General features: G+C 68.9%; 59 protein-coding genes and 1 tRNA gene (1 of these 60 only partly in view). 30 read left to right on the forward strand and 30 right to left on the reverse strand.

Annotated elements, in window-relative coordinates; genetic code table 11:
• The first annotated feature begins 515 nt into the window (after window positions 1–515).
• Complete coding sequence (locus tag BLR41_RS21770) at window positions 516–743, forward strand: hypothetical protein (RefSeq protein ID WP_092632545.1); 228 nt, start codon at window positions 516–518, stop codon at window positions 741–743.
• A gap of 233 nt (window positions 744–976) precedes the next feature.
• On the opposite strand, the gene BLR41_RS21775 is transcribed toward BLR41_RS21770, so the two are convergent.
• On the reverse strand, window positions 977–1525 hold the full coding sequence (locus BLR41_RS21775) for a histone-like nucleoid-structuring protein Lsr2 (protein ID WP_425426943.1): 549 nt from the start codon (window positions 1523–1525) through the stop codon (window positions 977–979).
• Window positions 1526–1906: 381 nt separating this feature from the next.
• Between BLR41_RS21775 and BLR41_RS21780 the strand changes: the two genes are divergently transcribed.
• Complete coding sequence (locus tag BLR41_RS21780) at window positions 1907–2275, forward strand: histone-like nucleoid-structuring protein Lsr2 (protein WP_092632551.1); 369 nt, start codon at window positions 1907–1909, stop codon at window positions 2273–2275.
• A gap of 113 nt (window positions 2276–2388) precedes the next feature.
• Here BLR41_RS21780 and rbsK read toward each other — a convergent pair whose 3' ends face one another.
• Window positions 2389–3285: a ribokinase gene (gene rbsK / locus BLR41_RS21785; RefSeq protein ID WP_092632730.1), complete on the reverse strand. Its 897-nt coding sequence runs from the start codon at window positions 3283–3285 to the stop codon at window positions 2389–2391.
• Between the two features lie 130 nt (window positions 3286–3415).
• On the opposite strand from rbsK, the gene BLR41_RS21790 reads away from it, so the two are divergent.
• Entirely contained in the window at window positions 3416–4585 is a 1170-nt protein-coding gene (locus BLR41_RS21790; protein ID WP_092632554.1) for a hypothetical protein, read from the forward strand.
• A 170-nt stretch (window positions 4586–4755) separates the two neighbouring features.
• Here the strand turns inward: BLR41_RS21790 and BLR41_RS21795 are convergent, their stop codons facing one another.
• The 4 genes from BLR41_RS21795 to BLR41_RS21810 all read right to left on the reverse strand — a co-directional run bounded on the left by BLR41_RS21795 (window position 4756) and on the right by BLR41_RS21810 (window position 9396).
• The gene (locus BLR41_RS21795; protein WP_092632733.1) at window positions 4756–5634 is read right to left on the reverse strand and encodes a spermidine synthase; all 879 of its coding nucleotides are present in this window, start codon (window positions 5632–5634) and stop codon (window positions 4756–4758) included.
• A 40-nt stretch (window positions 5635–5674) separates the two neighbouring features.
• A complete protein-coding gene (gene speD / locus BLR41_RS21800) occupies window positions 5675–6073 on the reverse strand; it encodes an adenosylmethionine decarboxylase (RefSeq protein ID WP_092632557.1) in 399 nt (132 codons plus the stop codon).
• Window positions 6074–6146: 73 nt separating this feature from the next.
• Window positions 6147–7400 carry a type III PLP-dependent enzyme gene (locus BLR41_RS21805; protein ID WP_092632560.1) on the reverse strand — a complete coding sequence of 418 codons (1254 nt, stop codon included), beginning with the start codon at window positions 7398–7400 and terminating at the stop codon, window positions 6147–6149.
• Window positions 7401–7869: 469 nt separating this feature from the next.
• Window positions 7870–9396: a PucR family transcriptional regulator gene (locus BLR41_RS21810; protein WP_092632563.1), complete on the reverse strand. Its 1527-nt coding sequence runs from the start codon at window positions 9394–9396 to the stop codon at window positions 7870–7872.
• 384 nt (window positions 9397–9780) lie between these two features.
• Between BLR41_RS21810 and BLR41_RS21815 the strand changes: the two genes are divergently transcribed.
• From BLR41_RS21815 to BLR41_RS21860, 10 genes are all read left to right on the forward strand, one after another.
• Window positions 9781–10689, forward strand: coding sequence for an FAD binding domain-containing protein (locus tag BLR41_RS21815; protein WP_092632566.1), 909 nt, complete (start codon window positions 9781–9783; stop codon window positions 10687–10689).
• The gene (locus BLR41_RS21820) at window positions 10680–11183 is read left to right on the forward strand and encodes a (2Fe-2S)-binding protein (RefSeq protein ID WP_092632569.1); all 504 of its coding nucleotides are present in this window, start codon (window positions 10680–10682) and stop codon (window positions 11181–11183) included. The genes BLR41_RS21815 and BLR41_RS21820 overlap by 10 nt, the downstream gene beginning before the upstream one ends.
• Complete coding sequence (locus BLR41_RS21825; protein WP_092632572.1) at window positions 11180–12661, forward strand: 8-oxoguanine deaminase; 1482 nt, start codon at window positions 11180–11182, stop codon at window positions 12659–12661. The genes BLR41_RS21820 and BLR41_RS21825 overlap by 4 nt, the downstream gene beginning before the upstream one ends.
• A 100-nt stretch (window positions 12662–12761) precedes the next feature.
• Window positions 12762–15077, forward strand: coding sequence for a xanthine dehydrogenase subunit D (gene pucD, locus BLR41_RS21830; RefSeq protein WP_092632575.1), 2316 nt, complete (start codon window positions 12762–12764; stop codon window positions 15075–15077).
• Between the two features lie 212 nt (window positions 15078–15289).
• A complete protein-coding gene (locus BLR41_RS21835) occupies window positions 15290–15739 on the forward strand; it encodes a deaminase (RefSeq protein WP_092632736.1) in 450 nt (149 codons plus the stop codon).
• A 275-nt stretch (window positions 15740–16014) separates the two neighbouring features.
• A complete protein-coding gene (locus tag BLR41_RS21840; protein ID WP_092632578.1) occupies window positions 16015–17478 on the forward strand; it encodes an NCS2 family permease in 1464 nt (487 codons plus the stop codon).
• A gap of 176 nt (window positions 17479–17654) precedes the next feature.
• A complete protein-coding gene (locus BLR41_RS21845; RefSeq protein WP_092632581.1) occupies window positions 17655–18785 on the forward strand; it encodes an XdhC family protein in 1131 nt (376 codons plus the stop codon).
• A complete protein-coding gene (locus BLR41_RS21850) occupies window positions 18778–19365 on the forward strand; it encodes a nucleotidyltransferase family protein (RefSeq protein WP_092632584.1) in 588 nt (195 codons plus the stop codon). The genes BLR41_RS21845 and BLR41_RS21850 overlap by 8 nt, the downstream gene beginning before the upstream one ends.
• A gap of 89 nt (window positions 19366–19454) precedes the next feature.
• On the forward strand, window positions 19455–19805 hold the full coding sequence (locus tag BLR41_RS21855) for a hypothetical protein (RefSeq protein WP_245694724.1): 351 nt from the start codon (window positions 19455–19457) through the stop codon (window positions 19803–19805).
• A gap of 151 nt (window positions 19806–19956) precedes the next feature.
• The gene (locus BLR41_RS21860) at window positions 19957–20574 is read left to right on the forward strand and encodes a TetR/AcrR family transcriptional regulator C-terminal ligand-binding domain-containing protein (RefSeq protein WP_092632739.1); all 618 of its coding nucleotides are present in this window, start codon (window positions 19957–19959) and stop codon (window positions 20572–20574) included.
• 132 nt (window positions 20575–20706) lie between these two features.
• Here the strand turns inward: BLR41_RS21860 and BLR41_RS21865 are convergent, their stop codons facing one another.
• Window positions 20707–20928 (reverse strand): DUF3618 domain-containing protein, encoded by a 222-nt coding sequence (locus BLR41_RS21865; protein ID WP_043578384.1) that lies wholly within the window; start codon window positions 20926–20928, stop codon window positions 20707–20709.
• Window positions 20929–21163: 235 nt separating this feature from the next.
• On the opposite strand from BLR41_RS21865, the gene BLR41_RS21870 reads away from it, so the two are divergent.
• From BLR41_RS21870 to BLR41_RS21880, 3 genes are all read left to right on the forward strand, one after another.
• A tRNA-Leu gene (locus tag BLR41_RS21870) sits at window positions 21164–21237 on the forward strand.
• Between the two features lie 159 nt (window positions 21238–21396).
• A complete protein-coding gene (locus BLR41_RS21875) occupies window positions 21397–21909 on the forward strand; it encodes a PH domain-containing protein (protein ID WP_092632742.1) in 513 nt (170 codons plus the stop codon).
• Window positions 21906–23624 (forward strand): PH domain-containing protein, encoded by a 1719-nt coding sequence (locus tag BLR41_RS21880; protein ID WP_092632589.1) that lies wholly within the window; start codon window positions 21906–21908, stop codon window positions 23622–23624. Before BLR41_RS21875 ends, BLR41_RS21880 begins: the two co-directional genes overlap by 4 nt.
• Before the next feature lie 221 nt (window positions 23625–23845).
• Here BLR41_RS21880 and BLR41_RS21885 read toward each other — a convergent pair whose 3' ends face one another.
• The 3 genes from BLR41_RS21885 to BLR41_RS21895 form a co-directional block, all read right to left on the reverse strand.
• Window positions 23846–24037 (reverse strand): DUF397 domain-containing protein, encoded by a 192-nt coding sequence (locus tag BLR41_RS21885; RefSeq protein WP_092632592.1) that lies wholly within the window; start codon window positions 24035–24037, stop codon window positions 23846–23848.
• On the reverse strand, window positions 24038–24886 hold the full coding sequence (locus tag BLR41_RS21890; protein ID WP_092632595.1) for a helix-turn-helix domain-containing protein: 849 nt from the start codon (window positions 24884–24886) through the stop codon (window positions 24038–24040).
• Window positions 24887–25022: 136 nt separating this feature from the next.
• Window positions 25023–26756 carry a pyruvate dehydrogenase gene (locus BLR41_RS21895; protein ID WP_092632598.1) on the reverse strand — a complete coding sequence of 578 codons (1734 nt, stop codon included), beginning with the start codon at window positions 26754–26756 and terminating at the stop codon, window positions 25023–25025.
• A 240-nt stretch (window positions 26757–26996) separates the two neighbouring features.
• On the opposite strand from BLR41_RS21895, the gene BLR41_RS22965 reads away from it, so the two are divergent.
• The gene (locus BLR41_RS22965; RefSeq protein ID WP_176798097.1) at window positions 26997–27164 is read left to right on the forward strand and encodes a hypothetical protein; all 168 of its coding nucleotides are present in this window, start codon (window positions 26997–26999) and stop codon (window positions 27162–27164) included.
• Between the two features lie 27 nt (window positions 27165–27191).
• Window positions 27192–27659 (forward strand): thioredoxin-dependent thiol peroxidase, encoded by a 468-nt coding sequence (gene bcp / locus BLR41_RS21900; RefSeq protein ID WP_092632601.1) that lies wholly within the window; start codon window positions 27192–27194, stop codon window positions 27657–27659.
• A gap of 255 nt (window positions 27660–27914) precedes the next feature.
• Here bcp and BLR41_RS21905 read toward each other — a convergent pair whose 3' ends face one another.
• Window positions 27915–28673, reverse strand: coding sequence for a sulfite exporter TauE/SafE family protein (locus BLR41_RS21905; protein ID WP_092632604.1), 759 nt, complete (start codon window positions 28671–28673; stop codon window positions 27915–27917).
• Window positions 28674–28942: 269 nt separating this feature from the next.
• Between BLR41_RS21905 and BLR41_RS21910 the strand changes: the two genes are divergently transcribed.
• Window positions 28943–29503, forward strand: a complete 561-nt coding sequence (locus BLR41_RS21910; protein WP_092632607.1) for a hypothetical protein — start codon at window positions 28943–28945, stop codon at window positions 29501–29503.
• 141 nt (window positions 29504–29644) lie between these two features.
• Here the strand turns inward: BLR41_RS21910 and rdgB are convergent, their stop codons facing one another.
• From rdgB to clpS, 12 genes are all read right to left on the reverse strand, one after another.
• Window positions 29645–30250 carry an RdgB/HAM1 family non-canonical purine NTP pyrophosphatase gene (rdgB, locus tag BLR41_RS21915; protein WP_092632610.1) on the reverse strand — a complete coding sequence of 202 codons (606 nt, stop codon included), beginning with the start codon at window positions 30248–30250 and terminating at the stop codon, window positions 29645–29647.
• Window positions 30247–31002 (reverse strand): ribonuclease PH, encoded by a 756-nt coding sequence (rph, locus tag BLR41_RS21920; RefSeq protein WP_092632745.1) that lies wholly within the window; start codon window positions 31000–31002, stop codon window positions 30247–30249. The genes rdgB and rph overlap by 4 nt, the downstream gene beginning before the upstream one ends.
• 115 nt (window positions 31003–31117) lie before the next feature.
• Complete coding sequence (locus BLR41_RS21925; protein ID WP_092632613.1) at window positions 31118–31537, reverse strand: Imm1 family immunity protein; 420 nt, start codon at window positions 31535–31537, stop codon at window positions 31118–31120.
• Window positions 31538–31722: 185 nt separating this feature from the next.
• Complete coding sequence (locus BLR41_RS21930) at window positions 31723–32493, reverse strand: MBL fold metallo-hydrolase (protein WP_092632616.1); 771 nt, start codon at window positions 32491–32493, stop codon at window positions 31723–31725.
• Window positions 32490–33314, reverse strand: coding sequence for a glutamate racemase (gene murI / locus BLR41_RS21935; RefSeq protein WP_092632619.1), 825 nt, complete (start codon window positions 33312–33314; stop codon window positions 32490–32492). Before murI ends, BLR41_RS21930 begins: the two co-directional genes overlap by 4 nt.
• Window positions 33311–33952: a rhomboid family intramembrane serine protease gene (locus tag BLR41_RS21940; protein ID WP_092632622.1), complete on the reverse strand. Its 642-nt coding sequence runs from the start codon at window positions 33950–33952 to the stop codon at window positions 33311–33313. The genes murI and BLR41_RS21940 overlap by 4 nt, the downstream gene beginning before the upstream one ends.
• 206 nt (window positions 33953–34158) lie before the next feature.
• On the reverse strand, window positions 34159–35109 hold the full coding sequence (locus BLR41_RS21945) for a PLP-dependent cysteine synthase family protein (RefSeq protein WP_092632624.1): 951 nt from the start codon (window positions 35107–35109) through the stop codon (window positions 34159–34161).
• Between the two features lie 29 nt (window positions 35110–35138).
• Window positions 35139–35417 (reverse strand): MoaD/ThiS family protein, encoded by a 279-nt coding sequence (locus BLR41_RS21950; protein WP_092632627.1) that lies wholly within the window; start codon window positions 35415–35417, stop codon window positions 35139–35141.
• A gap of 76 nt (window positions 35418–35493) precedes the next feature.
• Window positions 35494–35949 carry a M67 family metallopeptidase gene (locus BLR41_RS21955; protein WP_092632748.1) on the reverse strand — a complete coding sequence of 152 codons (456 nt, stop codon included), beginning with the start codon at window positions 35947–35949 and terminating at the stop codon, window positions 35494–35496.
• A gap of 91 nt (window positions 35950–36040) precedes the next feature.
• On the reverse strand, window positions 36041–37096 hold the full coding sequence (locus BLR41_RS21960) for a P1 family peptidase (protein WP_092632630.1): 1056 nt from the start codon (window positions 37094–37096) through the stop codon (window positions 36041–36043).
• A gap of 197 nt (window positions 37097–37293) precedes the next feature.
• A complete protein-coding gene (locus BLR41_RS21970; RefSeq protein ID WP_092632636.1) occupies window positions 37294–37857 on the reverse strand; it encodes a DUF2017 domain-containing protein in 564 nt (187 codons plus the stop codon).
• A gap of 16 nt (window positions 37858–37873) precedes the next feature.
• Window positions 37874–38167, reverse strand: coding sequence for an ATP-dependent Clp protease adapter ClpS (gene clpS / locus BLR41_RS21975; RefSeq protein WP_092929481.1), 294 nt, complete (start codon window positions 38165–38167; stop codon window positions 37874–37876).
• Between the two features lie 73 nt (window positions 38168–38240).
• Here clpS and BLR41_RS21980 point away from each other — a divergent pair, with 73 nt between their 5' ends.
• From BLR41_RS21980 to BLR41_RS21990, 3 genes are all read left to right on the forward strand, one after another.
• The gene (locus tag BLR41_RS21980; RefSeq protein ID WP_092632642.1) at window positions 38241–39542 is read left to right on the forward strand and encodes a nicotinate phosphoribosyltransferase; all 1302 of its coding nucleotides are present in this window, start codon (window positions 38241–38243) and stop codon (window positions 39540–39542) included.
• Between the two features lie 72 nt (window positions 39543–39614).
• A complete protein-coding gene (locus tag BLR41_RS21985; protein ID WP_092632751.1) occupies window positions 39615–40175 on the forward strand; it encodes a nicotinamidase in 561 nt (186 codons plus the stop codon).
• A gap of 196 nt (window positions 40176–40371) precedes the next feature.
• Entirely contained in the window at window positions 40372–42660 is a 2289-nt protein-coding gene (locus BLR41_RS21990; protein WP_425426944.1) for an ATP-dependent DNA helicase, read from the forward strand.
• A 116-nt stretch (window positions 42661–42776) separates the two neighbouring features.
• Here BLR41_RS21990 and BLR41_RS21995 read toward each other — a convergent pair whose 3' ends face one another.
• Window positions 42777–43073: a hypothetical protein gene (locus BLR41_RS21995; protein WP_092632645.1), complete on the reverse strand. Its 297-nt coding sequence runs from the start codon at window positions 43071–43073 to the stop codon at window positions 42777–42779.
• Window positions 43074–43437: 364 nt separating this feature from the next.
• Here BLR41_RS21995 and BLR41_RS22000 point away from each other — a divergent pair, with 364 nt between their 5' ends.
• Genes BLR41_RS22000 through BLR41_RS22020 form a run of 5 tightly spaced genes read left to right on the forward strand, consistent with a single transcriptional unit; the run spans window position 43438 to window position 48067 of the window.
• Window positions 43438–44055 (forward strand): biotin transporter BioY, encoded by a 618-nt coding sequence (locus BLR41_RS22000; RefSeq protein WP_245694730.1) that lies wholly within the window; start codon window positions 43438–43440, stop codon window positions 44053–44055.
• Window positions 44052–45500: a class I adenylate-forming enzyme family protein gene (locus BLR41_RS22005; RefSeq protein WP_092632648.1), complete on the forward strand. Its 1449-nt coding sequence runs from the start codon at window positions 44052–44054 to the stop codon at window positions 45498–45500. Before BLR41_RS22000 ends, BLR41_RS22005 begins: the two co-directional genes overlap by 4 nt.
• Window positions 45497–46639 (forward strand): thiolase family protein, encoded by a 1143-nt coding sequence (locus tag BLR41_RS22010; protein WP_092632650.1) that lies wholly within the window; start codon window positions 45497–45499, stop codon window positions 46637–46639. The genes BLR41_RS22005 and BLR41_RS22010 overlap by 4 nt, the downstream gene beginning before the upstream one ends.
• A 40-nt stretch (window positions 46640–46679) precedes the next feature.
• Entirely contained in the window at window positions 46680–47354 is a 675-nt protein-coding gene (locus BLR41_RS22015) for an energy-coupling factor ABC transporter ATP-binding protein (RefSeq protein ID WP_092632653.1), read from the forward strand.
• On the forward strand, window positions 47351–48067 hold the full coding sequence (locus BLR41_RS22020) for an energy-coupling factor transporter transmembrane component T family protein (protein WP_176798098.1): 717 nt from the start codon (window positions 47351–47353) through the stop codon (window positions 48065–48067). The genes BLR41_RS22015 and BLR41_RS22020 overlap by 4 nt, the downstream gene beginning before the upstream one ends.
• Window positions 48068–48098: 31 nt before the next feature.
• Here the strand turns inward: BLR41_RS22020 and BLR41_RS22025 are convergent, their stop codons facing one another.
• The 4 genes from BLR41_RS22025 to ctaD all read right to left on the reverse strand — a co-directional run bounded on the left by BLR41_RS22025 (window position 48099) and on the right by ctaD (window position 52775).
• On the reverse strand, window positions 48099–48947 hold the full coding sequence (locus BLR41_RS22025; protein WP_092632656.1) for a peptidyl-tRNA hydrolase: 849 nt from the start codon (window positions 48945–48947) through the stop codon (window positions 48099–48101).
• Window positions 48944–49603: a Pr6Pr family membrane protein gene (locus BLR41_RS22030; RefSeq protein WP_245694732.1), complete on the reverse strand. Its 660-nt coding sequence runs from the start codon at window positions 49601–49603 to the stop codon at window positions 48944–48946. The genes BLR41_RS22025 and BLR41_RS22030 overlap by 4 nt, the downstream gene beginning before the upstream one ends.
• Window position 49604: 1 nt before the next feature.
• On the reverse strand, window positions 49605–50840 hold the full coding sequence (gene serB / locus BLR41_RS22035; protein ID WP_092632660.1) for a phosphoserine phosphatase SerB: 1236 nt from the start codon (window positions 50838–50840) through the stop codon (window positions 49605–49607).
• A gap of 168 nt (window positions 50841–51008) precedes the next feature.
• A complete protein-coding gene (gene ctaD, locus BLR41_RS22040) occupies window positions 51009–52775 on the reverse strand; it encodes an aa3-type cytochrome oxidase subunit I (RefSeq protein ID WP_092632663.1) in 1767 nt (588 codons plus the stop codon).
• Between the two features lie 498 nt (window positions 52776–53273).
• Between ctaD and BLR41_RS22045 the strand changes: the two genes are divergently transcribed.
• Window positions 53274–53906 (forward strand): DUF305 domain-containing protein, encoded by a 633-nt coding sequence (locus tag BLR41_RS22045; protein WP_245694734.1) that lies wholly within the window; start codon window positions 53274–53276, stop codon window positions 53904–53906.
• 263 nt (window positions 53907–54169) lie between these two features.
• Window positions 54170–54853 (forward strand): HAD family hydrolase, encoded by a 684-nt coding sequence (locus BLR41_RS22050; RefSeq protein ID WP_092632669.1) that lies wholly within the window; start codon window positions 54170–54172, stop codon window positions 54851–54853.
• 20 nt (window positions 54854–54873) lie between these two features.
• Here BLR41_RS22050 and BLR41_RS22055 read toward each other — a convergent pair whose 3' ends face one another.
• Window positions 54874–55080: a hypothetical protein gene (locus BLR41_RS22055; protein WP_176798099.1), complete on the reverse strand. Its 207-nt coding sequence runs from the start codon at window positions 55078–55080 to the stop codon at window positions 54874–54876.
• A gap of 206 nt (window positions 55081–55286) precedes the next feature.
• Here BLR41_RS22055 and BLR41_RS22060 point away from each other — a divergent pair, with 206 nt between their 5' ends.
• Window positions 55287–56159, forward strand: a complete 873-nt coding sequence (locus BLR41_RS22060) for an SDR family oxidoreductase (RefSeq protein WP_425426945.1) — start codon at window positions 55287–55289, stop codon at window positions 56157–56159.
• Between the two features lie 416 nt (window positions 56160–56575).
• Here the strand turns inward: BLR41_RS22060 and BLR41_RS22065 are convergent, their stop codons facing one another.
• A protein-coding gene (locus BLR41_RS22065; RefSeq protein ID WP_092632766.1) for a succinate dehydrogenase/fumarate reductase iron-sulfur subunit crosses the window boundary here: on the reverse strand, window positions 56576–57051 show its 3' portion. Its footprint extends 283 nt past the window's final position; only the last 476 of its 759 coding nucleotides appear in the window; the start codon falls outside the window, past its right edge; the stop codon is at window positions 56576–56578.

Consider the following 57051-nt stretch of genomic DNA (forward strand, 5'->3'; position numbering starts at 1 on the left):
CCAGCAGATCTCCCGAATGCCCTTTGCTGTTGACTGCATCCACCGTAGCACCCCAACCAACCCCCCACTCACCGGGGGGCCACCCACCAACACCGAAACCCAACCCACCAAGGCCAGATCCCGAGCCAGCAAGCACCAGGCACCACATGCAGTTCTTCAAACAACCAGCCACCACCACGAACCGAACACCAGAAACCACCCAAACAAACCCGGAACCACATCCCAGGCTCACCATTTCCCGTGATTTCCAGCCCGGCCCCGCCGTGCTGACAACAACCACTCTAAACCCCCACCACACCACCCCACACACCCACCCCCACCAACCACCAAAACACCAGGTGAACCCGGGGTTCACACGTCCAGGAAAGAACATGCAACGAATCAGCCGTACTCGTTCGTCACGCCGGAGCTCGGTATTCATGTTCGTCCACGTACGGGTGAGTATCGGCCACACCTCGTTCCGTCACCGGCGAGCGCGGTAACCTCGATCTCGGAACACGACCACGGGGGTAGCAGTGGATTCGACACCGATTTACACCGAATTGCGGAACACGCTGATCGACCCGGAAGGGGACCACTGGACGACCAGTGCCCCGCCCGAGTTCGTCGCCTCCCTGGAAAGTGCTCACGAGCAGAGTGATCAGTCGGAGCAGGGTTCGGGTGGTAGCCACAGCACCGGAGCACAACCACCGCCACAGCAGAGCAGGCGCAGCACCGGTCGCCGTCATCGCGCGGAGGACTGATCAACCCTCACTCAACCGTTCGGGTCGTCCGGCGGCGGCCCGAACGGTGCCCTATCGCGCGGCACCGTTTCCGTTCGGCGCGTGGTCTCCCGGCGTGTTCGAACCGGCATGGCCGGCGAGTGACTACTGCACCCGCCCGGCACGGCAGGGATCGGCAGGGCACCGGGTGCCGATGCACCAGTACCGGCACCCGGTGCGCCAGTACCGGCACGATGGGAACGAGCGTGACCGCTTCACTCGTTCGCGGAAGAGAACTGTGGAAGCGAAACAGCGGGGAAACGGCTCTCCTCGGTCTCCTCGCCGTCTCCCGACAGTGCCTGTCCGCCGGCGCCCCGCCGGGAATCGTCCGGCGTGAAGGACAGCGGGTGCTCCAGCAACGTCTCCTGATCGAGCTGGCCGCTCTGGCCGCTCTGGTCGAACTGGTCGCTCTGCGACGTCGGTTCGGACCGGTCCGACCCTTGCTCCTGGCGATCCTGCTGGTAGCGCTCGTGGCTGCGTCGAGCCGCGCCCCGGATCTCCTCGGTCAGCTTGCGGTTGGCCTGACGGACCTTCCGCTCTTCCCGCTCCTGCTTCCGGCTCTGCCGCCGGTTGTTGTTCTGCTGCTGCGCCGTGCGTGCCTGCCTGATGTACGGCCCGAACAGCTCGCGCAGGTTTCGCGCATTCTGTTCACTCAGGTCGATTTCATAGCTCACGCCATCCATGGCGAAAGTAACTGTCTGCTGCGCTTCGGACCCGTCGATGTCGTCGACGAGTTCGACCTGAATCCGCTCGGCCATGATCACCTGTTTCGGGAACGTGCCCCGTCTCGCTCCGCGACACTTGCCGGTAAGACACCTCCGACCGACACTTACGTTATAGCACGCGGTCGGGCCGTTGTCTCCTCCTCACGATAGAACAACCTCATGCGCGCTCGTAAACCACCCACGCCCATGTAGTCGGTTCCTAAAAACCAATACTACTGGAACCCCTCACTCGGGCGACGCGGTACTCCGTGTTGTGCTGATCGAGGAAGAGCACTACAACGCGAACAGTGACGCGGAGCTCACTAGAACATCACGTAGCGGCCGTTCACGACAATAGAGTAACGCTGGTTTATTGTACTGGCGCGCTTCGTCGTAAGCTGTGGATGACCGACGAAAACGATCCGGAATCGAGGGTTAGCAGTGGCGCAGAAGGTAACGGTTCAACTGGTCGACGATGTCGACGGTTCCGAAGCGGAGTCGACCGTCGAGTTCGCGCTGGATGGTGTGAGCTACACGATTGACCTGTCGTCCGAAAACGCTGCCGAACTCCGCGACGCGCTGGCTCCCTATCTTTCCAGTGCCCGTCGCGTCGGCGGCCGCAAGCGCAGCGGCAAGGCGAACAAGACCGGGAAAACTCGCCAGTCGAACAGCGGTTCGCAAGCTCCGAAAGCCGCCGACCGTGAACGGAATCAGGCCATTCGGGAATGGGCGCGCCAACAGGGTATGCAGGTTTCCGATCGTGGCCGGATTCCCGCGGAGATCGTCGAGGCCTACGACAAAGCTCAGTGAGCCGACTGTAGTGCCCTGGCGGGCGGGGTGACACGAGTGGTCCCCGCCCGCCGGGGAGGCCCGACCGAAAACATTGCGTGCACGAAAGCACGCCAAATGTGATCGTTTTTCGTTCAATCGGCGGCCCGCTCCAAGAATTCGTTAATCTCCTCCTCCATCGGCATCGAGCCGCTCGCGCCCTTTCGCTGTATCGACAACGCCGCGGCCGCGGATCCTCGCCGCAACGCTCGGGTGATTTCCGTGCCGCGGGCCAGCGCCGCCGCCAGCACACCGACGAAGGTGTCCCCCGCCGCCGTGGTGTCCACCGCCCGCACCGAGAACGCGGGGACCCTGACGCGCTCGCCCGCTCGATTTCCGTAGAGCACCCCCTGACCTCCCATGGTCACCACGACCTCCGGAACGCTCTCCAACAACGCGGGCAGAGCTCGTTCCGGATCCGATTCACCAGTGAGAACGGCTGCTTCGTGCTCGTTCGGCACCAGCAGATCCACGTTCGACAGCAGCGACTCCGGGACCGGCTCCGCCGGGGCCGGGGTCAGGATCACGCGTACTCCGTTCCGGGAAGCCACCTCGGCGGCCTCCGAAACTCCCCGCAGCGGGGTCTCCAGCTGCAACAGCAGGCAACCCGAGTCGGCGATCGCGTCCGCGTCGCCGTCGTGCAGTCGATCGACCGTGTCGTTGGCACCTCCCACGATGATGATCGAGTTCCCCCCGTCGTCGTCGACCACGATGTGCGCGGTGCCGCTGTGGCCCTCCACTGTCCGCAGCCCCGCCGTGTCGACTCCCGAGGCGACCAGTTCGGCACGGATCCGAGTGCCGAACCCGTCGTCACCGACCGCCCCGAGAAACCGGGTGCTCGCGGCGCCCCGCGCAGCGGCTATCGCCTGGTTGGCTCCCTTTCCTCCGGGGACGGTGCTGAACGCACGACCGTGCATCGTCTCTCCCCTGCGTGGTGGTGTCGCCACGTAGGCGACCAGATCCATGTTGCAACTACCGAATACCGTCACCATCGTCACGGGGCCATAATTACCGTCCCGCCGGTTGAACGGAGCGGCGAGGGGCGCTGGCGCGTCGTACGCGACCCGCCGGTTGCCGGGACGTACCATGCCCGGCAACGAGTCGGAAAGAGGACGAGACGCGGTGGACTATGTAGTGACCGCGGGGCTGCGGCCTCCGGTGGACATCTCGAAACTCGACCCACTACAACAGGAGGGGGTGGTGTCGGTACTCGATCACCAGCTCGGTCGGGTCGAAGGGGTGGCGGGCCCCGAGGAGGAAGACATCGACGTGCTCGACTACCGGATCGAGGTCGGTCCGGACGGGTCGACCGTGATGCTGGCGGTCGACGCTCCCTCACTGTCGGCCGCGGAGAACGCCGCCGCCAACGTGCTGCGGGAGATCCTGCTGGACAGCCAAGTGCTGGAGCACTGGACGCTCACGCACTCCGAAGTGAAGATCACCGAGGACGAGTTCAACGAGAGTCTCGCGGCGGCGGAACAGCACTCCGGCGGTCAGCTCGGCGAGGCCGACGAGCGACTGCAGGCCGAGATCGAGGACGCCTTCGAGCAGGCCGAGCTCCCGGAGTCGGAGTCCTGGCGCACCGGCCCCGGCGGCACGGCCGAAGCGCGCTCCCCGAGCTCGGAGTCGCCCGAGACGGAGAACTGGCGGATTCGGCTGCACGAACTCTCGGAGCGGCTGCGCGCCTTCCCGGCGACTGCCTTCGACGAGAGCGGTTCCGACGAGCAGCGGGCGAACCTCGCTGCCGGCGCGCTGATTCACGCCGTCAGCGTCGTGACCGACGAGCTCTTCTACGACGAGCTGGCGCTGACGGTCAACGACGCCACGGCGGACGGCGCGGTAGGGCTACTGGTGCTGGAGGAGCTTCCGCCGTGCTACCAGCACAACTACGACGCGCGTTTCACGCGCTCACTGCTGTTGTGCTCCGCGGCCGTGGCCACCCGGCTGACGGGCACGCGCTGGCAACCACCGCGCTGTGTGGCGGAGGCGTTGGCACTACGGTTGTTCATCAACGAGGCCCGCGTCGTCCTGGAGGCCACGGAGCTGATGAGCTGGGACGAGAGCGCGCCGTTTTTCGACTCGTTCGCGGCTCAGGCGTGCCCGGACAATGCCTACGAGGAGCTGTTCGCGGTGGAGACGATCGCTGTCGACCGGTCCGATGCGCCGGAGGAATCGGTGACCGGAGAGGCCGTCGAACAGCGATTGCGTACCAGAGGACTCGCGTTCGACCAGTGGTTCAACAAGTACGAGGACGCGGGCAGCGGTACTGGACAACACCCGTATCTGGGTTGAATCCGCATCCGGGTCGAACCGAGCCGCGAGCGGACCGATATCCGGGCACGCTCGGGCGCACCGCCGGTGGCGCAGCCGGCGGTACGGCGGGGTTCGACGGACACCGGCCGTGGCTGCGGCTCCTCCGCGGCGAACGCGGAGCCCCGGGCCGCGGCCGGTGCCACGAGTCGTCACTCCTGGTGGCGCACCGAGTACGGCGGGACCGTCAGGCCGATCAGACTCGCGTCGTCGATCGTGGCCGGTTCGTACTGGCTCTTCGGCATCGTGTCGAGCATGACGTTGACCGGGTCGTCCAGCTGTTCGACCCGGCCGAACAGGAATGCCCACTCGTGCTCGTCGGAACCGAAGTAGGTGACGGTGTCGAACACCGTGCGGAATCGGTTGTAGGCCCGGACGAGCGTGGTGTTGCGCCAGACCGTCGGTGAGCCGGCCTGGAAACCGACCACACCGCCGGGTGCCAGCACGGCGTGACACCTTCGGATGAACTCCTCGCCGTACAGGCGGTTGTGCTGACTCTCGGTCTCGTCCGCCCGTTCGTCGGGGAGATCCACGATCACCAGGTCGTAGCGTTCTCCCGCGCCGATCGCCTGGTCGAGGAAACTCCAACCGTCGGTGTAGTGCAGCTTGATGGGACCGTTGCCCGCTTCCAGATCCGCGAGCTCGGCGGCGGTGTATCCGTACGGAAGGTGCTCGGCGCAGACGCGCACGCACTCACTGTCGATATCCACGTGGTCCACTCGCGCGGCGCCCGCCTTGACGGCCATCCGGCTGGCCACACCCTCGCTGGAGCCGACGATCAACACCCGCTCGAGTTGTTCCGCGAGCAGAAAGCCGGGCACCATCATCGCCTCGTGGTAGACCAGCTGCGAGAACTCGGTGCTCTGCCGATCGTCGTCACAGAACAAGGCGACGCCCTGGCCGGTACGGCCGACAACCACGTGCTGATAAGCGGTGTCGCCTTCCCACAACACCTCGTCGACGCGCCAGAGTCGCCGCATGTCGTCACCCAGCGGCTCCTGGATCCACTGCTTGCCGTCGAGCTCGATCAACTCCCGCTCCTTCGGATGAGCTCGGCCGAACACACGCTGTTCACGTGAGGCCTGTTTCGTAGTCATGACCACGCCGGATCGTCCGGCAGTTCACATTCGTCGGGCCCAGCGACTCGGCGAGCAGATCCACCGCGCGCTCCGGCTGAGCCTTGTTCCCGCAAGTGAACACATCGATGAAGATCGAACCGTTTTCCGGATAGGAGTGCAACGAAGCGTGGGATTCCGACAGGAGCGCGAGCACCGTCACACCCTGCGGATCGAATCGTTTCGAGATCACGTCACACACCGTGGCCTGAGAACGGTCCAGTGCGCTGTTGAGCGCCTCTGTCAGGAACTGTTCGTCATCGAGCAGCTCAGCGGCCACACCCTCGAGTTCGGCGAGGACGTGCTGACCGGTGAACAGTCCAACAGGCTGCAGGGTTCCGGCATCAATTGACATCTATCGACCTCCCAACATTTCGCAGATTCCTACTGGGAAACTTCCGAACGAGCCCGCACCGGGTCTCGGCCGGTCACGCTCGTTCGATGGTCTCGGCACTGTCGAAACACCAAGTGGTCAGTGGTTCGAATCCGTTGAAGCAGACCGAGGAGTAACTCGCGGTGTAGGCACCGGCACTGAGCAGATCGACCGTGTCCCCACCGCGCAGTGTGCTCGGAAGTTCGTAGCGGGTGTGCTGGTACAGCACGTCGTCGCCATCGCAGGTGGGGCCTGCCAGGACCACGGGGCCGAGCGGGTCCCCGTCCCGACTGGTGCGCAGCCGGTAGGTGATCGCCTCGCCCTCGGTTTCGGCCAGACCGTTGTAGCGTCCCGCGTCCAGGTAGACCCAGCGCCCCTGCCCCGCGGAGTCCTCGGAGACCAGCACGACCTCACTGCGCAGTACACCCGCGTCTCCCACGAGGTGGCGACCGGGTTCGAGCAGCACCTCCGGGCGGCCGGTGCCGAAGTGGCGCCGCAACGCGTCCTCGATCACGGCGGTGTACTCGGAGAGTTCCGGGGTCGGCTGGGTGTAGGTGGCGGGCAGCCCTCCACCCAGGTTAACCATGCGAACCGCGTCGGCGGGCATCTCGGGGTCGTGCAGCACCTCGGCCGCGGCGGCGATGCCGTGTTCCCAGGCTTCCGAGGAGAGCTGTTGCGAGCCGATGTGGAACGAGACTCCGTACGGCACGAGCCCCAGCTCACGGGCACGCCGCAGCAGCCGGACCGCGGTCGCGGGGGAACAGCCGAACTTGCGCCCGAAGGGTGTCCGGGAGCCGGTGTTGTCCACCGCGATTCGACAGAACACGCCGGCTCCGGGCGCCGAGGCGGCTATGTTCTCCAGGTCGGGGGTGCTGTCGGTGGCGAACAGTCGGACTCCGCGTTGATACGCGAGAGCGATGTCGGTCGGCTTTTTTATGGTGTTGCCGTAGGAGATCGACCGGGCGGGGGCGCCCTGGCGTAGGCACAGCTCGATCTCTCCGGGGCTGGCGACGTCGAAGGAGGCTCCCAGCCCGACCAGTTCGGCGACCACGCGGGGATCGGGATTGGCCTTGACCGCGTAGCAGATGCGCGCCCCGGGCAGTTCCGCGCTCAGCCGGGCGAAGCGATTCCGCACCACGGCGAGGTCCACGGCCAGGCAGGGGGTGGTGGGGCACGCCTCGTCGAGGAAGCCGCGGATACGTTCCGACTCCGCGGCGGAGGCCGCGGACGCCCCGTTCACGGTTGTCTCGACAGTGGTGCCGCCACCGGGGCGGTCCGTCACAGCGTGGCTGCCGGACAGGTCGGTCAATCCCGAAACCTCCGTTTCTCGGCCGTTGGCGGGCCGTCGCGTGGAACACACCAATCCGGCCAGGCCGATCCGTTACGGGGGTCCGAGGAGGACCGAGCCGCGGGGAATGCCCTGCACCGACCAGAAACGGTACCGCTGATGGCGGCGCATTTTCCAATCACACCCGAGGCTTCCCCCGGACAGCGGAACCGATTGTGACTACTGACACGGCCCGTGGCCACTCAGCGAATCGTTCACCGGAGACGAGATGTTTCAGTCACTCGAAAGTGTCCCGCCAATTGGATCGTGGTTCCCATTGGGCGGTTCGCCGAGCTCTTCGGCTCCCGGCCCGCGACGGAGCCCTTGCGTCCTCGCTCGAACTCGCGGAGGTGAGCTCGGCCACGGCGGCGAGACCGACGTAGCTCCCACGGCCGAGAGGACAGTCGGGAGCTCCCCGACTCCTCGACAAAAGCCCGCGCGGCGGAACCGGTCAACCGTTGATCTGTAGTGCCAGGTAGAAGTCCACCCTGGTGGGGAAGTCACCCAGATCACGGCCGGATATCTCCTCCACCCGCCGGATGCGGTAACGAAGCGTGTTCACGTGAACGTGTAGCCGCTGGGCACAGCGCGACCAGGACCCGGAGCACTCCAGGAACGTGCGCAACGTGTGGACCAGGTCCGACTGGTGGTCGCGGTCGTAGGCGAGCAGTCCGCCCAGCAGCCGTTGCCGGTAGGAGTGTCGCAGTTCGTCGGGCACCGCCGAGAGCAACACCTGCTGGGAGACCAGATCGGCCGCGGTGGCGATATCGCAGCGGCCGTGGCGCTGTTCGGCGAGTCGCCGGGTGTAGCGGGCCTCCTCGACGGCGCCTCGTAACCCGCTCGGGTCGGCCAGGTCGCTGACTCCCACGCTGACCTCCAGCCAGGCGGGCCCGTGTTCGAGATCGGCGAGCGTGCCGCGCAGCCAATCGGCCAGCCCGGCCAGTTCGACCGGACCACCGGCCCGCGCGCCGAACACCGCCAACGCACCGGTTTCCACGGGTGCGGTGACCGAGGGCAGACCACTGGCGGCGGCGATCTCCCGCAGCACGTCCGCGGCGGCTTCCGAACTCCCGTTCATGGACAACGCCACCGCGCACAGCGTTCCCTCACCGGACAGTCCCGCCTCGGCGAGCCTGCCCGCAACCTCCCTGGAACCGGCCGAGCCCTCCAGCAACGCGCGCAGCGCGGTGCCCACCGGACCACCGGAGACCTGGCGTCCCTCGTCGAGCCTGCTGCGCAGCAGGGCCACCGCCGTGGCGAGCTCGTTGGTCACCGACTCGCGCGTGGAATCCCGCTGCTCCGCCCCGGCGGGCAAAACGAGGAACCAGCGCGCCGCACGTGACTCGGTTCCGGAACTGACCGGCCAGAGCACATAAGCATCACCCCGCTCGGTGACCACCGTTCTGGGGAGTCGCTCCGCGCGCAGGAACTCCCGGACGAGCGTGCGGCGGTCGGGGACGGACAACTCGCCGTGCTCCGCCACGGTCGCCCCCACCGCGGAGCAAACCCAGCAGTCGCTGCCCAGCTCGGACGCGGCGGCCGTCAGCACCCTGGGGAGATCGGCGCCCGCGGCCACGTCGGTGACCAGGTCCCTGCCGGAGGTCCGTTCGTTGCGAACGGCACCGAGCACGTGTTCGAACAACGTGTTGAAGCTGACACTGACCGAGAGTTCGAACAGCGGCACGCCGTGTCGGGCGCAGGCCCGTACGAGGTCGGCAGGCGCTCTTCCCAACCGTGCCGTACCGGCCACCAGAGCCGCCACTCCCGCGTCGGACAGCGCGGCCGCGAACTCCTCGGAGTCGGTGGCGTGCCGGTGCCACACCAGGCCGCTGAGTACCAACTCACCGCCCTGCAGATAGCGCCTCGGGTCGATGAGGTCGGTGACGTACACCCCGCGCACCACCCGGTCCAGCCGGTCGCCTCCCGTGAGCAGGGTCAACCCCAGCCGGGAATCGTCCAACAGATCGCCGAGAAGCACGCACGCACCCTAATTCTGGAATCGCCTGTATTCCGCCGGAGTGCCGCCCCGGCCCCGGTCCGTTCGTCCGAGTCGGCCGTGCGGCGGTCGGAACCCGGCGATCCTAGGCATGCCCGGGGCGACGTCTGCAAGAGGTGGCACACGCCGAAACACGATCATCACGGGAAATTCCACGCTCCGCTCCGGTGCTCGGCTACGTTGCCCACGGACAACGCACTCGGAGGCCAAGCCGGTACCGGGCCGTTGGTTGTAGGAAAGCACGAAAACCACTCGTTCACCAGCGGTTCGATTCATGTTTTCCACCGCTAGTCAATTCGGGTGGACAGGCTGTGTACTTACTCACATCCCAACGGCCTATCTCGGGTTGTGATCTGGAGAAACACAGTGGATTTCCTACGACCGGCCTGCTGGAGCGAAGCGCTCGAAGCCAAGGCCAACCACCCCGATGCGACTCCCGTCGCGGGCGGCACCGACGTCATGGTGGAACTGAACTTCGACCACCGGCGTCCGGAGACGCTGCTCGACCTGACTCGCATCGAACAGCTCCGGGAGTGGTCGCGAACCGAGCGGGCAGGCGTGGCGTCGGTGCGCATCGGTGCGGGCGTGCCCTACTCACGACTGATCGACGAGCTGGGGACCAGCCTGCCGGGGCTCGCCATGGCCGCCCGAACCGTGGGATCGCCGCAGATCCGGAACCGGGGAACGCTCGGCGGGAACCTCGCCTCGGCGTCCCCCGCGGGCGACGGACATCCCCCGCTGCTGGCTTCGAACGCGGAGATCGAGTTGGAGTCGGTACGCGGCAGCAGAACGATCCCGATCGAGGAGTTCTTCACCGGGGTCAAACGGAGCGCCATGGCCTCGGACGAACTGGTCGCGGCGGTCCACGTGCCGGTGAGCACGGGGCCGCAGCAGTTCTCCAAGATCGGTACTCGTAACGCGATGGTCATCGCCGTGTGCACCTTCGCGGTCGCGCTGTGGCCGGAGCGGAGCGGTGTCGGCACCGGACTGGGCTCGGCGGCCCCCACGCCACGCTCCGCCCCCGAGGCCGAGGAGTTCCTCGCCGCGGCGCTGACCGAGGCCGACCAGTGGGACGATCCGCGCCCCCTGCCGGACTCGATCACCGAGCGCTTCGGCGAACTGGTGGCCCAGGCGGCGGCCCCGATCGACGACGTACGAGGTACGGCCGGTTACCGCACACACGCCTTGCACGTGCTCGCGCGCCGCACGCTGTCCTGGGCCTGGGACGAGTACCGCGGCGGCACCGAATTCTCCGGGAGGCAACGATGCGCCTGAATCTGAACGTCAACGGCCGCGCCATGACCGCCGACGACGTGTGGGAAGGCGAGAGCCTGCTTTACGTACTGCGGGAACGGCTCGGGCTCCCGGGGTCCAAGAACGCCTGTGAACAGGGCGAGTGCGGATCCTGCACGGTCTACCTCGACCGGGTTCCGGTCTGTGCCTGCCTGGTGGCGGCGGGCCAGGCGCAGGACCGCGAGGTGGGGACAGTGGAGGGGCTCGCCGACGAGGAGGAACTGGCCCCCGTGCAGCGGGCCTTCGTCGACGAGGGCGCGGTGCAGTGCGGCTTCTGCACCCCCGGTCTGCTGGTCGCGGCGGACGACCTGATCAACCGGGTGCCCGAGCCCTCCGACGCGGAGATCAGGGAGGCTCTGGCCGGGAACCTGTGCCGGTGCACCGGCTACGAGAAGATCATGGCCGCGGTACGCACCGCGGCGGAGCGGAACGCGGGCACCGGCATCTCCGGGTCCACCGGGGGTGACCGGGAATGAGCCACGGCCCCGCGACGAGCGAGAGCCCCGGAGCGAGTGGCGGCCCCGGAACGAAGGGCGGCCCCAGCACGAACGGCGGCGACGCGCGACCACAACCGAGTCGCACCGTGATCGAGGGCGCGGCCGTGGTCACCGTCGACGCACCGGAGCCGAACACCTCGGGTACCGGAACCGAGTACACCGAGGGACACGTGGTGATCGAGGACGGCCGCATCAGCGCCGTGGGGCCCGGTGCGGCCCCGTCCCAACCGGGACCGGTTCGCCGTGTGGACGGCAGCGGTTGCCTGCTCACTCCCGGCCTGGTCAACACGCATCACCATCTCTACCAGTGGGCGACGCGCGGTTACGCGGTCGACGCGACGCTGTTCGGCTGGCTCACCGAGCTCTACCCCGTCTGGGCGGGCATCGACGAGGAGCTGACCGGTTCCGCCGCCGCGGCGGGGCTGGGCTGGACGGCGTTGTCGGGATGCACCACTGTCGCCGATCACCACTACGTGTTTCCCGACACGGGTGGGGATGTGCTCGGCGGCGTGGTCTCCGGAGCCGAACGCATCGGCGTGCGGCTGCACGCGGTGCGCGGCTCGATGGACCGGGGGCAGTCCGCCGGGGGACTGCCCCCGGACTCGGCGGTCGAGGACACCGAGTCGGCGTTGCGCGGAACCGAGGACGCGATCCGGCGGTTTCACGACCCGGCATTCGACTCCCGGGTGCGGGTGGCCGTGGGCCCCTGCTCCCCGTTCTCGGTCAGCGGCGAACTGATGCGTTCGTCGGCCGAGCTGGCTCGGCGCCACGGGGTGCGGCTGCACACCCACCTCGCGGAGACGATCGACGAGCTCGAGCGCTGCGACCGGGAGTTCGGCTGTGATCCGGTCGACTACGCCGAGCGGCTCGGTTGGCTGGGCGAGGACGTCTGGCTGGCCCACGGCGTGCATCTCTCCGAACGCAATGTCGCACGGTTGGGCGAGACCGGCACCGGTGTGGCGCACTGTCCGAGTTCGAACGGACGGCTCGGGGCCGGAACCGCTCCGGTGCGCCCCCTGCTGGACCACGAGGCCCCGGTCGGCCTCGGTATCGACGGGGTGGCCTCCAACGAGTCGGGGCGGCTCGGTGACGAACTGCACCAGGCACTGCTGCTCGGCAGGGCACGGTACGGGCCTGACGCGCTGTCGGTTCGTGACGCGCTGTGGATGGGAACCCGCGGTGGAGCGCGTTGTCTGGGACGGGAGGACGAGTTGGGCTCGCTGGAGCCCGGCAAGCTCGCCGACATCGCGCTGTGGGACCTCGACGGGCTGGGTCACGCGGGCATCGGCGATCCGGTTGCCGCACTGGCGCTCGGCCCGCTGCCGAGGCTGCGCAGGTTGCTGTGCGGCGGCGAGACCGTCGTCGCCGACGCCCGGTTGGTGCGGGAGTCGGAGCGGGACCTCACAGCGGAGCTGCGCCGGAGCTGTTCGAGCCTCGCCGCCAAGGGGGTCGGATGAGTTCGACATCTTCGTGGATTTCCCGCCCGGCTGTCCCCCGCTCCGTGACAGCCGCGCATCGAGACCGGTCGGCACGACACACTCCGGAAGAGGTGGCCCGATGAGCAATACACACGCACCGGCGCATCGCCCCCAGGACCTCGATGACGCCATCGCCGGAGGGGTCGGCGAATCGCCGCTGCGCCCGGACGGAGCACTGAAGGTACGCGGGGACTTCGCCTACTCGTCGGACCTGTGGGCGGAGAACATGCTCTGGGGAGCCACCCTGCGCAGCCCGCACCCCTCGGCACGGATCCGTTCCATCGACATCGGTCCGGCGCTGCGCGCCCCGGGGGTTTACACGGTGCTGACGGCGGCGGACGTGCCGGGACGCAATCTCTACGGGCTCAAGGACATCGACCAGCCGGTGCTCGCCGAGGAGATGGTGCGGTACCGCGGCGAGGCGGTGGCGCTGGTGGCGGCGGATCACCCGGAGACCGCGCGGCGTGCGCTGGATCTGGTCGAGGTCGACTACGAGGTGCTGGAACCGGTGGTCGACGCGGAGCTGGCGGCCCGCGACGAGTCGGTGCCGAAGGTGCATCCCGGCGGCAACACGGTGCGGTACCAGCCGATCGTCAAGGGCGATCCCGAGGCGACCGCCGATGTCGTGGTCTCGGGCACCTACACCGTCGGCATGCAGGACCAGGCGTTCCTCGGCCCCGAATCCGGTCTCGCCATCCCCGGTGAGGACGGCGGGGTCGATCTGTACCTGGCGACACAGGACCTGCACAGCGACCGCAAGCAGACGGCGGCGGCGCTGGACCTGGATCCGGAGCTGGTGCGGATGACCATGTCCGGTGTGGGAGGCGCCTTCGGCGGCAGGGAGGACCTGTCCATGCAGGTGCACGTCTGCATGCTCGCGCTGCGCACCGGCAGACCGGTCAAGATCGTCTACGACCGGGAGGAGTCCTTCTTCGGCCACGTGCATCGCCATCCGGCGAGGATGTACTACGAGCACGGCGCCACCGAGGACGGCGACCTGGTGTACGTCCGCGCGCAGCTCTACTTCGACGGGGGCGCCTACGCCTCCAAGACCCCGGTGGTGGTGGGCAACGGCACCACCCTGGGGGTGGGCCCCTACGACGTGCCCAACGTCTCGATCCAGGGGTGGGGCATGTACACCAACAACCCGCCGTGCGGTGCGATGCGTGGGTTGGGTGCCGTGCAGCCCGCCTTCGCCTACGAGTCGCAGATGGACCGGCTCGCGGCGAAGCTCGGCATGGATCCGGTGGAGCTGCGCATCCGCAACGCGATCAGCCGGGGCGGTACCACTCCGACCGGGCAGGTGCTGGACTACCCGGCACCGGTGGCGGAACTGCTGCGTCGGGTGCGTGACCTGCCGTTGCCGGCGGCGCACAATCCCGACACCGCACCCGACATCCGGGACCTGCCCGGCGGAGCCTCCAACACCACCCACGGCGAGGGGGTGGTGCGCGGTGTCGGCTACGGCGTGTGCATCAAGAACGTCTGCTACGCGGAGGGGGCCGACGATTTCTCCACCGCCCGCGTGCGGTTGCAGGTCGTGGCCGGTGAACCGCTCGCGATGGTGCACACCGCCGCCGCCGAGGTCGGCCAGGGCGTGGTCACGGTGCAGCAGCAGATCACCCGCAGCGAGCTGGGTGTGGAGCGGGTCAACATCCATCCGAACGACACCGAGGTGGGACCGGCCGGTTCCAGCTCCGCCTCCCGGCAGACCTATGTGACCGGTGGTGCGGTGCAGGCGGCTTGCCGAGCGGTGCGTGATCGGCTGTTGGCGCTCACTGCCGAGCGGTTCGGCGAGCCTGCCTCGGAGTTGTCGCTGGCCGGTGGAAAGGTCGTGTCGGCCGGTTCGGGCGTGGTCGCCGACATCGCCGAGGTGCTCGGTTCCGAGGTCGTCGAGGAGACCAGGGAGTACCACCACCGCGAGACGTTCCCGCTCGACGAGCAGGGTCACAGCGAGCGTGCGCAGGTGCAGCACGCCTTCTCCGCCCACCGTGCCGTGGTCGACGTGGACACGGAGCTGGGGCTGATCAAGGTGGTGCAACTGGACTGCTCGCAGGACGTCGGCAAGGCGGTCAACCCCGAGTCGGTGGTGGGACAGATCCAGGGCGGCTCCGCCCAGGGGCTCGGCCTCGCGGTCATGGAGGAGATTCAGGTCGGCGAGGGCAAGATCCGCAATCCCTCGTTCACCGACTACCTGATCCCGACCATCCTCGACATGCCGCCGATGAACGTCGACGTCATCGAGCGGGGCGATCCGAACGCCCCCTACGGCGTGCGGGGCGTCGGGGAACCCCCCACGATCTCCTCCACCCCGGCGATCGTGGCCGCGATCCGTGCGGCGACCGGTGAGGAGCTCACCCACGTGCCGGTCGGTCCCGAGCACGTCATCGGCTGAGTCGCCGGCCGAGCGGAATCCGGCGAACAGCGGGCCCGATCGGGGCGCCCGAACGCGGCCCCGGGAAGTAACGGCACGACCTCCTCGAACCACTCGTGCTCCGCGCGCCGTGCCGCCCCGGGGCCGCCCCCGAAACCGTCCGCACCAGGAAAGGAAGCGTCTTGTCCGCACAGCAGACCGTGGAGGCACTCCCGCCGCGAGCCGAGGAGTGGATGCGGGAAGCGATCCGGCTGGCCACCGAGAGCGTGTCGAACGGCGGTGGTCCGTTCGGTGCCGTGATCGGTCGTGGTGAGGAGATCGTCGCGACCGGCACGAACATGGTGACCAGCGACCTCGACCCCACCGCCCACGCCGAGGTCACCGCCATCCGCAACGCCTGCCGCACCCTGAACAGCTTTCGACTGGACGGCTGCGTGCTGATCTCGTCGTGCGAACCGTGCCCGATGTGCATGGCCTCCGCGCTGTGGAGTCGGGTGGACCGAATCGGCTTCGCGGCCGACCGCCACGACGCCGCGGTCGCGGGTTTCGACGACCGGGCCTTCTACGACCTGTTCACCGATCCCGACGCGGTATGGCCGACGCCGGTACGGCGCCTGGACGCCGCGAACCGGACCGAACCCTTCGACGCCTGGCAGCACAAGGCCGACCGCGTCGAGTACTGACGGCCCCGTTTACGCTGTCGGTGCCGTTTCACGGCTGCGGCGGTTCGCGACGACCGGGTCGCGACCGCTGCCGTGGGCACGGAGCGAGGAGTGCGCCTCGGGCGCGTTCCAGCCCCCGCAGCAAGGCGTCAACCGCCGTGCTCGAAACACTCGTAACTCACCAAACGCCCCTGATCGGGCCGGACACAGTGCTGTTCACGGCCCGAGGACCAGTCCGGCCCGAAAGCCGCCGCCGAAGGCTCGGGCCGGGGGCGCCCACCGGCATGGGAGGACGCATGACCCAGCTGAGACCGGATTCGACGGACACGGATCCGGCCCCCGAACCCGAGCCGCGCTCACCGATCGACCGGTATTTCCGGATTACCCGACGCGGTTCCAGTATGTCCCGCGAGGTGCGGGGCGGGATCACGACATTCGTGGCGATGTCCTACATCGTGCTGCTCAACCCGCTGATTCTCGGTTCGGCCGAGGACATCACGGGGGCGAGTCTGAGCAACACCGAGCTCACCACCGCCACGGCGCTGTGTGCCGGGGTGATGACCATCCTGATGGGTGTGGTCGGCAACGCGCCGCTGGCGATGGCGGCCGGGCTCGGCGTGATACCGGTGGTGGCCTTCACCGTCGCGCCGGAGATGACCTGGGCACAGGCCATGGGGCTGGTGGTGCTCGAAGGTGTCTGCATCGTGCTGATGGCGATCAGCGGGGTGCGGGAACGGATCATCAACTCGATTCCGCCCGCGCTCAAGACGGCGCTTACGGTGGGTATCGGTCTCTACATCGCGCTGGTGGGGCTGGTCAGCGCCGGGTTCGTCACCAGGCAACCCGATGCGGCCAACACCGATGTCCCGGTACAGCTGGGGCCGGGTGGGCACCTGGTCGGCTGGCCACTCGGGCTGTTCTGCCTGACCCTGCTGCTGATGGTGGTGCTGGTCGCCCGGAGGGTGCCCGGCGCGATCCTGATCAGCATCGTGACCGGAACTCTGCTGTCGGTTCTGGTCAACGCCGTGTTCGACGTGCCCGCCGAGCAGTGGGGACGTACCACGCCCGACCTGCCGTCGAGCCTGGTGGCGACACCGGACTTCGGGTTGTTCGGCAACATCGACCTGTTCGGCGGGTTCGTGAACGCGGGCGTGATCGCCGCTGTGGTGTTCCTGTTCACGCTGGTGCTGTCGGGCTTCTTCGACGCGATGGGAACCATCACCAGTGTCAGCAGCGAGGCCGGACTGACCAGTTCGGACGGCAAGGTGCAGGGCATGGGCCGCATCCTGCTGGTCGACGGCATCGGCGCGGTGGGCGGCGGTGTCACCGGTTCCTCCCCGAACACGGTCTTTCTGGAGTCGGCTGCCGGAGTGGCCGAAGGGGCCCGTACCGGTCTGGCCAGCGTGGTGACCGGCGTGCTGTTCGCGGCCACCATGCTGTTCACCCCGCTGGCCGCGGTGGTCCCGGCGCAGGCGGCGGCGCCCGCCCTGGTCCTGGTCGGCGGGATGATGATGGCGCAGGTGCGCAACATTCCGTGGCACGACGAGGACTTCGTGATCCCGGTGTTTCTGACCGTGGCGATCATTCCGTTCACCTACTCGATCACCAACGGCGTGGGTGCGGGACTGATCTCCTACTGCGCGATCAAGATCTGCAAGGGACGCGCCAAGGAGATCGGCTGGCTGCTCAGCGTGCTGTCGCTGATCTTCGCGCTCTATTTCGGGATCGAGGGGATAAAGGCCGTGTTCGGCGTCTCCTGATTGCCCGCGGGACCCGCTCCCGCACCGGGATCCCCCGGCCCTCGGGCGGCGATCTCGCGCGAGATCGCCGCCCGAGGGCACCGCCGCCCGAGGGCGATTGGACCGGAAGACTTCCTCGGACGGTGCTCTTTCGAGCCGGGTTCGCCCGCTTTCGATCCGCTTGAGAGGTGGCTGGTATGCGCGAGATCGGCGACGAACTGCTGCGATGGCTGGAAGCGGGCGAACGGTTCGTGCTCGCCTCGATCGTGGGAGTGCGCGGCAGCGCGCCCCGCGATGTGGGCGCTACCGCCGTGGTGCACGCCGACGGGACAGTGCTGGGCAGCCTCTCGGGCGGCTGCGTGGAGGGAGCGGTGCACTCGTTGGCCCTCGAAGCGCTGGCCGACGGTGAACCGGTGCGGACCTCGTTCGACCCGGATCCGGACGATCCGTTCGCGGTCGGACTCACCTGCGGTGGACAGCTGGACGTCTACCTGCATCCGGTCGAGCCCGACACGGGTTTCGGCCCCGCCGCGGCAGCCGGTTCGGGGCCGGCGGGAACGGGCGGCACGGTCGCGGCGCTGTCCTGGGCGCTGCGCTCGGCTCGGCGTGGTCTGCCCGTCGCGGTGGCGCGGGTGCTCGCCACCGGGCGGACGTTGGCGGTGGGAACCGACGAACACGTGGGCGGAACCGGTGACGCCGAGCTGGACGGGACCGTGGTGGCCGAGGCGAGGGCGATGCTCGACCGGAACGCCTCCGGGATCGGACAGCTGTGCGTCTCCGGTGGACCCGAGCACTCCGTGTTCGTCGAATCGTGGAACACCCCACCGCGCATGTTGGTGTTCGGTGCCATCGACCACGCCGCCGCGCTGGCACGGATGGGCAAGTTCCTCGGCTATCACGTGACGGTGTGCGACGCCCGTCCGGTGTTCGCCACGCGACGACGGTTCCCGGAGGCGGACGAGGTGGTGGTGCGCTGGCCGCACGAGTACCTGGCAGAGATCACCACGGACCGACGTAGCGTGGTCTGCGTGCTGACCCACGACGCGAAGTTCGACGTACCGGTGCTCCGGGAGGCGCTGCGCGGCCCGGCGGGCTATGTGGGTGCGCTCGGCTCCCGCCGCACCCATGCCGATCGCGTGGAGCGGCTGCGTGCGGCGGGACTGACCGCATCGGAGCTGGAACGACTCCGCGCACCCATCGGCCTCGACCTCGGCGGGCGGACCCCCGAGGAGACGGCGGTCTCCATCGCGGCGGAGATCGTGGCGCTGCACAACCACGGCAGTGCGCATCCGTTGACGCACACCAGCGGGCCGATCCACGTTGCCTGAACGGGTGGCGGGCGTGGTGCTGGCGGCGGGCGAGGGCCGCAGGTTCGGTATGCCCAAGGCACTGGTTCGCTATCACGGCTCGCTGCTGGTGGAGCGAGCCGTTTCAGTGCTGCGCGCGGCGGGTTGTGAACCGGTGCTCGTGGTCCTCGGCGCCGCGGCGGAACGGATCACGGAAACCGCCGAGCTCGCCGGCTCGGTACCGGTGACCAATCCGGACTGGCGCGGCGGAATGGGCTCGTCGTTGCGGACGGGGCTGACGACACTGCGCGATTCGGAACGTTCTTCCGATGTGACGAGTGCTCTCATCCTTCCGGTGGACATGCCGGGAATCACCGAAATCGCGGTGCGGCGAGTGTCGGAATACGCCGCTCCGGACGCGCTCGCGGCCGCCAGTTACCACGGCGAGCGCGGCCATCCGGTGCTGTTGGGCAGACTGCACTGGGACGGAGTTCGCGACGCGGCCCGTGGGGACCGGGGAGCACGGGATTATCTGCGAGCCCGCGAAGTAGTGCTCGTGGCTTGTGAGGACGTCTCCGAGGCTTTCGATATCGACAGCCCGGAAGACCTGAACGGGGGATAACCCGTAGAGTCAATGACCACGCGTGAGTGACCGTGCCGATCCACGCCCAATGCGGCCGCCCTTCGGCCGGAACGCGCGAGTTCACGGCGATGATTGAGCATGCTGGACGCGGAGGCATCATGGCTCAAGGGCACATCACAGCCAATTACCTGCCCGACGGGGACGATTGGGTGGTGCACGTCTCTTCCGACTGGGAATCGCGCAGTGCGCGTGCGCCGGGACTGATCGCGGCAAGGGTGCAGGCCGACCAACTGATCGAGCAGCTGGCGCCCAATTCGGCCGGACGCGTGGTCATTCACCTACTGGACGGCGACGGTTTCGCCTTCAGCATCGCCTACTTACAAGCCCGGCACGGACTGTCCGATGAGGCCACCCGTGCTGCCGCGCAGCAGGCGGCCGCCGCGGCGGCACAGCAGAATCCCGGCGGCTACCCGGGCTGAGCGTCGGCATCGGGGGAAGCGAGGCCCACCGGCGGCACAGGTTGGGTGTTCTCGGTGCGCAATGGCGGCGAACCGGACCGACGCAGCCCTACTACTAGGATAACCGACCGTGAACACACCGATCGACCACGATTGGGAAGCCGAGCATCCCGTGGGTGGCGGCAGCCGCGCCCAGGACACGGGAGCCGCCCCGGCGAGAGGCAGACCGCGTGATGCCACCCGCGACGCCGCGCTGCGCGACGCCGCCCTCGAGGTGCTGGCCGAGGTCGGCTACCGCGCGTTGACCATGGACGCGGTGGCAGCGCAGGCGCGGGCGGGCAAAGCCACCATCTACCGTCGCTGGGAGTCCAAACTCGAACTGGTCATCGACACCTGCACCCAGCTGGCGCGGCGGAACATCCCGCAGCCGGACCACGGTTCGATGGAAAGCGATCTGCGCGAGTTCCTCAGCGCGTTCGCGGAGTTCCTCAGCGGCCCGGTCGGCAAGGGCGCGCAGGCACTCGTCGGCGAGCTGCCGCACGAGCCGGAACTGGCCGCCGCCTTCCGGGACTCCTTCCTGCTGCCGCAGCGCGACGTGCTGCGCAGCATCATCGACCGCGGCGTCGAACGGGGTGAGACGAGCGAGCACGCCCCGGTGGACACCGTGGTGGAACTCGCCGGGGCCGCGTTGATCCACCGGTTGATGCTGACCGGGGAACCGCTGGATCAGCCCTTCGTGGATCGGTTGTTGCGCGAGGCACTGCTGCCGCTGCTGCAACGGAATCCTTAGCACTCCTCGCGGAACGGACCACCGCTCGCCAGGGGCCAGGCGCGGGAGTCGACGCCTCGCGGGGTCCGACCGCTGGTCCTGCCGTGCCCGCAAGCCGGTCGGGCCGCGGCCGGCTTGCCTCGGCAGGGACCTTCAGCGCAACAGCTTGCGCAGCACCAGAACCGCCGTCAGCGCGCCGGCGCCGATCAACGCGTAGCGGATCCGGGGATCCTCCAGTTTCTCCCGCACGGTGGCTTTGCCCACCTCGACGGCGCGAGTGGGGTTGGCCTTGGTTTCCAGCTCGTCCAGCGAAGCTGCGAGCGCCTCACGAGCCTTTTCGATGTCGCGCTGGATGGCGTCGGGATCGCGGGCCACCTGTCCTCCTCGTACTTGCCGGGGCCCCGGCATCGGGTGAGCGTACGCGCGCCCGGGGAGCGGGGCTCCCGGCTCGGGCACTCTGGCTGTGCACACCGTAGATCACACCACAGCACCAGCGGGTGGTGGAGCTGCCCGTGTCGCGAAACGGTCGGACCGGGGGCTTCGGACCGGGGGCTGCCGAACCGGGACCTGCCCGTCACGTGGCGGTGTGGATCGGTATCCTGACTCGCGAGGGGCCGTAGCCCAATTGGCAGAGGCACTAGGTTTAGGTCCTAGCCAGTGCGGGTTCGAGTCCCGCCGGCCTCACCCTCCCGCACCTCCGCTGTGCTTCTTTCCCGCTCGCGTTTCCCGCTCGCGAGCGTTCCCGTCGCGCTGCCCGGTGGTTTCCCCCGGAACGGTCACCCCACTTCGGTGGGAAACCCTCCTGCCAGAATGTGGGAGACCACGAGCTCCACGGAGGTGGCGATGATCGACGTCGGCGGTACCGCCGGTGGTGTGCGGCTGCGGCCACCGCGACACCGGGTCGCCCGCAAGGCCGTGCTCTGGTGGGGCTGCCAGGCCGTTTCCGGGGTGGCCGTGCTCCTGTTGGCACTGGGCGGTGCGGCCTGGTGGCTGCCCGCCGTCCGCCAGTGGCTGGTGATCGCGCTGATCGTGTGCGGGGTCCTCGGAATCGGCTACGTCGCGGTGATGCCCTGGTTGCGCTACCGCGTGCACCGCTGGGAAACCACCGATTCGGCCGTGTACACCGCGGCGGGCTGGTTGAGCCGGGAATGGCGCGTGGCCCCGATGTCGCGGATCCAGACCGTGGACACCGCGAGAGGACCGTTGCAACGCGCGCTCGGACTCTCCAGCGTCACCGTCACCACCGCATCAGCCGCGGGACCGCTGCACATCGACGGGTTGGAACGGGACGTGGCCGCGGAGCTCGCGGAGCGGCTCACCAGAATCACGCAGGCCACTCCGGGGGATGCCACATGAGCGAACCGCCCGCCGAGCACTCGGCCGACAAACACCCACCCGCCGAGCATTCGGCCCCCGAATCCCCCACCGACACCCGACCGGGGGCACCGGATTCGTTCGAGACCTGGCAACGACTCGATCCGAAAGCCGTTCTCGCTTCTACCGTGCTGGTCATCGCACCGATGTTTCCGATCGTTGGGGTGATGGCGCTTTCCCGCGACAACTCCTCGCGCGCGTTGGGCACGGCGGGCGTCTGGCTGATCATCGTCCTGCTCACCACGCTGGGCTCCTGGCTGCACTGGTACTTCACCCGGTTCCGGATCACCGAAGAACGGTTCGAGCTGCGTCAGGGCAACATCTCGCGGAGTTTCAGTTCCATCCCGAGGGAACGCATTCGCAGCGTCGACCTGACCGCCCCGGTGGCGCACCGGCTGCTCGGCATCTCGGTGGTGAAGATCGGCACCGGCAGGCAGTCCGGCAGCGACGGCGACCTCAAGCTGGACGCGCTGCCCACGGCCCGAGCGGAGCAACTGCGCGAACTGCTGCTGCGGCCCCGAAGCCGCCCGACGACCGGAGATGCGGACGACCGCCCCGCAACCGGCCGGTCCGGAACCGTCGAGCAGGGGCCCGGCTCGGAGCTGGCTCGGATGCGCCCGAGCTGGTACCTCTACAGCACGCTGACCGCTTCACTGCTGCTGGTCACCTGGGCAGCGCTCGGCTCCGCGATGAGCACCCTCGGCGACGTGTTCCGCGCGCTCTGGGCTTCCGACACCGCGACCGATTGGCTCTCCGACAAGGCGGTGTCGGTGTGGACCCACGTTCCCGTGTGGTTGGCGATCGCGTCGGCCTTGGTGGCGGTCCTGCTCGGTGGCCTGCTGGGGGCGCTGGCACTGTCCGTCGAGATGTGGTGGGGGTTCCGCCTCACCGGGGCAGGCGACACCACGCTCCGAACGAGGCGGGGGCTGCTGACGACCCGCGCCGTCTCGCTGGAACGGCGCAGGCTGCGCGGGGTGGAGCTGGCCGAGCCGCTGCTGCTGCGGCTGGCCGGTGGTAGCAGGCTCACCGCCGTGGCCACCGGGCTCGGCGAGGGCACGGCCGGGGGCCGTTCGGACAACAAGGCGTTGCTGCCCCCCGCGCCGCGCGGTGTCGCTGCTCGAATCGGCGCACGGGTGCTGGAGCGCTCCGACTCGCTCGACGACGGGAATCCGCTGCGTGCGCACCCGCGTGCCGCGCTGCGGCGACGGTTGACACGAGCACTGCTTCCGGTGGCCGCGGTCTCGGGAGCGTTCGCGGTGGCCGCGGCAAGCACCGAAGTGATCCCGTGGTGGAGTTGGCTGGTACCGCTGGTGGCCGGGTTCCCGGCGGCGGTTTTCGCCCGGGACGCCTACCGCAATCTGGGACACGGCCACCGCGACGAGTACCTCGTCACTCGCTACGGCACCGGAGTCAAGCGCACCGTACTGCTGCAGCGCGAGGGGATCATAGGGTGGCGCATCAGCCAGTCACCGGTGCAACGACTCACCGGGCTGCTCACGGTGGGTGCCACTACCGCGGCGGGGGACGGCTGCTACTACGTTCGCGACGCGGGAGCGGAGCAGGGCCTGGCATTCGCCGAACGCTGCGTGCCGGGCCTGCTCGAACCCTTTCTGGAAAAGAATTCGGAATCCCCCGGGGAGCCAGCGACCCCGACGATCGAGTCGACCCACGAGAGCGGGAACGAGACCGCCCCGTAGTGCGAAAGTTTTTCATCCGGAGCGGCGGTCGAAAATCCCGGAAAGCCACTTCACCCGCTGAGGTGCGATTCTTCGCGTGAAACATCGCGGAACCCCACCCGCGCGACACGAAACCCGAAACAAAACCGCGGTTTCCGGCGAGCCCGGGACGGACACCGCCGCACCGTGCCCGGGCGGGCCGCGCCCCACCGGGCGGGGAACCATCCCTCACCAGGCCGGGATCAGCTCCGGCAGGACTCACCTTTGAGCATGCTCAGGAACGAGTCCCATTGCCGCATGCCCACCGAAAGCTGCCCGGCGGGCGGATTCTTGCTGTCGCGCACCCACACCGCGGTTTTCGCGAAACCGACCTCGACGCACTGCCCCTGACCCTGGGTTCGGCTACTACTGCGCCATGACAAGAGTTCGCTCATCTACAACTCCCCTATCCGTGCCTGAATCACGCGCGACGATTCCTCCGGATCGGCGGCGTGTGCACGTAAATGATCCATCATGGCTTGGTAATTCGACAGTTCGTTCTCTCTTTCGAGTGACCATCCACCCACATGCGACTCCACGTACACCACATCGGGATCGGCGGCACCGGCGTAGCGCAGCATTACGAACGGCCCCACCTGAGCGGGATGCGCGTCGGTGTCCAGCGGCATGACCTGCAACGTGATGTGCTCGTGCTCGGCCATGCGCAGCAGGTGTGCGAGCTGTTCACGCAGTACTCGTGGGCCACCCGCCCTCCTGCGCAGCGCGGCCTCACCGATCACCGCCCAGAGGCGGAGCGGTTCGTCGCCGGTGAGCCGTTGCTGTCGCCGCAGTCGCAACTCGGCCCTGCGTCGAACGTCGCGCTCGGCGGCGTCGATGAGAGTCGCCTCGGTGATGGCGTGGGCGTACTCCTCGGTCTGCAGCAGACCGGGTACGGCGTCGGGCTCGTAAGTTTCGATCGCCGTGGCCTCGGCCTCCAGCCCGATGTAGTTCTCGTACCACTCGGGCAGGACGTCGCTGTAGGACTGCCACCAACCACGCGTGCGGGCCTCACGCGTCAGTTCGAGCAACTGTTGCCGCGCTGCTCCGTCGACACCGTAGAACTCCAGCAACGCGGTGACGTCCCGCACCGTAGGGGTGCGCTTGGCGGTTTCGAAACGCCCTATTTTCGCCTGGGTACAGCCGAGATGCTGCGCGGCCTGCTGCTGAGTGACTTCACGTGCGGCACGCAGCCTGCGGAGTTCGGCCGCCAACCTGCGGCGCCGCACCGTCGGACTCACTGTCATGTCCCCAGTCTGCGCCGTCCGATCTCGCAGCGTCACCACACCGTTGCGAGAACGACTCGGTCCCGCACTTCCGAACGGAGCAGTCCGAGGACCTCGTCCGGCGGGGTGCTCACCCGGCCGAACGGGTGACATCCGCTCACGGTTTCGGGATGTTGCGCAGGTTGCTGCGGGCCAGCCGGACCATCTTCCCGACACCACCGGTCAGCACCGTCCTGCTCACTGCGAGCGCGAATCCTTTGACCTGGCTACCGGTGATGTGTGGTGGGATGGACAGCGCGTTGGGGTCGGTGACCACGTCGATCACGGCGGGCCCCGGATGCGACAGCGCGTCCCGCAGCGCGACCCGGACCTCCTCGGGACGCTGCACTCGTACGGAGTACATCCCTAGCGCACTGACCAACGCGGCGAAGTCCACCGGGTCGTGATCGGTACCGAAGTCGGGCATGCCGTCCACCAGCATCTCCAGCTTCACCATGCCCAGCGAGGCGTTGTTGAACAGCACGACTTTCACGGGCAGCTGCTGCGTACGCAGGGTCAGCAGTTCCCCGAGCAACATGGACAGCCCGCCGTCACCGGCCATGGCGACGACCTGCCGGTTCCCGTCGGCCAGCTGGGCCCCGATCGCGTGCGGCAGCGCGTTGGCCATCGAGCCGTGGATGAACGAACCGAGCATCCTGCGTTCGCCGTTGGGGGTGATGTAGCGGGCGGACCAGACGTTGCACATTCCGGTGTCCACTGTGAACACGGCGTTCTCGTCCGCGAGATCGTCGAGCACGTCGGTGACGTACTCGGGGTGGATGGGAACCTGCTTGTCGACGTCCTTGGTGTAGGCGTCCACCACGCGTTCCAGCGTCTCGGCGTGTTCGCGCAGCATCTGGTCCAGGAAGGACCTGTCGGTCTTGGTCTCGAGATGCGGCAGCACCGCCCGGATGGTCTCGGCCACGTCGCCCTGGACCGCGACGTCCAGCACGGTACGGCGGGCGAGGTGCGCGGGTTCGATGTCGACCTGCACGGTGTTGGCCTGCGGCAGGAAGTCGTCGTAGGGAAAGTCGGTTCCGAGCAGCACCACGAGGTCCGCCCGGTGCATGGCCTCGTGGCAGGCGCCGTAACCGAGCAGCCCGCTCATCCCGACGTCGTACGGATTGTCGTACTGGATCCACTCCTTGCCGCGCAGCGCGTGCCCCACCGGCGATTTGACCGTCTCGGCCAGTCGCATCACCTCGTCGTGCGCGTGGCGGGTTCCGGCACCGCAGAAGAGCATGACCCGCTCCGCCGAGTTGAGCGCGCGGGCCAGCTCGCGCAGCTGGGACTCGGGCGGGACCACGGTCGGCGGTTGGCAGTGCACCATTCCCTGGCGAACCGGGTTTACCGCCGTGCGCTGTGCCACGTCCCCGGGCAGTACCAGCACCGAGACACCTCGGCGGCCCGCGGCCGTCTGCAGCGCACTGCGCAGCAGCCTGGGCATCTGCTCCGGTTGGGAAAGCACCTCGCAGAGATGGCTGCACTCGTTGAACATCCGTTCCGGGTGGGTTTCCTGGAAGAAACCGGTGCCGATCTGGGCCGAGGGGATCTGCGAGGCCAGAGCCAGCACGGGAGCACCACTGCGATGCGCGTCGAACAGCCCGTTGATCAGGTGCAGGTTGCCGGGGCCGCAGCTGCCCGCGCAGACTGCCAACCCGCCGGTGAGCTGCGCCTCGGCGGCCGCCGCGAACGCGCCGCTCTCCTCGTGGCGCACGTGGACCCAGTCGATGCCCTCGGTGCGCCGGACCGCGTCGACGATCGGGTTGAGACTGTCCCCCACGATGCCGTAGATCCGTCGGACACCGGCCTCGACGAGCACCTCGATGAACTGATCGGCCACTGTCGCCATGGCTGCTCCCACGAGACCTACGGGGGTAACCGCGCCCGACGGGTGCCCAGAGCCGGCGGCACCGCGGTACGGGCTCCAGTCAGCGAGCCTCACCGTCCGGTTGACCGGACGCAACTCGAAAGACCCGGCACCCGGCTCCCACCCAGCGCACTCACCCATTCGAGGGACATGAGTAACGTTGTCCCTCCCCCGAGCGATCTCACCGGCGACCCAGCAAGATGCTCTCGGGAAAGGAAAGTGGTGAACGTCCGCGGTTACACCCTGTCCGCTATCGCGGTGACCGCTTCGGCGGTCGCCGGACTCTGGTTCGGCGCCATCATGGCCAATGCCGATGTGTTCCGTTCCGAACAACCGACGGCGGAATCGACGTCGCCGGTGGTTTCCACCACAACGACACCGCGTCCGTAGCCGGACGGCATCGGCTAGCGTCGGGGCATGACAGCGAAACTCTCGACGGGCGATGCCGCCCCCGATTTCACCCTGACCGACGCCGACGACAAATCCGTAACTCTCTCCGATTACCGCGGGAAATCGGTGGTCGTGTACTTCTACCCGGCCGCCGGTACCCCGGGGTGCACCACGGAGGCCTGCGACTTCCGGGACAGCCTCGCCGAACTGGAGGGCGCCGGATTCGCGGTGCTGGGGATCTCGCCCGACAAACCGGCCAAGCTGGCCGAGTTCCGCGAGACCGAGGGGCTGACCTTCCCGCTGCTCTCCGACCCGGACCACGAGGTCATGACCGAGTGGGGTGCCTACGGCGAGAAGCAGAACTACGGCAAGACGGTGCAGGGCGTGATCCGCTCGACGTTCGTGGTCGATCCGGACGGCAAGGTGGCGCAGGCGTTGTACAACGTCAAGGCCACCGGGCACGTCGACCGACTGCGGCGCGAGATCGGAGTCTGACGGGAAGCTCGCGGTGAGACGACGATCCCCGTGCGAAGGGCCGCCTCGGGCGGCCGGGCACGGCGAGGACCGCGTCGAACCGTGAATCCCGTCGGAAGCGACTCGGTCGAACCGACGAGGTGGGGCCCGTTCCCGGCGCGGGCCCGACACGCGCCCGATTCGAGCAACGTCGATTCCTCGCGAAACCGCCGTGCCCCCGGTGCTCCCGCCGTGTCGCCCCCCCCCCCCCCGAAACCGGCCCGACGGCCTCTCGAACTAGTCCAGTGCGAGATAGACGGCCACGGCCGCCGCGATGACGACCACGAGCCAGCGCAACACGGTGGGGGAAAGCCTTCGTGCGACCTTTCCACCCAGATAGCCCCCCAGCAGCGTGCTGGGGACCAGGGTCAGTACCGCGGCCCAGTCCACCGGCGCGAGCAGCGCGTAGATCACCAGCGTGACCACGCTACCCAGCAGGCTCAGCCAGTTCTTGGCCGCGTTGAGGATCCTGAGCTCGGCGTTGGCCGTCAGCACTAGGACGACCACCAGGATCACGCTGCGAGCACCGCCGAAGTAACCACCGTAGACCGAGGCGAGCAGGATCCCGGCGGTGAGCAGCACCGTCCGGTCGGGGCCGTGCTGGTCGGGGGTTCCCAGCCAGGCGCGGATGCGGTTCTGGAACGCCATCAGCACCGCCGACAGCCCCACCAGAGCCGGGACCACCGCGTCGAACACCGATCCGGGCAGGGTGAGCAGCAGGGCGCAGCCGCCCACCGAGCCGAGCACCGCCGCGATCGAGGTCGGCAACAGCCTGCCGCCGTTGCGGCCCAGATCACGTCGCTGACCGAGCGCCGCGCCGATGAACCCCGGTCCCTGCGCCACCGCGTTGGTCACGTTGGCTGCCAGCGGGGACAGCCCGGTACCGAGCAGCGCGGGAAAGACCAGCAGGGAACCACCGCCCGCCACGGCGTTGATACCGCCGGAGAGGAATCCGACGAGCACCAGCAGCGACAGTTCGAGCCATTCGGGAAGCACGCCGGAAACCTAGCCGTTCCGTGCCACCTTCCTCAGCACGGGGAGACACTCGGCACTCGTGTACCGTTCAAGATTCACCGGATGACTCACGCGAACGGACACCGGTGGAACAGCCCGGTTGCTACCGTCCTCCGCATGCGGAACGAGGGGTGGATCCGCAACGAGGCGGACCGGGAGGCCTCCGTCACCGAAGCGACCGACACCGCCACGAAACACCGCGCACTTCGGACGGTCCCGCCGATGGGACGCCGACGGTTGGGAAGCGATTCATGAGTTACGGCGACCCGGTTCCATACCTGCGGTGCATCCGGATCCCACCGGGGCTGGAGAGCCGGATCCGCGGCACCTCGCTGCGGATCGGCCTCGTGTCGGTGCTGGCGGCGGTGGCGTTCGCGGGGATGCTGGTCGTCCTGTCGTCGGAACTGACCTTCGTCGTCTACACCGGAGGCGCCTGCGTGTTGGGACTGCTCGTGTCCGGGGTGGGCCTCACCTTCGGCAGGAGCTGCGTGTCCACGGGACACGTCAACCTCACTCCGGCACGCCGGATCCGCAACCTGACAGTGGCGTTCACGGTTTCCACGGTCGTCTTCGCCGTGATCACCGGGTTCGGTATCGCGATGGCGACGACGGCGACCGCCGAACCGCTCCCCCTGCTGATGGTGGCCGGCATGATCACGCTGGTTACGACGTCGATGAGCGTGACCAACGTCATCGTGGGAGCGCAGCTCTTCCCGCCGTCCCGCAAGCTCCTGGCCGAGTACGGCGTCTCGGAACAGCCCGTCGATCCGCCCGGCCGATGGGGAACTCACGATCCGGAGCCGCCGCGGTGAGTCCCGGCGACACGACAGGCCTCCGCCGCGGAAACGCACTCGATCGGCGGTGACGAACCCGCCGCACCGAGTGCGAGACCACCGCAGGGTCGCCTGTCGTCGCACCGAGGCTCGTGGCGCTCCCGGCCACGGAACCGAGCGTTACGAGGCCAGCCGCCGCAGGTGCGGCAGCAGCTCGCGCAGCGCCCTGCCCCGGTGCGAGTCCGCGTCCTTCTCGGCGGCGGAGAGCTCGGCCGAGGTGCGGGTCTCTCCCTCGGGCACGAAGATCGGATCGTAGCCGAAGCCGTTGGAACCGCGCGGCTCCCGAATCAGGCGTCCGGGCCAGGTGCCGCGCACCACGGTCTCCGAGCCCTCCGGCGTCACCAACGCGGCCGCCGCCACGAACGCCGCACCCCGGCGCTCGTCCGGCACGTCGCCGAGCTGGGCCAGCACCAGATCCAGATTGGCCCGGTCGTCCCCGTGCCCACCTGCCCAGCGTGCCGAGAGCACACCGGGCATCCCGTTGAGCGCGTCCACCGCCAGCCCGGAGTCGTCGGCCACGGCGGGAAGCCCGGTGGCGCGCGCCGCGTCGACCGCCTTGGCCACCGCGTTGGCCTCGAAGGTGGCTCCGGTCTCGGGGGCCTCCGGGAACTCGGACACGTCGTCGAGACCGATCACGTGCAGACCGGCCACCCCGGCGTCGTCGAGAATCCGCCGCAGTTCGGCCAGCTTCGCGGCGTTGCGGGTGGCGAGCAGCAGCTTGCTCATGCGGCACTCCCCGGAAGTTTGCCCGGATACGGCTCGGCCAGCACCTCGGCCTGCAGCTCGCACAGCCGGGTCGAGCCCGCCAGCGCCATGTCCAACATCTTGTCCAGTGTGGACCGGGGGAACGTGGCGCCCTCGCCGGTTCCCTGCACCTCCACGAAGGTTCCGTGGTCGGTGGCGACGACGTTCATGTCGACCTCGGCGCGGGAGTCCTCCTCGTAGGGCAGGTCCAGCCGCACCTTCCCGTCGACCACGCCGACGCTGACCGCCGAGACCGCGCAGGAGAGCGGCTTGGGATCGGCGAGGCGCTTGGCGGCGCGCAACCACGTGACGGAGTCGGCCAGCGCCACGTAGGCACCGGTGATCGCGGCGGTGCGAGTGCCGCCGTCGGCCTGGATGACGTCGCAGTCCAGCGTGATGGTGTTCTCGCCGAGCGCGCTCATGTCTATGCAGCTACGCAGCGACCGCCCCACGAGCCTGCTGATCTCGTGGGTGCGTCCCCCGATCTTGCCCTTGACCGATTCGCGCGGTCCGCGCGTGTTCGTGGCCGAGGGAAGCATCGCGTACTCGGCCGTCACCCAGCCGAGGCCCGAACCGGTACGCCAGCGCGGCACACCCTCCTGCACGCTGGCCGCACACAGCACCCGCGTACGTCCGAACTCGACCAGCACCGATCCGGCGGGCCAGTCCTGGTACCCGCGGGTGATACGTACGTCCCGGAGCGCTTCGTCGCTCCTGCCATCAGCTCTTGCCACGCGCCCCACCCTAGAACGTCCTCCCGTCCTTCCCGGAAGGCGGCGGTTCCACTCGGGGGAACAGGGGGTGCGCGACCCGCGATCGCGGACGGCGTGCGCCGCTCGGCGAGGTCGCTCAATCTTCGACGGTGCGCCAGCTCACGGACTCGGGGCGCCGCGCGGTGCGCAGGAACTCCCGCAACGCCTCGGCCAGCGTGTCCAACGACGTCCCGCTTCCCTCGGGGAACTCGATGTCCCCACCGTGCAGTCCCGGCGCGGCGGGATCGCCCTCCGGAACGGCGAGGTCGTGCGCCGTGTCGATGTAGCTCAGGTAGCCGTAACCGTCCCGCACCGCCACGCACACGTCGTGGTCGGGCATCCCCTCGTCCTCGTCGGCGAGTTCGCGGGCCTCGTGCCAGACCGTGGCAACCCCCGCGTTCGGCTCCGCCAACCGGGCGAGCAGCCCGTCGACCTCCTCGGGGTCGGTCAGTGTGACCCCGTCGCCACTGTTGGCGTCCTCGGGCGACTCGATCGGCCACACGGCGGTGATCGTCACGGAGATCCTCCACTGCGAACGGTCGCTAACGCTGACGTCCGCAGTATTCCACTCACCCGATGGCCCCAAGACGGGGCACCTGGGAGAGCTCGGCGGGACCTGGGTCGCCCCGAGGGAGTGGTGTGGTCCACCGGTGCCGGCCCGCCGGCGTAAGGACCTACTCGACGGCGTCCCGCCGCACGCGTTCAGACCGCGTACCGGGCGGCAGTGGTGACCAGCTCGGTGGGAACGGTGGTGTGCTCGCGAGCCTCCGCCAGGATCTCGGCGTCGTCGCACCAGGGCTGGAGATGAGTGAGCAGCAGCCGCCGCGCCGAGGCCCGGTTGGCCAGCTCGGCGGCCTGCTTGCCGGACAGGTGCAGGCCGTCGGGCCGCTCGGGCGAGTCCGGCCAGGACGCCTCGGCCAGCAGCACGTCGGCGTCCCGCGCCAGCTCGGTGAGCTCCTCGCACGGACCGGTGTCGGCGGTGTAGGCCAGCACCCGCCCCTCGGCCGCGATCCGGAAGCCCCAGCTGGGGCACACGTGGTGCACGGGGAAGGCAGTGATCTCGAAGGGCCCCAGCCGCAGTGGGCTCTCGGGCACCGGTGCGAACTCGAAGACGTCCGAGAGATCGGCACCGGCTCGTTCGGCGGCGTTCGGCGCGTACAGCGCGGCGAGTCGCTCCGGAGCCTCCGCCGGGGCGTGGACGGGCAGCTTCCGCTCGGCCGGATCGTACGGCGGCGCGGGGTGGTAGCGGCGCAGCACGGTCAGCGCACCGAAATCGGCGCAGTGGTCCGGGTGCAGATGTGACAGCAGCAACGCATCCGGCGTGAACGGGTCGACGAAGCGCTGCAACGTGCCGAGCGTGCCGTTTCCCAGGTCGAGCAGAATCCTGGTGCCACCGGACTCCACCAGATACCCCGAGGCGGGCGCGTCGGGTCCGGGAATGCTGCCGGAACATCCGAGAATCGTCAGCTTCACGCGGTCGAGCGTGACACGTCCGGAGGCAACACAACATCGGATGTGACGGACGGCCCGAGAAAACGCCTGGCGAGTTTGGCGAACGACTCGGGCGACCCGGTGGCACGGAACTCGTGATCGGGTGTGGCGGCGGGGTCGAGCGGTGCCGCCAGCGAGCCACGCTCGGTGAGCACACGCGCCACCTCCCGAGCGCTCTCCTCGGCGCTGGAGACCAGCGTCACCTGCTCCCCCATGACGATACGCAGCACCCCGCTGAGCAGTGGGTAGTGCGTGCAGCCGAGGACGAGGGTGTCGACGTCGGCCCGCTGCAGCGGCTCCAGGTAGCTCTGCAGCAGCCCCAGGATCTGGCGTCCCGAGGTGGTTCCCCGCTCCACGAAGTTCACCAATCGCGGGCAGGCGACGGGATGCGGCGTCACGTCCGGGACGGCGGCGAAGGCGTCCTCGTAGGCGCGAGACCTGACGGTGGCGCTGGTGCCGATCACCCCCACCCTGCCGTTGCGGGTGGTGGCGGCTGCCTGTCGCGCGGCGGGCAGCACGACCTCCACGACCGGTATGTCGTAGCGCTCCCTCGCGTCGCGCAGGCAGGCCGAGGAGGCGGTGTTGCAGGCGATGACCAGCATTTTCACGCCCTCTTCGACGAGGGAGTCGGCCACCGACAGCGCGTGCTCCCGCACTCGACGGAGCGGCAGGGGGCCGTAGGGGGCGTTGGCGGTGTCGCCCACGTAGCGCAGTCGCTCGGCGGGCAGCCGGTCCATGATCGCGCGGGCGACGGTCAGACCGCCCACGCCGGAGTCGAAGATCCCGATCGGTGCTTGGGTCACGATCCGAGTCTGCCCGGTTGGTCGTCACCTCGCGCGTACCGCGCTGTGTGCGTCCGGTCACCGCGTCGGACCAGCCAGGCGGCCAGCACACCGCCCAGCACGCCGAACAGGTGCGCCTGCCAGGAGACGTTCGGCTGCCCGCCGGGTAGAACCCCCCACAACATGCCGCCCCAGTAGAGGAACAGCACCACCGCCACGAGGATCTGGCCCGCGCTGCGGTTGAAAAAACCCCGGACGAGCAGGAAGAGCAGCCAGCCGAAAGCGATGCCGGAGGCGCCGAGGTGGGTGGTTCCGTCCTGCCCGGTCAGCCAGGTGCCCAGTCCGCCGACCAGCAGCACCACCAGGGTCACCGCCACGAACTGGCGCACTCCGCCCGCCATGCACAGCCAGCCGAGCACCAGCAGCGGAACGGTGTTCATCACCAGGTGCCCGAAGCCGAGGTGCAGGAACGGCGACCAGGCGATCCCGTCCAGCCCGTCGAGTTCCCGGGGCTGGATGCCGTTCGTGTCCAGCCCGGTGACGCGCCGGCTCATGACACCGGTCTGGAAGAACAGCTGGTCGATCAGTTCCAGCAGGTACAGCAGGGCCACGATGCCCAGCATGATCAGCGCCGCACGGCCGGGGCGCCGCGGTATCACGCGTGGTTTGGGTGCTCGGCTCGATCCTCCGGGCGATGAACTCACACCGCCGAGCCTACGCCGAGCCGAAGCGGAGTCACCAGTTCGGGAACCGCCTCACCCGTGACGCCCACCCGTGAAAACCGGTCGAGAGAACCTGTCGTTTCGGCGCTCCCGGCGCCGAAACGACCATTCCCGGCCACGAGCGGCCGACCGGAAAACTCCGATCAGGCCCAGAGCTGGCCGTCCAGCCGCTGCGCCGCCTCGTCCAGGGTGCCGCTGTAGGCACCGGTGGAGAGGTACTTCCAGCCCGCGTCGGCGACCAGGAAGACGATCTCGGCGGACTCCCCCGACGCGGCGGCTCGCTCGCCCACGGTCAGCGCCGCGTGCAGCACCGCCCCCGTGGAGATTCCCGCGAAGATCCCCTCGGACTCCAGCAGCTGCCGGGTACGGCGCAGCGCGTCGTAGGACCCCACGGAGAACCGCCGGTTGAGTACGTCGGCGTCGTAGAGCTCGGGGACGAATCCCTCGTCCAGGTTACGAAGGCCGTAGACCAGCTCGCCGTAGCGCGGCTCGGCGGCGACTACCTGGGTACCGGGGTTCTGTTCGTGCAGATAACGGCCGACGCCCACCAGCGTTCCCGTGGTGCCCAGTCCGGCCACGAAGTGGGTCACGCCGGGCAGGTCGCGCAGGATCTCGGGGCCGGTCCCCCGGTAGTGGGCCTCGACGTTGGCCGAGTTGCCGTACTGGTAGAGCATCACCCAGTCCGGGTTCTGCTCCGCGAGTTGTTTCGCCACTGCCACGGCCTGGTTGGAACCACCTTCGGCCGGGGAGGAGACGATCCGGGCTCCGTATGCCTGCAGGATCTGCCTGCGTTCCTCGGAGGTGTTCTCCGGCATGACGCACACCAGCCCGTAGCCCTTCAGCGAAGCGGCCATGGCCAGCGAGATGCCGGTGTTTCCGGATGTGGGCTCGAGAATGGTGCAACCCTGGGTGAGGGCGCCTTCCTTCTCCGCGGCCTCGATCATCGCCAGTGCGGGCCTGTCCTTGACCGATCCCGTCGGGTTGCGGTCCTCCAGCTTCGCCCACAACCGCACGTCGGGTGCGGGTGAGAGAGCGGGAAGCCCCACCAGCGGCGTGTCGCCCAGGGTGTCGAGCAACGAATCGTAGCGAGCCACGTCTACCTCCTCCCCGAGAGGTGAATGCTTCAGCGCATGCCACCGGCGACGGCAGGCAGGATCGTCAGGCTGTCACCGTCGGTGACGGTGGCGTCCAGGCCACCCACGAACCGGACGTCCTCGTCGTTGACGTAGACGTTGACGAAGCGGTGCAGTCCACCGTCCTTGACCAGCCGATCCTTCAGGCCGCTGTGCCGCGAGTCCAGATCGTTGATCACCTCAGCGACCGTGCCTCCGTCGGCCTGCACCGACTTCTGCCCGTCGGTGTGACTACGCAGGATCGTCGGGATCGAAACGTTGACTGCCATGACGCAACCTCCTACTACAAGAAATTTCGCAAATCCACCCGACAGCCGCGTCGTGCGTGATCGCACCACGCGGGGCTCAGCCTAGGTCGGGGATGTCGTCGCCACCGGTGTGGGCGAACATGTAGGACTCGACGACCTCCACCGGCTCCTCGGTGACGACGCCGTCGACGATGCGGTAGGAGCGCAGCTCGTATTCGTGCGGGTCCCTGGTGGACACGAGCACGTAGTGCGCGTTGGGTTCCGAGGCGTACGAAACGTCGGTCCGCGAGGGGTAAGCCTCCGTCGCGGTGTGCGAGTGGTAGATGACCACCGGCTCCTCGTCGGCGGCGTCCATGGCTCGCCATACCTGCAGTTGCTCGGTGGAGTCGAACCTGTAGAACGTCGGCGAACGTTCGGCGTTGATCATCTCGATCATTCGCTCCGGGCGGTCCGACCCCTCGGGTCCCGCCACAACACCACACGCCTCATCCGGGTGGTCCCGTCGAGCATGCGCAACCATCGCATCCACGAGGTCGCGTCGGATCACCAGCACAGCCACCATCCTACGGGGTGATTCACCGTGGTCCCACCATGTGAACCCGGTGACCGGTCGTTCATCGGTCGAAACGACATTGGACCATGATTCATTCCCGTTCGGGATGGTAAAGCCGCGTGTAACAGGGCACAGCACCCACCGATCCCGCCGCGAGCACGGCGTGCACGATCGCCCGTGCGGTCACCTGCGCCGCCGCCGTGCACACCTCGTCCAACGCCGCCAACCATCGAGGCTCGCCCGGCGCGGGGGTGGTGCGCTCCCCGGTGGCCAGCGCGAAAACCGTGTCCCCGTCGGTCATGCCGTGAGCCGGGCGTATCGCCCTGGCCAGCCCGTCGTGGGCCGCGACCGCGATCCTGCGGCACTCGGACTTGCCGAAACCGGCGTCGGTGGCCACCACGCCGATCGTGGTGTTGAGCGGGGTGATCGCGTTTCCCGCGCGGTCGGGGCGGGCGGTGCGCCGCGCCGCCGAGTCGACGGTTTCCGGGGAGGGCCGCGGCAGGTCGAACTCACCTTCGAGACCGCTGTCGAGGGCCCACGGCAGCCCGGTTGCAGGGTCGATCACGGTTCCCGAGGAGTTGACCGCCAGCAGCGCGCCGACCCTGGTCCCGTCGGCCAGTACCGAACTCGCCGTTCCGAGGCCACCTTTGATCGCCCCCGCTACGGCCCCCGTTCCCGCGCCGACGTTCCCGGCGCCCGGATGGCCGGCGGTCCGCGCTTCGCACGCGGCGTAGCCGAAGGTGGCGTCGGGCCGTCTGCCCCAGTCGCTCATGGGCAGGTCGAACAGCACCGCGGCGGGCACCACGGGCACGACCTCGTGCGGGGTGGGGCCTACGGGCACGCCGTGGCCGCGTTCGGCCAGCCAACGCATCACACCGTCGGCGGCCGAGAGCCCGTAGGCACTGCCACCGCCGAGCACGATCCCGTGCACCTGGCGCACCAGGTTCTCGGGAGCCAGCACGTCGGTCTCGCGGGTGCCCGGGCCGGCGCCGCGAACGTCCACGGCGCCGGCGGCCCCGGCGGGTGTGAGTACCGCCGTGCTCCCGGTGGCCCACCGTTCGTCCAGCCGTCGCTGGTGACCGACCGTGACGCCCGCTATGTCGGTGATCGCGTTGTTGGGTCCCGCGCCGGGAAGCGAATCGACCATGTGCGTCATCCTCGACGACCGAGGGGTTCGAACGCGAGCGTCCCCGCGAACGGCGGGTCCCGACGCGCCCCGACACGCGGCACCGCACGAGATCCGTTTCGGACCGTGGTGCTCCTCGCCGCGTCGCGCAGCGCCGCGAGACGCCGCCCCAGCGGGCGGCAACCGAAACGGAAACCCGGTTCGGACCGCTCGACCACTCAGGAAGCGAGCGCCTGGATCAGGCTCTCCTGCACCCAGGTCAACCACTGGTAGACGTAGTAGTGCTCGCGTTGCAGCTGGTCCTCGGGCGGATCCTCGGGAACCTCCTCGGAGACCCCGAGCGCGGTGCCCAGCGCCAACCGCACGTCGTTGAGCGCCGAGAGCCAGCTGTCGGCCTGGTCCTCGGTCAGCGAGACCCTGCCGCCGCGCTCGGGGCAGGTGTCGAGCACGGTGGCGGCCACCCCGCTCTTGTGCTCGATCAGCTCGGGCTCGTGCAACGAGCGCAGCGCACCGGCCGTGTCGGAGCTTTCGGCCTCCGGTTCGAAGCTGTCCCGGTCCGGCCGGATGAAGTCGGGCAGCAGCCTGGCGAGGACGCTTTCCTCCGGGGGTGTGCTCGGCCCGGCACGCATCCCGGTCAGCTCGGCGAGTTCGTCCTGCGGCGCCTGGTCGGCACGGGCGGTGAGCATGTCCTTGATCTCACCGACGAGCCCCCGGATCACCGCGGCCTCGTTCGGTTCGAACTCGGTCACCAGCCTGCCGTTGTCACGTGTCCAATCCTGCACTGGATTCGCTGCCCGTTCACGAGTCGTGCTGCATGGTGGCCCAGAGCCCCGCGGCGTGCAGTTTCGCCACGTCGCCCTCCACCTTTTCCTTGGAGCCGGATGAGACCACGGCCCGGCCCTTGTTGTGCACATCCAGCATGAGCTTGGTGGCGTGCTCCTTGCTGTAGCCGAAGATCTTCTGGAGTACGTAGGTCACGTAGGACATGAGGTTGACCGGATCGTTCCACACGACGGCCACCCAGGGCCGTTCCTCGCTCGCGGCCTCCTCCGGTTCGGCCTGCGCACTTTCGACTTCGGCGGGCGTGGTCATACGTCCATTCTCACACGATGGCCTCGGGCGACTGCCGCCCACGCGGTTCCGGTCGGCACGTAATCTCGCGGACATGACCGATCCAGCCAGTACAGCGCTGCGCACCGACCACTACGAACTGACCATGCTCAGCAGCGCCCTGCGCGACGGCACCGCACACCGTCACTGCGTGTTCGAGGTGTTCACCAGGCGCCTGCCGGACGGCCGCCGTTACGGGGTGGTCGGCGGGGTGGAGCGACTGCTCGAGGCGGTGGAGAACTTCCGGTTCGACGAGCGAGTGCTGGAGAGCCTGGAACGCGACCGGGTCTGTGACCGGCGCACCCTGGAGTGGCTGGCGAACTTCCGGTTCGCCGGTGACATCGACGGCTACCCGGAGGGGGAGCTCTACTTCCCCGGATCACCGCTGTTGACGGTCAGCGGGACCTTCGCCGAGGCGGTGCTGTTGGAGACGGTGGTCCTGTCGATCCTCAACCACGACAGCGCGGTCGTGGCTGCGGCCACGCGCATGGCATCCGCCGCCAACGGCAGACGCCTCATCGAGATGGGGTCCCGACGTACTCACGAGGAGTCGGCGGTGGCCTCGGCGCGCGCCGCGTACCTGGCCGGGTTCGCCGCGACGTCGAACCTGCTGGCCGGAGCCAGGTACGGGATTCCCACCGCGGGCACCTCGGCGCACGCGTTCACGATGCTGCACGACAGCGAGCGCGAGGCGTTCGAGTCACAGGTCGCCGCGCTGGGGGCGGACACCACCCTGTTGGTGGACACCTACGACATCACCGAGGGCATCCGCACCGCGGTGGAGGTGGCCGGAACGGACCTCGGCTCGGTGCGCATCGACTCCGGGGACGTGGGGGTGCTGGCCAGGCAGGCCAGGGAACAACTCGATTCACTGGGGGCCACCGGGACGCGGATCGTGGTATCCGGTGACCTCGACGAGTTCGCCATCGCCTCGTTGCGTGCCGAACCGGTGGACGTCTACGGGGTCGGCACCTCGCTGGTGACCGGGTCCGGCTACCCCACCTGCGGGATGGTCTACAAGCTGGCCGAGGTGGACGGTCGTCCGGTGGTCAAGCGCAGCTCGCACAAGGAGTCGCGCGGCGGTAGCAAGAACGCGCTTCGCAGGCACAAGCCCACCGGAACCGCGCTGGAGGAAGTGGTCCACCGCAACGGCCCCGGCATCGAGCCCCCGGAGGCCGGGCCGCACGACCGGTTCGTGCAGCTGCCGCTGGTCCGCGGGGGCGAGCGCCTCGATAACCTTCCGGGGCTGGAGGACAATAGGCAACGACTGCGGCACGCGCTGGTGAGTCTGCCCTGGGAGGGACTCAAGCTCTCGGCGGGTGAACCAGCGATTCCCACGGTGTTCGAGAACTTCTGACCCGTCCGGGGCGAGCGCCCCCGAACGAGCGGTGCGACAGGCCGTTGATGTGACGTGGTACTGGAGGTACGGATGGCCAAGGCGTTGATCGTCGTCGACGTGCAGAACGACTTCTGCGAGGGCGGCGCGCTGGCGGTGGAGGGTGGTGCGGAAACGGCTGCCGCGATCTCCCGGCTGCTGGCGGAGTCGGACCACGACCACGTGGTGGCGACTCGTGACTACCACATCGACCCGGGTGAGCACTTCTCGGAAGAGCCCGACTTCGTGACCTCCTGGCCGGTGCACTGCGTGGCGGCTTCCGCGGGAGCCTCGTTCCACCCCGAACTGGACGTGGCTCCGATCGACGCGGTGTTCTCCAAGGGGCAGTACAGCCACGGCTACTCCGGTTTCGAGAACAACGGTCTGGCGGACTGGCTGGCCGCGCGGGGCGTTCGGGAGGTCGACGTGGTCGGGCTGGCCACCGATCACTGCGTGCGTGCCACCGCGCTGGACTCGGCCGGGGCCGGGTTCGAGACCCGAGTGATGTTGGACCTGACCGCCGGGGTAGCGGCGGGGACCGTGCGAGAGGCGCTGCGGCAGCTTCGCGCGGCCGGGGTCGAGCTGACCGGTGAGCCCGTGGTTCGCGGCGGGTAGTCCTCGGAGCCCGGCGCGGAATTCGGCACGACTCGCTCCCGCGATCCGCAGGACAAGAGGTCGGTGTCCCGAGGGGCGCGGGCCGCCCGAGCGGTGATCACAGGGGGGGGGGCGCCCCGTGGTCGGAGCTCGAACGGCGCCCCTCGCGGGCGGACGGCTGCGATGCCCGTGGCGCGCTGCGGTAACGTCGGTGAACGTGCCGGCATCCGTTCCGAACTGGTCCGTTCCCGACGTTTTCGAGCCCGACGGCACCGAGGAGCTGCCCCCGGAGCTGACGTCGAACGCGGATTCGAGTCCCGCCTCCCTCACCGTGGAATCCCCCGGTGGGAGCAAGCAGCGCGACCTCGGGAACGGGGCGGCCGTGAGCGGAAGCGGTCCGACCGCGGGCGGCGTGGAGCGACGGGTCGGAAAAGGCTCCGGAGCGGCGAAAAGCACGGGGACGGCGACCGCCGGGAACCGGACCGACGTCGAACCCGCCGATCTGTCCACATTGCTCTCCGTCGCGGTGGAGGCCGTCGGCGGCAGCGAACGGGACGGACAGACCGCGATGGCCGAGGCCGTCGACAACGCGATCGCCTCCGGCGAGCACCTCGCGGTACAGGCGGGCACCGGCACGGGCAAGTCGCTCGCCTATCTGGTTCCCGCCATCCGGCACGCGGTCACCGCGCACACCACCGTGGTGGTTTCCACCGCGACGATCGCGCTGCAGCGTCAGCTGGTGGATCGCGACCTGCCCCGGCTGGCGGACGCGCTCGCGGACTCACTGGGGCGCAGGCCCACGTTCGCGATCCTCAAGGGCAGGCGCAACTACCTGTGCCTGAACCGGATACACGGCAACGCCCCCGACGAGCCGGACGAGGGGGCGCTTTTCGACGCCTTCGCCGCGTCCTCGCTGGAGCGCGAGGTACGCCGGGTGCACGACTGGGCCTCCGATACCGAGACCGGGGATCGCGACGAACTCGTGCCCGGCGTCTCGGAACGGGCCTGGCGGCAGGTCTCGGTCACCGGTAACGAATGTCTCGGCGCGCACCGCTGCCCGGTGGGCTCGGACTGCTTCGCCGAGCAGGCACGCAACGAGGCCGGACGTGCCGACATCGTGGTCACCAACCACGCGCTGCTGGCCATCGACGCGCTCGACGACCGACCGGTACTGCCGGAGCACGACATGGTGGTCGTGGACGAGGCGCACGACCTGGTCGACCGGGTCACAACCGCTGCGGGTGGCGAGCTGTCGGGCAACGCGATCAAGCAGGCGGCCCGCAAGTGCGGACGCGCCGTGGAGGAGGAGATCGCGGATCGGCTCAACGAGGCCGGTGAGGGACTCGAGTTCGTGCTGGGCGAGACCGAACCCGGTCGGCTGGGCGAGCCGTCCCGCCAACTGGCCGCGGCACTGTCCGGTCTCCGCGACGCGGCGGCGGCCTGTGTGAACGCGCTGGGGCCCGAACAGCGCGAGGACGTGGAGTCGGGCAGCGCACGCAAACTGGCGCTGGCACCGACCCAGGAGATCCAGGACACGGCGATCCGGCTGCTGGACGCGTTCGAGGAACCGGAGCAGGACCGACGCGACGTGATCTGGATCAGCGCGGAGAACAACCGGCCTCCCTCGTTGAAGGTGGCGCCGCTGGGAGTGGGCGGGCTGCTGCGGGAGCGGCTGTTCGGGCAGCGCACCACGGTGCTGACCTCGGCCACGCTGGCGCTGGGGGGTTCGTTCGACACGTTGGCCTCGCAGTGGGGGCTGCCGCCACAGCGGGAGGCGAGACCGGCCACCGACACCGCCACCGCGCAGGAGCCGACCTCGGACGAGTCGGAACCGAGCTGGGTGGGGCTCGACGTGGGCTCACCGTTCGACTACCCGCGCAGCGGCATCCTCTACGTGGCGCGGCACCTGCCGAAACCCGGGCGCGACGGGCTCCCGGACGCCTATCTGGACGAGCTCACCGAACTGGTTACAGCGGCGGGAGGACGCACCCTGGGGCTGTTCTCGTCGATGCGCGCCGCGCGGCAGGCCAGTGAACAGCTGCGGGAACGACTGTCCACTCCGGTGCTGTGTCAGGGCGAGGACAGCACCTCGCAGCTGGTCGACTCGTTCGCCAAGGACCCGGCCACCAGCCTGTTCGGCACGTTGTCGCTGTGGCAGGGCGTGGACGTGCCCGGGCAGTCGTTGCAGTTGGTGGTGATGGACCGCATCCCGTTCCCCCGACCGGACGATCCGCTCGCCTCGGCTCGGCAGCAGGCGATATCGGCACGCGGGGGCAACGGCTTCATCACGGTGGCGGGCACGCACGCCGCGCTGCTGCTGGCGCAGGGTGCGGGCAGGCTGCTGCGCTCGGCGGGCGACCGAGGGGTCATCGCGATACTGGATCCCCGGTTGAGCACGGCGCGTTACGGCGGGTTCCTGCGTGCCTCGTTGCCACCGTTCTGGAACACCGAGAGCCCGGATGTGGTGCGCGGTGCGCTACGGCGCCTGGACGAAGCAGCGGGATGACCGGGCAGGAGCTGACCACTCGGGGACGAGTTGCTCGGGCAGGAGCGGACGCCGCGCGGCGAGCCCGGCGCTTTCCCGTAGCGGAGCCCGGTGCCCGAACTCCGCTACGGGTTGGTTCACCTGCCGGCCTCGGAAAAGGTCGTGCCACGTTCGTGCTGCCGGTCGTGATGCCGTTCGGACTGCTCGGGCACCTCCGGATGGGCGTACTCCTCCATGCGCATCGCCGCCCCGAGCGCGAAGAACGTGGGAGCCCACTCCCCGACGAAAATCCCCCACCTGTCCGCTCGCGCCAGGTTCTCCCCTTGCAATCCCCGGGAAGCAACCCAGGAGATGATCGCGAAGAGTATCGAGGACAGCCCCGCCACGAACATCTTGTCCGAGTCCATTCCGTACCTACGCAGCATCGAAAGCATGGCGCCACCTTTCGGATCACGCCCACTCCCCGGTGACTGGGAAACGCCCCACACGCGGCGAGTCGGGCACTTTTCGGGCCACCCCCCGGATTTCCGGTTTGAGCTTTCGTAAACCCGCCGGGAGCGCCCTACCGAGGCAGTATGTGTTCTGCTTCACAATGACTGGCCGTAGATTTCGCGTGGCATCCCCGAGCCTCCGGTTGTGGGAACCCCACAACGCGAGGCGATCTTTTCTGTAATCGGGCCGGAGCCGGTTAGGTTTGCGCCGCTTCCGTCGGCCGAGCGACGGAGGCCTCACCGGAACAGGGGACAACCATTCCCGTACGGGTGAGCCGGTTTTCGATCGTTCGCACAGGAGAGCAGCGTGTCCGACTCCGCCCCCTCGCGGGCCGCCTCCCCGAGCCCCGTCGCCAAGCAACGCCGCGGTCTGCCCGCTGCCGATCTGGCCCGGATCGTGGTGTTCGCCGCGTTCACCGCCGTGCTGGGCACCTTCCCCGGCATCTACCTCGCGGGCTCGGCGGTGCCGATCGTGCTGCAGAACACGGGGCCGCTGCTGTGCGGCAGCCTGCTGGGGGCTCGCCGCGGCACCGCATCGGTGGCGCTGTTCCTGGCACTGGTCGCGCTGGGGTTGCCGCTGCTGTCCGGCGGGCGCGGCGGAATCGCGCCCTTCGTCGGTCCGAGCGCGGGCTTCCTGTTCGGCTGGCTCCTCTCGGCACTCGTGGTGGGACTGATCGTGTTCCTCGTCCGCAAACCCACGCTGCCGGTGCTGCTGCTGGCCAACCTGGCAGGCATCACCGTGGATTACCTGGTGGGGCTGCCGGTCATGGCCGCCGCCATGGGTGACTTCCGAGCGGCCGGAATCGCCATGATCGGTTACGTACCGGGTGATCTCGCCAAGGTCGTGCTGGTGTCACTGGTGGCCGTCGCGGTGCACCGTGCCTTCCCGAACGCCGCACCGCACCGGGAGCGCACGGCCCGATGAAGTCCTCCACCCCGCCTCCGCCCCGGAATCACCCCGCCAGCTCGGAGCCGAGCCCAGCCCTGGCCCTGCCGCCGATCCTGGCGGGTGGCACCCCGCGCACCGTCCGCTCCCCGAACGGCGAGTTCACGGGAACGGAACTGGTGCGCCGGGCCCACGCCGCGGCCTCCGAACTGGCGACAGCGGGCGCCGGCCCGAACAGCCGTGTGTTCGTCGAAGCCGAGCGGGACCCGACGATCGGGCTGGCCCGGCTGCTGGGCGCCGACCTGCTGGGATCGGCCACGCTGCTGGCCGATCCGGAGTGGAGCGATACCGAACGGGCCGGTGTGCTGCGCGAGGCCGCGCCGGACGTGTTCGCGAGCGGCCCTCTCCCCGGTCCGGCCGATCCGATCCCGCCGGACGGCGACGGCGCGAGGCTGTTCTACCTGCCCACCACCTCGGGCAGCACCGGCCGTGCGCGGGTGCTGGCCCGCACTCGGCGTTCCTGGTGGTACAGCTTCGAGTCCTTCGACGTGGGGATCACCGCACGGGACACAGTGCTGATCCCCGGTCCGCCGAGTTCCTCGCTGTTCCTGTTCGGCGCGCTGCACGCGATGCACCTCGGCTGTGATGTGGAGCTGTCGGAACGTTGGTCGGCGGCCCGGGCCGCCGAAGCCTGCACCAGGGCCACCGCCGTGCACCTGGTGCCCACCATGCTGACCGCGCTGCTGGCGGTGCTGGAACGCGAGCCGCGGCTGCTCGCCGCGTGCCGGGTGCGGAGATTCGTGTGCGGTGGGGCGGAGCCCGACGAGGGGCTCCGCCGACGGCTGGGCAACCTGCTGCCCGACTGCGAGCTCGTGGAGTACTACGGCTCGGCCGAGCACTCCGTGGTGGCGCTGCGCGGCGCGGACGAACTGCTGCACCCGGCGGAGCACGTCGAGGTCCGGATCGGCGCCCCGGCCGGGACGGCCAGCGACGGCACCGAGCCCGGCACGCTGTGGGTGCGCTCGCCGTTGCACTTCAGCGGCTTTCTGGAATCGGGCGTGCTGCGCGCCGTCGAGCCGGGTTTCCACAGCGTGGGTGATCTCGCGAGGGGCTCGCACCGGGACGGTTTCCGGGTGCTGGGCAGGGGCTCGGCGACGATCGAAACCGGCGGCAGGCTCGTCGCCGCCGAGGAGGTGGAGAACGTGCTGCGCACCGCACCGGGGGTGTTCGACGTGGTGGTGGCCCCCACCCCACACCCCAGATTCGGTGCACTGGTCACCGCCGTGGTCGAACCCGAGTCCGAGCACGCCGTCGACCTCGCGCGGCTGCGCCGCCTGGCGCGGGACTCGCTCGGCAGCGCACAGCGGCCCCGGCGCTGGGTCTCGGTGAACGAGCTGCCGCGCACCCCCAGCGGAAAACCCGCGCGCGGCGCGGTGCGCGAGTGGTTGGCGACGGGCGAGCTTCCCACGGAGGTCCCCGGATGAGCACGGCCACTCCCGGACCGTTGACACCGGTGGTGGTCGCCGCACGCCGCAGCCCGATCGGTACCGCCGGTGGCTCGCTGCGTGACGTCGAACTCGACCGCCTGGCGGGAGCGACCACCTCGGCGGTGTTCGAGGACGCCGGGTTCGAGCGGGTCGACGAGGTGCTGCTGGGAAACACCCGCGGCCCCGGGGGCAACCCGGCACGCGTGGCAGCGCTGCGCGCCGGTCTCGGTGCGGAGACCCCCGGGATGACGGTGGACCGGCAGTGCGCTTCCGGGTTGAGCACGATCGTGACCGCGGCCCGGCTGGTTTCCGCCGGAGTCGGGGAGCACTACCTGGCGGGCGGCGCGGAGAGCTCCTCGACCGCACCGTGGCGCGCCTGGCGACCGCGCGACGCCACCGAACCTCCCCGGTTCTACAGCCGGGCGCCGTTCGCGCCGCCGGACGTGGGCGATCCCGAGATGGGGCCCGCGGCCGATCTGGTGGCAGCCGAGGCGGGCATAACGCGGCAGCGGCAGGACGAGTTCGCCGCGCGCAGCCATCGGCGTGCCTCGGCGGCGCGCGAAGCGGGGCGGTTCGACCCCGAGCTGGTCGGGGTAGGCGGCATCAGGCACGACGAACGACCGCGTACCGGGTTCGACGCCGGACGACTCGCCCGCTTCCCGCCTGCCTTCACCGGCGACGGCACGGCCACGGCCGCGAACTCCTGCGGCATCGCCGACGGGGCCGCGATGGTGGCGGTGACCAGTGAGCGCTTGCGGCGGGAGCGCGGGCTGCCGGGGCTGCGGCTGCTGGACGCGGAGATCGTGGGCACCGACCCGAACCGCCTGGGCGTCGCTGCGGTTCCCGCCATGCGTGTCGTGCTGCGGCGGCAGCGACTCCGCCCGGAGGTGGTGGAGTTCACCGAGGCGTTCGCGGGTCAGGTGCTGGCCTGCCTGGACGCCGTGGGGCTCGACGAGCGGCTGGTGAGTCCGGAGGGTGGTGCGATCGCGCTCGGACACCCCTGGGCGGCCTCCGGGGCGGTGCTGCTGGTGCGGCTGTTCCACCGGATGCTGCGGCACGGAGAATCGGTGGGTATGGCCGCGCTCTCCTCCGGTGGCGGTCTGGGGATCGCCACGATGTGGGAACTGGTTCGTTGAGTAGCGGATCGCTGGGCGATCCGGGGATGCGGAGGATCGGTTGATCGAGTTCGACGGGGTCGGTCACTCCTACGGCGAGCACACGGTGCTCGACGACGTCCGGTTACGGCTGGACGAGCGCAGGGTGGCCTTCGTCGGGGCCAACGGTTCGGGCAAGTCCACGCTGGCCCGGATGATCAACGGGCTGGTGCTGCCGAGCAGGGGGCGGGTACTGGTGGACGGGGCGGACCCCGCGAAAGCGGGCAACCGCGTACGCAACCGGGTGGGGTTCGTGTTCACCAACCCGGATTCGCAGATAGTCATGCCCACGGCCGGTGAGGACGTGGCCTTCTCGCTGCGCAAGAAGGGAATCTCCAAGGCGGAGCGGGAGCGCAGGGCCGCCGAGGCACTGGCCGAGCACGGCCTGGCGGGTTATGCCGACCATCCGGCCCAGCAGCTCTCCGGTGGGCAGAAACAGCTGCTCGCGCTGTGCGCGATGCTGGTGCTGGAACCCGACGTGCTGGTCTGCGACGAACCCACCACGCTGCTGGACCTGCGCAACAAACGCCGGTTCGCCGAACGGCTGCGCGGACTCGAACAGCAGATCGTGCTGGTGACCCACGACCTCGACCTGCTGGAGGATTTCGACCGGGTCGTGGTGCTCGACGGGGGACGTGTGGTCGCCGACGAGGAGCCCCGCGCCGCGCTGCGGTACTACCGGGAGCTGGTGGCATGAGCCATGTGATCGGTCTTTACCAGCCCGGCCGAAGTCCGCTGCACCGACTGCCCGCGGGCTGGAAGTTCCTCGGGTTGCTGGTGTTCGCTGGCCTGGTCGTGGTGTTCGACCGCCCGTGGCAGCTCGGTGTGTTCGCCGGGGTGGTCTGCGCCGGGTTCGCCGCGGCACGACTCCGCCCCGGTCTGGTGCTGCGCACCATGCGCACGGTGCTGGTGCTGCTGGGGATCGTTTTCGCGTTGCAGTGGTGGCTGCTGGGGCCGGAGAGCGCGGTGGTGGTGTGTCTGCGGTTGCTGGTGGCCATCGGGGCGGCCAACCTGTTCACGCTCACCACCCGGGTCGACGACCTGGTGGCGGCGATCGAGCGTGGTGCCTCCCCGCTTCGCCGCGTGGGGGTGAGCCCGGAACTGCTGGGGCTGCTGGTGGGGCTGACCATCCGGGCGGTGAGCGCGCTGTCGGTGATCGCGCAGCAGACCCGTGAGGCCCAGCGGGCACGCGACGCTAGCCGCTCGGTCGCGGCGTTCGCCGTCCCATTCCTGATCCGCACGTTGCGGCACGCCGACGAGCTCGGCGAGGCGCTGGCGGCACGTGGGGTCGGTGACGAGGCCGGAGCGCGGGACGAGGAGCAGCAGCAGACCGACCCCGGTGCCGAGCGTTCCGTGGAGGACCGTTCCGAGGGGACCGCGGAACGCGCCGACGTCTCACGAGACGAGTAGTCCCTCCCGCACGTGCGGTTCGGGAGGGAGCTCAGTGCGACCACTGGGTTGCTCGGGAGCATTGGGGCGAGCTTGACCACTGGGCCACCACGGTCACGGTGCCCGGGTCGATCTCGGTGAATCCGGCGTCGCGTACGGCGGCCACCCCGCGATCACGCCAGGCCGCGGCGGGGTCGTCACCGGGCAGCAGAGCCGGCCAGGTGTCGGTGTCCGGGGTGCGGACGGCACAGGGGAAGCCGGCTTCGTGCCAGTGACGCAGTTCACTCGCGGCGTGCTCGCCGACGGCGTCGGAACGGCTCGCGTCCCCGTGCAGCAACGCGGCCAGGATCATGGTGGCGTGGCCGACCTGTGCGGCCGCCTTCCCCGCCGTCATGCCGACGTGCGGGTTCAGCCACAGCACGGGGGTCGCTGCGGGCGGTGGTCCCGGGTCGTCGGCGGGGAGGTCGCTGCCGGAGATCTGTAGCCGGGTGAGTTCCCGCGGCATGTCGGCCACCCGGGCGGGCAGCAGCGCACGTGCCTCGGCTCCCGCGACGCCCACCGTGATGCCGGGGAGTTCCGTCACGGCCCGCCAGTGGGAACCACGGGCGCGGCGGGTGACCTTGCGGATCCGCCCGTCGACCCAGCCGGAGACGGCCTCGTGCCAGGGGCCGCCCGGTTCGCTGCGCTGATCGAGGCACACCGCCACGGCAGCCGCGGCCGAGGCCTCGAGCAGCGCGGTGCGGCCCGGCGGCGTGTCGCGCTCGATGCGCAGCACCACCGGCAGCAGCACGACGTTGTCGGGATCCTCCTCGGAGGTGTCGGCCGTGGCACGGTCGGGCAGCGACAGCCAGGAGGCGTAGCGGTCGGTCAGCGGCCGAAGCACCGCGGCGTACTCACTCACGGAACGGATTGTCCCTCCAGCAGCTCGACCGGTTCCCGCTCCCGCACCCGGATGTTGCCCAGCCAGGCGACCAGCATCGCGGCGAGGGCGATGCAGATCGTCATGACCACCAGGTACAGCGCGACTCCGCCGACGCCTCCCGCCGTGTCGGGGCGCAGGAAGGGATAGGGGAACCATCCCGTCACCGCACCACGCACCAACGAGTAGACGACGTAGACCAGCGGAACGCTCAGCCAGGCGAACGCGTTCGCGTAGCGGATCCGCGCGCGGGGCCGGACCAGCAGCCAGTCCACGAACATCACCACCGGGATGAGGCGGTGCATAACCGTGTTCACCCAGGGCAGCGAGTCGCCGCCGTCGAGCAGCAACGCGAAGACGGTTCCCGTCGTGGCCATGTAGACGGTCATGCCCCCGCGTAACCACTCGAGAACGGCGCGGCCGTCCCGGCCGGGAGCCGCCCCGAGGCGAACCAGCAGTGTTCCCGCGGCGATGTTGCTCAGGATCGTGAAGTAGCTGAAGAAGTTCACCGGCGAGAAGTCCGGCAGTGCCAGGTCCGCGACGAACTGTCTGCCGACGGCGATCACCGCCAGCGCGCCGAGCAGAATCCGTAGCAGACGCACGGGCCACGCCCGGCTGGACAGCATCGAGTCGTACACCTCACGTTTCCAACGGCACCCGCGCGACGAATCCGTCCTCGGCATCGGCGGCCTCGACCTCGGCCCTGGTGACGCCGAGCACGAACAGCACGGCGTCGAGGAACGGGTGCGACAGCGCGGTGTCGGCGACCTCGCGCAGCGCGGGCTTGGCGTTGAACGCCACGCCCAGCCCCGCCGTGGCGAGCATGTCCATGTCGTTGGCGCCGTCCCCGACCGCCACGCACTGCGAGAGCGGAACGTCGTAGGACTCCGCGAATCGCTTCAGCGCGCTGGCCTTGCCGCCCCGGTCGACGATCTCACCGACGACACGTCCGGTGAGTTTACCGTCCATCACTTCCAGGTCGTTGGCAGCACTGAAGTCCAGCCCCAGATCGTCGACCAGATGGTCGATGATCCTGGTGAAACCGCCGGAGACGACCCCGGTGTGATAGCCGAGCCGCCGTAGGGTGCGCACGGTGGTGCGGGCGCCGGGGGTCAGTTGCAGTTCCTTGCCGACCTCGTCGAGCACCGAGGCGGGCAGCCCCTCCAGCACCGCCACCCTGCGCCGCAGCGACTCGGAGAAGTCCACCTCGCCGCGCATGGCCTGCTCGGTGACCTTGCGGACCTCCTCCTCGCGGCCCGCCTTGGCCGCGAGCATCTCGATGACCTCGCCCTGCACCAGCGTGGAGTCGACGTCGAAGACCACGAGCCGCTTGGCGCGTCGGGCCAGCCCGGTGCGTTCCACCGCGACGTCGACACCGATCCCCGCGGAGAGGTCGGTCATCTCGGAGGTGAGCATCTCGTCGGTGTGCTCGCCGGTCTCCGCGGCGGTGACGTGCAGCTGCAGCCCGGTCACCGGGTAGTCGGCCACCCGCTGGATGGAATCGATGTTGACGTCGACCTCGGCGAGCTTGCGGGCCACCTCGGAGAAGCTGCGTGCCGAGACCGGCTGCCCGAGCACGGTGACGACGTGGGTGGAGCCGAGCTTGTCGGCCTCCCCGTCCTCGGCGTCGATCTCGACCTCGACGGTCATGCCGACGGTGGCCATGGCCTGTTCGACGGATTCCTGCAACTGCTCGGGATCGTATTCGGTCGCCACGAGCACACCGAGAACCAGTCGCCCGCGGATCACGACCTGCTCGACATCGAGCACATCCACTCCGTGCCTGGTCAGCGCGGCGAACAACACCGAGGTGACCCCGGGCTTGTCACGGCCTGTCACGGTCATCAGCACGGTGGTGGGATTTGACGTGGTCACGACTGACGGCACTCCCTCGATATTCGACTCCGGGAACCACCCTACGGGGTTCGGAAACCCGTTCCGAACAACAAGAGCCCCGGACCGATCGGTAGGCCGACCGGCCGGGGCTCCCCGTCGAGCGGGATTACCGTGCCACACCCGCACCGGGTGTCGTTAGGTCGAATATCACTTTTCGTCGAGCTTGCGGGCCTCGCCCGAGTCGCTCCCGTGCCCCGATTCACCGGAGGCACCGGCGTGGGCCAGCGGCTTGCCGGAGAGACCCACGTGGCTCTCCACCCGCATCCGCTCGGCCATGTGCGGGTAGTGCAGCTCGAAGGCGGGACGCTCGGAACGGATCCGGGGCAGCTCGGTGAAGTTGTGCCGCGGCGGCGGGCAGGAGGTCGCCCACTCCAGCGAGTTCCCGTAGCCCCACGGGTCGTCGACGTTGGCGAGTTCGCCGTAGCGGTAGCTCTTGAACACGTTCCACAGGAACGGCAGCATCGAGGCTCCCAGCAGGAACGCGCCCGCCGTGGAGATGGTGTTGAGCGTGGTGAACCCGTCGCTGGGCAGGTAGTCGGCGTAGCGCCTGGGCATCCCCTCGTTACCCAGCCAGTGCTGCACCAGGAACGTGGCGTGGAAGCCGATGAAGGTCAGCCAGAAGTGCACCTTGCCCAGCCGTTCGTCCATCATCCGGCCGGTCATCTTGGGGAACCAGAAGTAGATGCCCGCGAACGTGGCGAACACGATCGTGCCGTAGAGCACGTAGTGGAAGTGCGCGACCACGAAGTAGGTGTCCGAGACGTGGAAGTCGATCGGCGGTGCGGCCAGCAGCACACCGGTCAGCCCGCCGAACAGGAAGGTCACCAGGAAGCCGATCGAGAAGATCATCGGGGTCTCGAAGGTGATCTGCCCACGCCACATGGTGCCGATCCAGTTGAAGAACTTCATCCCGGTGGGCACCGCGATCAGGAACGTGGTGAAGGCGAAGAACGGCAGCAGCACCGCGCCGGTCGCGTACATGTGGTGGGCCCAGACGACCACCGACAGCGCGGCGATACCCAGCGTCGCGTAGATCAGGCCGGTGTAGCCGAACAGCGGCTTGCGGGAGAACACCGGGAAGATCTCGGTGACGATACCGAAGAAGGGCAGCGCGACGATGTAGACCTCGGGGTGGCCGAAGAACCAGAACAGGTGCTGCCAGAGGATCACCCCGCCGTTGGCCGGGTCGAACACGTGGGCGCCGAGGTGCCGGTCGGCCAGCAGGCCGAACAGCGCGGCGGTCAGGATCGGGAAAGCCATCAGGATCAGCACGCTGGTGACCAGGATGTTCCACGTGAAGATCGGCATCCGCCACATGGTCATGCCGGGCGCGCGCATGCAGACCACCGAGGTCACCATGTTGACGCCACCGAGGATCGTGCCCAGGCCGGAGACGAGCAGGCCGGTGATCCACAGGTCGGCACCGATACCGGGGGAGTGCACGGCGTCGGACAACGGGGTGTAGGCGAACCACCCGAAGTCGGCGGCACCGCCCGGCGCGAGGAAACCGCTGATCACGGTCAACCCGCCGAACAGGTAGAGCCAGTAGGAGAACGAGTTCAGCCTGGGGAAGGCCACATCCGGCGCACCGATCTGCAGCGGCAGGATGTAGTTGGCGAACCCGAACAGGATCGGGGTGGCGTACAACAGCAGCATGATCGTGCCGTGCATGGTGAACAGCTGGTTGTACTGCTCCTGCGACAGGAACTGCATCCCCGGGACCGCGAGCTCACCACGGATCAGCATGGCCATCAGACCACCGACCAGGAAGAATCCCATCGAGGTGGTCAGATAGAGGATGCCGATCTGCTTGGGATCGGTGGTACGCAGCAGTCCCAGCAGTGTGGATCCCTTGGACGTGTTGCGCACCGGATAGGGGCGCGAAGTGATCGGCTCTGGCGCGACGGCCGTCACGGTGCCTCCTGCACTGCCTCGAAGACGTTGTCGGCCCCGACCACGGGACCGCCCGGCCCGTCCGGGCCGGCTAACCCTGATGACAGCGTCGCAACCGATGTCGGTTCGACTCGCTCCCCGATGATCGATTCGATGACTGCCATCTGCGGATATTAGTCCCGGCGCTCAACTCCGCTACGTCCGGGCTGTAGTCACTCTATTCATCCCCCTCGCCGAGGACACCGAGGATGAGATCCACGCGACAGCGACGAATGACCGCCGGAGCGGCGCACGCGCCCGCGGGACGCCTCCGACTGGGAAGCCTCCGGCGGAGCGCAGCACCCTGCGGGGACCACCTGTACGGATCACCCTGAAGGCACCCCTTAAGCTGGCACGTGGTCGCCTGTTCGGGCAGGCGGTCCGCTGGACCCAGCGGGTTGAAGGCTCCGCAGGCGTGTCGGTCGTGCCCAGCACCGGCCCGCCCGGGGAAGGATCGGTATTTCCGGAGGCGAGGAAACGGTGCGCAAGAGCACGATCATCGGCGTCCTTGGGGCCGCGGTCCTGGCACTGACCGGCTGCTCGCCGAACTACGAAGATCCGAGCGACATGAAGCCGGGCGCGGGCACACCGCCGCCACCGAGCGCGATCATGCCCGCCGAGGACTCCGGCAACGGCGACGAGACGGCGCAGGTCAACACCGACCTGGAGTTCGCCCAGCAGATGGTTACCCATCACGAGACGGAGACGCAGCTGCTGGAGGTGGCGATCAAGAACGCCCCCGACGAACGGGTCGTGGAGTTCGCCGAGCAGCTCGAGCGGGAGCACGGCCCGCGAATCGAGGAGATCAGGGCCTGGCTGCGGGAGCGCGGCGAGGGCGAGGTCACGCCCGAGGACGTCGGCACCGGCGAGGACACGCAGATGCCGGGAAGCGAGGTCGCCAGCGAGCTCCCCAAGCTGGAGGAGGCCCAGCAGGCGCGTTTCGACTCGCTGTGGCTCCAGTCGATGATCGACCACCACGAGGCCGTGATCGAGATGACCCGTACCGAGCTCGACAAGGGTTCGAACGAGGAGATGAAGTCGATCGCCACGGAGATCATGGAGTCGCGCACCACCGAACTCGAGGAACTGCGGCAGCTGCAACAGAACCTCTGACCCGAACCGGCTCGCCCCCTCGCACGAGGTGGGCGGGCGGGCAGACGCACCCGAAGGCCTGACCGGTCTCCGGCCCGACCGGCCTCCGGGCTGGTGAGCACGGGGTGCGGCGGACCCCTGGGCGAGCCTCGCTCACCTCCCGCTGATCGCGCTGCTGCACGTGGCGGTACTGGTACGGGCGTACCAGACGTTAGCCTCCGGTACGAGTGGAAACCGGCCCGAGGAGTACGGGCCGGTTCGCCGTCGTCACACGGAGGGGAACGTTGGCCGAGAACCTGATCTTCGACGCCGACGACACGTTGTGGGAGAACAACGTGCTGTTCGAACGCGCGGTGGAAGTGTTCATCGACCACCTGGCGCACCCCGAGCTCTCCCGGCAGCAGGTGCGGGAAGAGCTGGACGAGATCGAGCGGGTCAACTGCCGGATCCACGGCTACGGCGTGGACAGCTTCGAGCGGAGCCTGCTGGACTGCCTGCGGCACCTGCGTGCGGAGGAGATTTCCGAGACGGATCACACTGCACTGCGCAGGGCCTGCGCGCCGATCCGGGAACAACGGGTCGAGCTGATCGACGGTGTCGAGGAAACGCTGCGGGAACTGTCCCTACGGCACGATCTCTACCTGCTCACCAAGGGCGGGGCCGAGGAGCAGACCGGCAAGATCAAGGCTTCCGGACTGGGCGGGCTGTTCTCCGACACCACGGTGGTGCCGGAGAAGGACGCTGCCACCTACGAACGGTTCGTCGCCGAGCGTGGGCTGGACGTCTCGCGGACCTGGATGATCGGCAATTCACCCCGTTCGGACATCTGGCCCGCACTGCACGCGGGGTTGAACGCGGTACTGGTGCCGCACCCCATGACCTGGGGGTTGGAAATGCGTGAGCTGCCGGAGCGGCGTCCCGGCTTCCACACGGTCGATCCGTTCTCCCGCCTCAACGAGCACTTCTAGCGGAGCCGAGTGCCGCCCGCTCATCCGTTCCGCCGTCCTCGTCGCATCCGGACGCCACCGAGCACGAGCGAGGCCAGTCCGATGAGCGCGGCGATCGGTCCGAGCACGGCCCAACGGGTCACTCCGGTCATCGGACTGCCACCGAGCACTCCCACGCCCTGCAGCGTCCAGATCACACCGAGCACGAGCAGCAGTGCTCCCACGAGCAACGAAAGTGAAGCGCGCAACGAGGACCTCCGGAATCCGATGGATCAATGGTTGGTGCCTCGGGTGATTCGTGACCGGCCGAGTCCGCGATCGGTCGCGATGAATGTGAGCTCGCGAACTCGTTCCCCTTTACTTTACGAGCGAGTAACCTACTATGGGTAACCCGGCGGTGGGCTTGTCGCCCACCGCCGGCAGGCCGGTTCGAGAGCAGGGAGGCCCCATGCCCATGTCGATGTCGGGCAAAGCAGTCGCCATCACGGGTGCCGCACGCGGCATCGGTGCTCAGACCGCACGGGAGCTGGTCCGCAAGGGGGCGCGAGTAGCCTTGATCGGACTGGAACCCGACGAGCTGGCTTCGGTGGCCGACGAGCTCGGCACCGACCACCCGTGGTTCGAGGCCGACGTCACCGACCCCGAGTCGATCAAGGCGGCCATCGACGAGAGCGCACGACAACTGGGCGGCCTCGACGTGGTCATGGCCAACGCGGGGGTGGCTCCCTACGGGACCGTGCGCGACCACGACCCACGGACGTTCACCAAGACGGTGGATGTGAACCTCAACGGGGTGTTCCACACCGCTCGCGCGGCCTTACCCCACCTGGTGGAACGGCGGGGGTACCTGCTCGTGGTTTCCTCGCTCTCGGCGTTCGCCCCGATCGGCGGCATGGCCGCCTACACCGCCAGCAAGGCCGGTTCCGAGGCGCTGGCCAGCGCCCTGAGCTCCGAGGTCGGCCACCTGGGAGTGGCCGTGGGAAGCGCGCATCCCTCCTGGGTGGACACGGACCTGGTTCGCGACGTCTCGGCTGATCTGCCGACCTTCCGCGCGATGCGGGCGAAACTTCCCTGGCCGATGCACTCGACCACCAACGTGGTCGACTGCTCCCGGGCATTCGTGGCGGGAATGGAACGCCGAGCCAGGCGCGTCTACGTGCCCAGGTCGGTCATGCTGATGCACTGGCTGCGGAACCTGCCCGCCTCGCGACTGGTCGAACGGCTGATGCGGCCGACCACGCGGAAGCTGATGCCGCGGATGGAGGCCGAGGTGGCCGAGCTGGGGCGGGGTTTCAGTTCCCGCAACGACAAACTCCAGCGACGGTGAGAGTCGGCTCAGTCTTCGTAGCTGGTCGGGTAGCCGTCACGTGAGTCGGCGCCTTGGGAGCGTTGGGCCGGCTCTTGAGTAGCGACCTACGCGGCGAGCGGTCCGGCCTCGCAATGCATCCGACTCACGCACCGGGGACACCCACGCTGCGAGCAGCATGGTCCCGCCTCGACCGGAGGGCCGGGAGCCGTCAATTTCTCGCGAAATCGCCGGGCAGCGTACGGCGCGGTGCTGAACTCCCACTAACCTGGCAGTCGGCGCCGCCGCGGGTTCTCTCGGGGTGCTCTCGCGAGCAAGGCCCGACGTTGTGTAGATGCCTACCCGATGTCGGGCCTCCCCGCAGCGAGAGCCCGCGAGAGGTTCCGCCAAGCGACCAGCTACGACGACCGAGCCGATACCGTGCGGCGCGAAGCGTGCTACGAACGCTTGCGCCGGAACAACATGGTCAGGGGATCGTACCGCTGGTCGGCCAACCGTTCCTTGAGCGGGATGAGCGCGTTGTCGGTGATCTTGATGTGCTCCGGGCACACCTCGGTACAGCACTTGGTGATGTTGCAGAGCCCGAGCCCGTGGTCTCCCCTCGCCTCCTCCGGGCGGTCGCCGCCCTTCTCCGCGTGCGAGTCCAGCGGGTGCATCTCCAGCTCGGCGACCCGCATCAGGAACCTCGGCCCGGAAAAGGCCTCCTTGTTCTCCGAGTGATCGCGGATCACGTGGCAGGTGTCCTGGCACAGGAAGCACTCGATGCACTTGCGGAACTCCTGGGAACGCTCCACGTCCCGCTGCTGCATCCGGTACTCGCCCGGCTCCAGCCCCTCGGGTGGGCTGAAGGCGGGCACCTCGCGTGCCTTGACGTAGTTGTACGAGACGTCGCAGACGAGATCCTTGATCACCG

This window comes from Actinopolyspora mzabensis, assembly GCF_900101095.1.
GTDB classification, from domain to species: domain Bacteria; phylum Actinomycetota; class Actinomycetes; order Mycobacteriales; family Pseudonocardiaceae; genus Actinopolyspora; species Actinopolyspora mzabensis.

Excerpts from the sequence above, each read along its gene's own strand:
- BLR41_RS21875 (WP_092632742.1), top strand. The coding sequence starts at position 21,397 with ATGATCGACGTCGGCGGTACCGCCGGTGGTGTGCGGCTGCGGCCACCG.
- BLR41_RS21895 (WP_092632598.1), bottom strand. The coding sequence starts at position 26,756 with ATGGCGACAGTGGCCGATCAGTTCATCGAGGTGCTCGTCGAGGCCGGT.
- BLR41_RS21820 (WP_092632569.1), top strand. The coding sequence starts at position 10,680 with ATGCGCCTGAATCTGAACGTCAACGGCCGCGCCATGACCGCCGACGAC.
- BLR41_RS21880 (WP_092632589.1), top strand. The coding sequence starts at position 21,906 with ATGAGCGAACCGCCCGCCGAGCACTCGGCCGACAAACACCCACCCGCC.
- BLR41_RS22020 (WP_176798098.1), top strand. The coding sequence starts at position 47,351 with ATGAGCCATGTGATCGGTCTTTACCAGCCCGGCCGAAGTCCGCTGCAC.
- BLR41_RS21890 (WP_092632595.1), bottom strand. The coding sequence starts at position 24,886 with ATGACAGTGAGTCCGACGGTGCGGCGCCGCAGGTTGGCGGCCGAACTC.
- BLR41_RS21910 (WP_092632607.1), top strand. The coding sequence starts at position 28,943 with ATGAGTTACGGCGACCCGGTTCCATACCTGCGGTGCATCCGGATCCCA.
- BLR41_RS21855 (WP_245694724.1), top strand. The coding sequence starts at position 19,455 with ATGATTGAGCATGCTGGACGCGGAGGCATCATGGCTCAAGGGCACATC.
- BLR41_RS22060 (WP_425426945.1), top strand. The coding sequence starts at position 55,287 with ATGTCGATGTCGGGCAAAGCAGTCGCCATCACGGGTGCCGCACGCGGC.
- rdgB (WP_092632610.1), bottom strand. The coding sequence starts at position 30,250 with ATGAGCAAGCTGCTGCTCGCCACCCGCAACGCCGCGAAGCTGGCCGAA.
- BLR41_RS21960 (WP_092632630.1), bottom strand. The coding sequence starts at position 37,096 with ATGGTCGATTCGCTTCCCGGCGCGGGACCCAACAACGCGATCACCGAC.
- rbsK (WP_092632730.1), bottom strand. The coding sequence starts at position 3,285 with ATGGTGACGGTATTCGGTAGTTGCAACATGGATCTGGTCGCCTACGTG.
- BLR41_RS22005 (WP_092632648.1), top strand. The coding sequence starts at position 44,052 with ATGAAGTCCTCCACCCCGCCTCCGCCCCGGAATCACCCCGCCAGCTCG.
- BLR41_RS22010 (WP_092632650.1), top strand. The coding sequence starts at position 45,497 with ATGAGCACGGCCACTCCCGGACCGTTGACACCGGTGGTGGTCGCCGCA.
- BLR41_RS21995 (WP_092632645.1), bottom strand. The coding sequence starts at position 43,073 with ATGCTTTCGATGCTGCGTAGGTACGGAATGGACTCGGACAAGATGTTC.
- BLR41_RS21835 (WP_092632736.1), top strand. The coding sequence starts at position 15,290 with ATGCGGGAAGCGATCCGGCTGGCCACCGAGAGCGTGTCGAACGGCGGT.
- BLR41_RS21885 (WP_092632592.1), bottom strand. The coding sequence starts at position 24,037 with ATGAGCGAACTCTTGTCATGGCGCAGTAGTAGCCGAACCCAGGGTCAG.
- pucD (WP_092632575.1), top strand. The coding sequence starts at position 12,762 with ATGAGCAATACACACGCACCGGCGCATCGCCCCCAGGACCTCGATGAC.
- BLR41_RS21980 (WP_092632642.1), top strand. The coding sequence starts at position 38,241 with ATGACCGATCCAGCCAGTACAGCGCTGCGCACCGACCACTACGAACTG.
- BLR41_RS21825 (WP_092632572.1), top strand. The coding sequence starts at position 11,180 with ATGAGCCACGGCCCCGCGACGAGCGAGAGCCCCGGAGCGAGTGGCGGC.
- speD (WP_092632557.1), bottom strand. The coding sequence starts at position 6,073 with ATGTCAATTGATGCCGGAACCCTGCAGCCTGTTGGACTGTTCACCGGT.
- BLR41_RS21845 (WP_092632581.1), top strand. The coding sequence starts at position 17,655 with ATGCGCGAGATCGGCGACGAACTGCTGCGATGGCTGGAAGCGGGCGAA.
- clpS (WP_092929481.1), bottom strand. The coding sequence starts at position 38,167 with ATGACCACGCCCGCCGAAGTCGAAAGTGCGCAGGCCGAACCGGAGGAG.
- BLR41_RS21840 (WP_092632578.1), top strand. The coding sequence starts at position 16,015 with ATGACCCAGCTGAGACCGGATTCGACGGACACGGATCCGGCCCCCGAA.
- bcp (WP_092632601.1), top strand. The coding sequence starts at position 27,192 with ATGACAGCGAAACTCTCGACGGGCGATGCCGCCCCCGATTTCACCCTG.
- BLR41_RS21985 (WP_092632751.1), top strand. The coding sequence starts at position 39,615 with ATGGCCAAGGCGTTGATCGTCGTCGACGTGCAGAACGACTTCTGCGAG.
- BLR41_RS21950 (WP_092632627.1), bottom strand. The coding sequence starts at position 35,417 with ATGGCAGTCAACGTTTCGATCCCGACGATCCTGCGTAGTCACACCGAC.